We start from the raw sequence: 57671 nt of genomic DNA, 5'->3' as shown, positions 1-57671 counted from the left end.
AAACACATGTACCAATACATGCTGTTGAGGAAACGGATTATTTAATCGTTAGATGGAGGGCATAGAAATGCTAGTAATACAAAAAACGCAAACGATAGTTCGCTATCAGAATGATGACGATAAAATTTACTATGGAATTGTTGAGGGTGACGAAATTTTACAGTTGTCCAGTAATTTTTCTGAAATTGTTAATAACGAACTGAATTATGATGGTGTAAGAATCAAATATGGTGATGTGAAAATTTTAGAGCCTGTTGTACCCTCAAAAGTGGTTAACTTCGGCTGGACATACGCTGGACATGCAAAAGAAACAGGGGGACAGGCCAATCTCAGCGAACCGTTTTTGTTCTTAAAACCAACTTCTTCATTGATTCCAGATGGTGGGGATATCATTCTTCCTTCAAGTGAATTAACCCAACAGGTGGAAATGGAGGGGGAAGTAGCCATTGTTATTGGGAAACGGGGTAAAAATATAAAAGAAGAAGACGCATTGGATCACGTTTTTGGTTGTACGATATTTAATGATGTGACTGCTAGAGATCTTACAAAAACTGATCCCCAGTTCACACGCGGTAAAGGTTTTGATACTTTTGGGCCACTGGGTCCGTGGATTGTGACCGGTATAGATCCATCGAATTTACGAATAGTGACAACTTTAAACGGCAAAGTTGTACAAGATGGAAACACGAATCAGATGTCACTTTCCATTCCTTTTCTTATTAGCTGGATTTCGCAGGTTATGACGCTGGAGCCAGGTGATGTTTTGGCTACTGGTTCACCGTCTGGCAGTTGTCCAATGAAATCAGGAGATATTGTGACCGTGGAAGTAAAGAGTATCGGAAAACTAACCAATTATGTGAAATAATTGATAAAGAACAATTGCTTTGATTTGTAGGCTATGGGTAAGCAAGGTTTTGCTTACCTTTTTCTATTGTGTTGTAAATAAGAAAAGGGAACAAATAAAAGTTACATATGGAAAAGCCAGTCTAACACTCTATTATCGTGTGTTGACTGGCTTTTTTTACGGAAGGACTGAATAGTGAACCACGTTCATTCTGGAAAAAAAGAAAGCCGGGCCCCCGCTAGAGGACCCGGCATTTATATCCAATTTCATTATCCGATGAATTCTTGTACCCAGTATCCATTCACAAAGCCTACACCGATTTTGGCGAAGGATGGATTCATGATGTTTTGACGGTGTCCTTCACTGTTCATCCATTGGTTCATGACTTCCTCAGCGGTGCGTTGACCCATGGCGATGTTCTCACCCGCGGTCATAGAAGATACTCCGAATTGTTTCATCATGTCAGATGGAGAGCCATACGTAGGGCTTGTATGGTCAAAGTAGTTGTTGCTCGACATGTCAGCCGCTTTTGCTTGTGCAACTTTGTTCAGGGAAGCATCCAGTTCCACTGGCTTCAGACCTGCTTTTGCACGCTCTTGGTTTACCAAATCAGTTACTTGCTTCCCAACCGCGGAAGCATCCACCTGTTGGTTAGCTTGTTTTACTGGCTGTTGAACGGGCTGCTGTTGATTCGCTGGTGCTGCATAAGGTGCTTGCATTTGCGGTTGGACAGGCTGCATATATGGTTGATACCCGCATTGCGGATAGGTGGTAGCGGCAGAAGCTGTGTTAGAAAAGCCGGAAAGAACAAATCCCAATCCCAATGTCGCGATTGCAATAGTACCAAGGCGTTTCATATTCACATCGTCTCCTTTTTTTGGCCTACGAGGTTAGTTGACGGATTCGGATTGAGGAAACAACCCTACGCACTTTGGCGATTCACCCCATGCAGATCTCTCATCTGCAAGTAAATAAGATCCCCCGCACTTCCATTCGAGAGGAAGTTTCGGCTGTTTTGTTTGGCATGACCTAGAATAACAGAGATTCACCGGTGAAAGAAACCCTTAAATTTTGGTAGGAATAATATGAATATCTCATGTTTACTTGAGAGGGGTGGAGATTCACCTAAGACCAGTGGTGATTAATCATTTTGAAAAGGTGGGGTGTACATGGGATGGGTTATAATTGTTGTTATTGCATATTTGCCAATCATATATAGAATACATAAGCGTCTAAATGATTTAGAAAACGAGGTCAAAAGATTAAAGAGTGAACATATTCACCACAGCTAGCGAGCGGCATGTCATACCATTCCGAAAATAACCATACAGAATGTTGAAAAAATGGAGGAAAGAAGATGAGCCTTAGATTGGAAACAGATCGATTAGTGATGCGACAATTCGAACAATCTGATGCCAAAATGGTTCATGGATTAGCAGGAAGCGAGGAAGTAGCACGCACAACTCTTTCGATTCCTCATCCTTATCCCGATGGAGCGGCAGAAAAATGGATTGAATCCACTCATTATGCTGCCGAACAGGGAGAGAGCTATACGTTCGCTATTGTCAAAAAAGAGGCAGAAGAACTAGTGGGATGCATGAGCTTAATCGTTTCAAAAAGCCATAATCGTGCTGAACTTGGTTATTGGTTTGGTCATCCTTTTTGGGGACAGGGATTTGCAACAGAAGCTGCCTGGAGAATCGTTGCATTTGGATTTGAAGAGCTGGGATTAAATCGTATCTACGCAATGGCAATGACAAAAAATGCAGCTTCTTATCAGGTTATGAGAAAAATCGGGATGCAACACGAGGGTACCCTATCCCAGCATGTACTGAAATGGGGAAGCTTTGAAGATATAGAGCTCTATGGAATGACCAGAGCCGATTATGAAAAAGACCAACAAGCAAACACAAAATGAATAGCCGATTGAAAAAGTGGCAGTTTGGAGCGGTGTAATCCGTGTTGCCAAGCTGTCGTTTTTTTACGTATAAGCATGAAAAGGCAAGTACAGGAGAGCCAAGAAAGAGCAGGCAAGATAGCAAGCATAGGACTGAGTGACCTGAGGTGGTAAAACAGTCGGAAATAGCGTAATGCTGACGAAAACAGATATAAGCAAACGTTGATATAATTTGCGCAAGTTTCGTACAATATACACATAAGACGCAAAATGAAGAGGGGATAGGATATTGTTAACCATGAATTTGTTGCTGATTGCTTTTCTGATCGTCGCCACAGCTTTTTTTGTGGCAACTGAATTTGCAATTGTCAAACTTCGGCCGAGTCGCGTCGACCAGATGGTGATGGAAGGAAGAAAAAACGCTCTGGCTGTGCAGAAAGTAATCAGCAACTTGGATGGCTATTTGTCCGCATGTCAATTGGGGATCACCTTGACCGCGATTGGCCTCGGGGTTTTGGGCAAGCCTACGATTGAATCGATTCTGACCCCTGTGCTTCAACCATTTTTGCCCGAACAGATCGTCGCTATCCTGTCATTTCTGATTGCCTACTCTCTCGTAACCTTTTTGCATGTGGTTGTGGGCGAGCTGGCTCCTAAAACAGTAGCCATTCAAAAAGCGGAAGGCGTAAGCCTGCTTTGTGCAAAACCAATCATTTGGTTTTATCAAGTGATGTACCCCGCGATCTGGTTGCTTAATGGCTCCGCAGCACTGCTTGTTCGCTCCTTTGGAATGAAGCCAACGAAGGAGCATGAGGAAAGCCACTCGGAAGAAGAGCTGCGCATCATCCTGGCGGAAAGCTATGAGAGCGGGAAAATCAATAAAGCGGAATATGGATATGTAAGCAATATTTTTGCCTTTGATGAGCTGCTCGCACGCGAGATTATGGTGCCACGAACCGATATGGTTTGCTTGCATCAGGAACATTCACTGGAGCAAAACTTACGGATTATTAAGGAGGAGCAGTATACACGCTTTCCCATCGTTTCCCAAAATAAAGATCATATTGTCGGGATGATCAACACCAAAGAGTTCTTTTTGAAATACGCCGACGATCCGAATCTGGACCTGTCCAAGCTCATTCGCCCGTTTCTGACGGTTTCAGAAGCCACGCCTGTCAAGAATCTGCTGAAGAAAATGCAAAAGCAGGGAACGCATATTGCAATCCTTCTGGATGAGTACGGAGGTACCTCGGGGATGGTCACCATTGAAGATATTCTGGAGGAAATCGTAGGGGAGATCCGCGATGAATTTGATGCCGATGAAAAAGCGGAGATCGAGATCATGGAAGAAAACAGCCATGTGATTGTGGACGGAAAGGTGCTGCTTTCAGAAGTCAATCATTTGCTAGGTGCAAGTATCGATGAAGAACAGCTGGACACGATCGGGGGATGGCTGTACAGTCAAAATCCAACGCTCAGGGAAGGGATTGGGTGGCGTCATGAAAGTCTCGTGTTCACGATCCGCAAGAAGGATAAGCATCGCATACGCAAAATAGAAATTCAAAAAATTGAGCAACGGCCCAAGCAGGAGCTGTTGCAAGTAAACTAAAGCATTTGAAAAAGACGTGCCCGGGTTTTACAGAGGAAGCTCTGTCGAACCCGGGCACATTTTATAAAATGCATCACTTCAGCATCTGAAGCAAGCTGCCTTACTTATCGTCGGTGCTTTGCAGGAAGTCGCGAATTACCTTTACATACTCATCCGTCTCTTCCAAATAACCGAGATGGGAGCTGTTTTCAAAAATATGCAGCTTGGCACCTGGCACCAGTGATTGGTAATAGGCGGTCGACCCAGGAGCTGCTTCGTCGTAGCGTCCGCAAACAAAGAGCGAAGGAATCTGAATCTCATGCAGCTGTGGTGTGTAATCAAAGGTTTTCAGATTGCCAGTCGGGCAAAACTCCGAAGGTCCCCACATCGTCATGTAAACCTCTTTGTTTGCCTTTGCCCGGCTTGCAGCCATGATTGCTGGCAATGGATCGAGGCGGCACACATGCCGGCTGTAGTATTCCTTCATGGCGTCCTGATACTCTTTGGAATCGGTGGTGCCTTGCTCTTCGTGGTGGGCAATCGTTTGCTGAACAGTCTCAGGCAATTTTGCGATCAGCTCATCAGCGTCTTTTTTCCATAGATGGGCACTGAGACAAGGGCTGGAGAAGATGACACTCTGGACACCAGCAGGCTTGTTATCGATTAGATAAGCTGCGGCGAGCATTGTCCCCCACGAATGCCCGAGAATGTGCACATTATCTAGGTCGAGAGCTTTTCTCACAGAGGCCAATTCCTCAACAAAGCGCTCCGTTTTCCACAAGGAAGCATCAGTCGGTCGCTCCGAATTCCCCGAACCGAGCTGATCGTAAAAAATAACAGGTCTGTCGTCTCCGAGTACATGGAGCGCTTCCTTTAGCGGATCATGTGTATTGCCAGGTCCCCCGTGCAGCACGATAAGCGGCGTCTTCTCACCATTACCGACACGACTGTACCAAACTTTTCCTCCCGGAACCTCTATGTACCCTTCCGTATGCTTCATGCCCATCGCCTCCACTTCGTAATTTTTACATTAAAAAATTTTTGATTCCTTACACTATACCATTTCTGGCAAATTTCTGTGTGTTTAGCCTGATGATCTCGATCCTTTAGGAACTGTCTTTTTAATTTTACGCTCTCTAAAAAGCTCGAGTGATTCCAATCGCTCGCTGCGCCCCTCTCCGATTTTACACTTTTTTTAGAATTGGTTTAGAGCGCGTTTAGACCTTCCCTCTACCATCGGTTATAGAGAAAGTGAAAGCAGTCACTTTCCAACTATCAGGAGGGATGAAAAATGTTGCGAAAAAAATGGCTCGCTGTTGCACTTGCAGTTGGACTGAGTGGCGCTTTGGTTTGGGGCATCGGAGTATCCGCAAGTGCTGAAAACAGAGGACTTGATGTCTATAAATCAGCGTTGGGTCAAACGAAGGAAGCGCAGAGCTTGACCGCTCATACAAAAGTAGAGCTGACAGATAACGGAACGAAGCTGCTCACAGTCGAAGGCATTGCCAAGGTCAATCACGATGGGAATGCGGCTAGCGTGGATGCCACCTACACAGATGCGGCTGGAACAGGCAGCTTTCAAGCCTTTCATGAACAGGATCAGGTTATTTTTAAGAAAGGGGATAGTGACGTTTATCGCGTCATGGAGACAACTGCTTGGGGACACAAATCTGACAAGCGCACAGAGGACGGACCTCCAGCCTTTGTGAAGCAGCTATTTCCAGCGCTGCTTGGGGATATGAATAAATGGACGACAGTCGAGGAGCTGCCGGATGGCGGCAAGCAGGTTACGCTTGAACTGTCTGAGCAGGAGATGCCGGCTTTTGTTAAAGCAATCGCACCGACTGTCTACTCAAAAATCGTAGAACGCAGCGAGGAGAAGGAGAAGTCTTCTACGGAAAAGGGCATGGCGGTAAAACTCCCGAATCTGCAAAAGGATGTTCAGGTAGATGACATAACCCTTCATGCTACAATCAATAAAAATAATTTGATTGAAGAGCAGACTGCTGAAATACACGTATCTGGTGTAGACGCCTCAGGTAAAGAGCACAAGCTTCTCCTTTCTCTGGATGTTCGCTTGACTGATCTTAGTGCCACGACACCTGATCATATCGATCTTACAGGCAAGCAGGTAGAAAAGATTTCGCGTGAGGATATGCGAGGCGGATGGGGCAAAAAAGGCTGGGGAGACCATGTCTCTCAATAGGACTGCTAGGCTCCCTGTAGTATAATAACACCATCCATTGACAGCGACGGGAGGATTACCCATGTCGATTAAAACAAGGCTCTTGCTATCCTATATCGCCATGATTGTAGTTCCCGTCGTCTGCTTCGGGTTGGTGGCGGCATGGCTAGCACCTTCTTTTTGGGGAGATCAATTTCCTTCTGGAAAAGAATCACGAAAGCCTGTCTTCCGGGAATCGCTGACCAAGCGAGAGGAGCTGTTCGCGGGCATTACCTTCATCGCCGGTTATGATGCAGACCGACTTTTGAAACCTGACATTTTGAATGAAACAGATGAGAAGCTCCGTTCGCTCGGGGGCGCATTGATCGTGGCGAAAAACGGTAGCGTGCTGTTTGCTTCCCCTGCGATTGAGAGCGCTGACGTATCTGCTTATATGAAGGCAGCAGTGGAGGAGCGTGGCAGGAATGGATGGCAGCAGCTAAATAAAGAGGGCTACTCCGTTGAGAGCCACGACTTTACTTTTGGAGATAGAAGCAAGGGGACAGTGTATTTCCTGTCTGATTCTCGTTCGATGTTTATAACCGGTATGTACTTCTTTGCAACGATGATGCTGACTCTGCTTGTCATCGTGGCACTGACCAATGGAGTGTTGACCTTCCTGGTCTCAAGAAGCATCATCAAACCGCTGTACGCCCTTAAAAAAGCGGCCAATGAAATCAAGGAAGGCAATCTGGATCGTCCCGTTTTGCTAAAACGAACCGATGAACTGGGTGAGTTGGGAGCAGCCTTTGAAGAAATGCGTGTCAGATTGTATGAATCGATCCGCTTGCAGCTCCAATATGAGGACAACCGCAAGGAGCTGATTTCCAGCATCTCGCATGATCTAAAGACGCCGATTACGGGAATCAAGGCGTGCGTAGAGGCGATGCAGGACGGAATTACAGATACCCAAGCGAAAAGGGAAAAGTATGTAAACATGATCGCAATCAAAACAGAGCAAATGGATCGATTGATCGATGAGCTGTTCTTATTCTCGCGTCTGGACTTAAACAAGCTGCCCTTTCAATTGGAGCTGGTCGAGATGACGAAATACCTTGCCTCCATAATCGACGAACTGCGTCTTGATCCGCGGATGGAGGGAGTGGAGCTGGTGCTGTCCAATCATGCAGGCATAGAACTGCAGGTCATGGCAGACAGGGAAAAACTTCACAGAGTACTGATGAATATTGTGGACAATAGTCTCAAGTACATGGATAAAGACGAGAAATGGATACGGATGGAAGTTCAAGCAGGGGAAAGGGCAGCGACGATATCACTGGAAGACAACGGCACAGGCATCAACCAGGAAGCGCTGCCAAACATTTTTGATCGCTTTTACCGCGCTGATCCGTCACGGAATACGACCATGGGAGGCGGAGGCTTGGGACTTGCGATTGCCAAGCAAATGATTGAGGGTCAGGGTGGCACAATCTGGGCACAGAGCGAGCGAGGGCACGGTACGCGCATCAGCTTTACCCTGCCTTATCAAGAGAGCTCCGGAGGTGATTCGCGATGAAGCGCATCCTGATCATTGAAGACGATGCAGTCATTGCCGAGGTCCAAAAAGACTATCTGGAAGCAAGCGGCTACGTCGTCGATGTCGCTTTTTCCGGAGATACTGGCTTGCAAATGGCGATGCAGGAGGAATACGATCTGCTCATTTTAGACCTGATGCTGCCAAAGGTCGATGGCTTTGAAATATGCAAGCAAGTGCGCAGTGCCAAAAACATTCCGATTTTGCTGGTCTCTGCCAAAAAAGAGGACGTGGACAAAATACGCGGGCTGGGGCTCGGCGCTGACGATCACATCAGCAAGCCGTTCAGCCTGGGAGAGTTGGTAGCGAGAGTCAAAGCTCATTTGGCTCGCTACGACCGACTTGTCGGAGACAGCCAGCAGCGAATGCCAAAGGATGAAATCCGTATTCGCGGGATTCGAATTGATAAGCTGGCGAGAAAAGTGCAGATCAACGGAGAAGAAGTGGTGTTCACTTCCAAAGAGTACGATCTGCTGCTGTTTTTGACTACTCATCCGAATTGGGTGTTTAGCAAGACGGAGCTGTTTGAGAAGATTTGGGGGCTGGACTCTCTCGGGGATATCGCGACAGTGACCGTTCATATCAGCAAGCTGAGAGAGAAAATAGAGAAGGACCCATCCAAGCCGCAGTATATTGAAACGGTCTGGGGTGTCGGGTACCGGTTTGTGCTCTAGCAATTCGCTATGAATTACTGAATAGATGAGGTGAAATCATCATGGGCAAGCTCAGCTTGAATCAGAAAAAATGGCTCGTGCTCGCTCATTTGCTCTTTTCTTCGATTATGTTGGGTGGCGCCGTTATTTTTCTCGTACTGAGTATTGTTGCAGCAACAACGACAGATGCGGGAATCATCGCTGCCTCCTATCGCGTCATGCATGTGCTTTCGACGACGAGCGTACGCGCCTCTACGATCGGGACGATTGTAACCGGAGTGCTGCTCTCTCTCTGGACGCATTGGGGGCTGTTTCGCTATTATTGGCTCATTGCCAAAGAAGTCCTCACCGTATTTGCGATTGCGCTGGGACCGATCGGGATGTACGTTTGGACATTGCCGGCAAGCAGCGCAGTCATGTCTGATGGACTGGGAGCTATGCAAAATCCGGCTATCCTCGTAAACAGTGTGCAGCTATGGACGGGAATCATTTTACAGGTGTTGTCGCTTGCGGCCATCTTTTTGTTGTCCATTTTTAAACCGTGGGGGAAACGAAAAAGCTAAACAAACGTCATACTGATAACGAAAGACTATCTTTTGCCAAATGTGCAGGAGGTAGTTTTTTTCGTACCTATTCCCTATCCCCACACAAGGGCATTTCTAGGTACAATGAGTGGCAGAAACTGAATAATGTGGGAGAAACACACTGCAAAAGGAGAAGCAACTCATGGAGAGAAAAATAAAGGTATTGGGAACGGGGAAATACCTGCCGAAACGGCAAGTAACCGCGGATGAGCTGGATGAAAGGCTCGGTGTTCCAGCAGGCTGGGTGGAGAAGAAATCAGGGGTGAGCAAGAGACATTATGTAACGGATGAAACAGCCGCACAGATGGGGGCACGAGCTGCCCTAAAAGCACTTGAAGCAGCTGGCTTGTCGTTGCATGACATCGATTGCCTGGTATGTGCGAGCGGTACAGCCCAACAGGAAATCCCTTGTACGGCGGCTTTGATTCAGGAAGAGCTGAAGCTGACTCGCTCGGGCATTCCGTGCTTTGATATCAATTCTACATGTCTGAGCTTCGTGACCGCGCTGGATGTGATGTCCTGCTCCATGGCAATGGGGATTTATGAGCGCGTTTTGATCGTTTCTACTGAAATCTCTTCTGTCGGACTGAACTGGGAGCAAAAAGAGAGCTGCATCCTCTTTGGGGATGGGGCGGCAGCTGTCGTTATTGGCAGGACGCCAGATACCGAGACAGCTCGCATTATCGGCTCATCGATGAAAACATACAGTGAAGGGGCGCATTATTCGGAGATCAGGGGAGGCGGAACACAGCTCCACCCGAGCCAATACGCCCAGGGAAGAGAAGCAGACTTTACATTTGACATGGATGGACGAAAAATATTTCGGCTTACCTCACAGCGAATTACAGGCTTCGTCGAGCAGCTGCTGGCAGCGGCGTTTGTGAAAAAGGAACAGCTCAAGGCAGTTATTCCTCATCAAGCAAGCGGAATGGCGCTGCGCATCATGGCAGGCAAGCTGGGCTTTTCCGATCAGCAAATGGTCAACATCCTTGCGAATTACGGAAACATGATCGCAGCGTCGATTCCGCTGACTCTGCATGAAGCCATTCAGCAAGGGCGCATACAAAGAGGAGATCGCGTGCTGCTCCTCGGAACATCCGCGGGCCTGTCGCTTGGAGGAGTCGTCCTTGAATACTAGCAAGACGATTTTGCTTACGGGAGGAAGAGCACCGGCTACACTGGAGCTGGCGCGACTGTTTGGCGCTGCGGGACATCGGGTCCTCGTGGCAGAAAGCGCACAGCTTCACCTGTGCGGTCGTTCTCGTTTTGTCGACAGAGCGTATCAGGTTCCTTCTCCGCGCGAACAGTCAGCGGACTATATTTCAGCCCTGTGCAGGATTATGGAGACAGAGCGAGTGCAGCTGCTCATTCCAACCTGTGAGGAGATTTTTTATGTCGCCCAAGGCAGAGATCGTTTGCAAGCCTATGGAGAGGTTCTGACCGAGGGGATTAATGTTTTGCGGTCGCTGCATGATAAATGGTTGTTTGGAAAGCTAGCGCAAGATGCAGGGGCTCATGTTCCGCATACCGTCTTGTGCCGATCACAGGAAGAAATGCGAGAGGCGTTGCAGGGAGCGAGTGGACCAGTGGTTCTCAAGCCAGTCTACTCCCGCTTTGCCGCTCATGTGCGAATCGTTGCCGATCCCGTTGCAGCAATGAAGAAGCGATTACCTGAGCCTAGCGCAGATCAGCCATGGCTCGTCCAAGCTTTCATCGAGGGGCGTCAGCTATGTAGCTATGCGGTTGTCCACCAGGGACGACTGTCGCTTTACGCAGATTATGAAACGTCGTATACAGCAGGACAAGGCGCATCGATCTATTTTGCCTATGCCAACCATCCAGAGGTTAAACATTTCGTCAGCAGGTTTGTGGAGCAGCATGGTTTTAGCGGACAGATCGCCTTTGACCTGATCGAAAGCAAGCAGGGAGAGCTGTTTGTCATCGAATGCAATCCACGGCTGACGAGCGGGATTCATCTGTTCAAAGGCCAGAGTGGTGTGACAAATGCCTTTTTTCACAGTAGCAAGGAGCCGATCGTCCCGCAGGAAAAGAAGTCACCAGCCATGCTAGGAATGGCGATGCTGACCTATGGCCTTGCAGGTATCCGGAGTGGGAGCCAATTGAAGCGTTGGGGGAAAGACTTTTTTGCTGCTCGTGACGCCTTGCTTACAAGCGATGATCCGTGGCCGTTTGTCGCCCAGTTTGGGATGCTGGCGGATTTGGCCAAGCAGAGCATCCGTACAGGGATGAGCATGATCGAATGCAGCACGCAAGATATCGAATGGAATGGGGAGTCGTCGCCGAAAGCAGAAAAAGCCGCCCCCGAAAAAGGAAGTGAGAGTACATGAGCAAACGAGTACTGGTTACGGGGGGAACAGGCTTCCTCGGAAAAAAGCTGGCGCTGCGGCTGCTTGCGCAAGGACATGAAGTAACAGCCTTGGGACGTGACCAGCGTATCGGGGGCGAATTGCAGCAAATAGGAATTCATTTTGTCCAGATGGATGTCAGGGATAAAGACGCGATGGTCGAGGCATGCCGGAATCAGGAGGTCGTGCACCATGTGGCCGCATTTTCTTCCCCGTGGGGGACGTTTCGTGATATGTACGCAACCAATGTCAGCGGAACGAGCAATCTCATCGAGGGCTGCATGAAATACGGTATCGAACGGTTGATTCACGTATCGACTCCGAGTATTTATTTTGCTTTTCAAGACAGAATGGGTATTCGGGAAAATGAACCCTTGCCCAAGCATTTTGCCAATACATATGCGCATACAAAATATTTGGCGGAGCAGGAAGTGGAGCAGGCATTTCGTGTCGGGCTGCCAACGATTACGATTCGCCCGCGTGCTCTGTTTGGTCCTGGAGACCACACCATCCTGCCCCGGCTGATTCGTGCGAATGAGAAAAAATTCGTGCCGCTGATTGCTGGCGGCCGTGCGGTTATGGATTTGACCTACATTGAAAATATTGTGGACGCCCTGCTGCTTTGCATGGATTCCCCCAAAAACACCCTTGGTCAAGCCTACAATATTACGAATGGCGAGCCTGTGACGCTTATTGACGTATTGACAGAGGTTTTCAAACGGTTGGAAATGCCGCTGCGAGCAAAGGAGCTGCCTTACTGGCAAGCGTACTCCGCGGCCTGGATACTGGAGAGTGTCTCGCGTACGCTGCTGAATTATCGCGAGCCGGTTCTGACCCGCTATTCGGTCGGTGTACTCGCAAAGTCGCAGACGCTCGATATTACAAAAGCGCGTGAAGCCTTGGGCTATTCGCCGCGAGTCAGCATCGCTGAAGGGATCGAGGCTTTTACAGATTGGTGGAGACAGCAAAATGAACGTTAAACTGACGCTTTTGGACACTGGATACTGCAGGCAGCTGGAGCTATTTTCACGAAAGGGAGGCCGGCTGAAAAACGTTCCGTTTCATGCTATTGCCGGGCTTATCGAGCATCCTGTTCACGGCCGTTTTCTTTTTGATACCGGCTATTCTACGCGCTTTTTTGAAGCGACACGCGCTTTTCCGTACTCGGTTTATGGCAAGCTCACACCTGTCGTGACAGAGGAGGGGCAAAGCGTACGTGCTCAGCTCGAGGCACAAAGAATAGCTCCTGATTCGATAAAAGGCATCCTGATTTCGCATTTTCATGCCGATCATATTGGCGGCTTGCGTGATTTTCCACAGGCACAGCTGTATTGCTTTGAGCAGGCTTATGCGCACATCAGAGGAAAGACGGGGATTGCGGCGCTGCGCGAAGGTTATTTGCCTGACCTGATGCCAGATGATTTCGAAGAGCGCGTAACCTTTGTAGATCGCACATCGCCTGCGCCATTGCCCAAAGCATACCACCCTTACATAGAAGCCTACGATCTGTTTGGGGATCAAAGCCTGCGGCTCGTTGATCTGAATGGACATGCACGAGGGCAGTTCGGCGTGCTTTTGCGCGACGAGGTTCATGGCGAGGTATTCCTCTGCGCAGATGCTGCATGGTCGAGTGTGGCTTACCGGGAGCACTTGCTGCCGCATCCTTTTGCCAGACTGATCATGACGGATCAAAAAGCGTATCGCGAGAATTTACACAAGCTGCATCAGCTCTCCCGTAATCAGTCCGATTTGCGAATCCTGCCGACTCATTGCGAAGAGGTGTGGCAGGCGTGCAAAGGAGAATTTTCATGGAGATCGTAACCTTGCTGCGGCAATTCATCCGGACAAAATGGCTCGCCAGACGATTTGCCAATCGCAAGCAGCTGGAGCGCTGGCAGGAAGCGCAGGTGCAGGCGATGCTGCGTCGCATTTTGCCAGACTCTCCATTTTATCGCGAGAGAATGAATGGGCTTGCTCTGGGAGACTGGCGCAGTATGGAGCCGATTGATAAAAAGCTGATGATGGCGCATTTCGATCAGCTGAATACACGCGGAATAGGAAAAGAAGAAGCATTTCAGGTTGCGCTTCAAGCGGAGCTATCGCGGGATTTTGCTCCACAGCTCGACGGAATCACTGTAGGCTTGTCATCGGGTACATCTGGCAATCGCGGGTTGTTTTTGGTCAGCCCACAGGAGCAGGCGAAATGGGCGGGAACAATCATCGCAAAAGCATTGCCGGGACCGCTGTGGGCAGAGCATCGAATCGCCTTTTTTCTGCGGGCAAACAGCAATCTGTATACAGCAGTAAACCAAAGGCGCATCCGCTTCTCTTTTTTTGACCTGCAAAAATCGCTGCCGGAGCATCTGAGTAGTCTGAATGAGTATCAGCCTACGGTGCTTGTTGCCCCAGCATCCATGCTCAGGCTTTTGGCAACAGCCCAAAGAAAGGGCGAGCTGCGGATCAATCCTGGAAAAATCATTTCGGTAGCCGAAGTATTGGACCCGCTAGATGAGACGTATATACGAGAGACGTTTGGACAGCTCATTCATCAGATTTATCAATGCACAGAAGGCTTGCTGGCAGTTACATGCGCCCATGGCACTCTGCATGTAAACGAAGATTTGATCGTGATGGAAAAAGAGTATCTGGATGAGCATAAGGAGCGGTTTTTCCCGATTCTGACCGATTTTTCCCGGGTTACCCAGCCGATCATTCGCTATCGGCTGAATGATATTTTGACGGAGAAGCGCACGCCTTGTCCTTGTGGTTCTGTCTTTACCTCATTGGAAAAAATCGAGGGAAGAGCGGATGATCTCTTTTGGTTTCATGGGGAAAAAAAGAGCCTCGTATCTATTTTTCCCGATTTCATCCGTAGAGCGGTCATCTCTGCATCCGATGCCATTGAGGAATACACCGTGCGCCAGCACAGTCTGCACGAGCTGGAGGTATCGCTTCGACTCAAGGCAGGACAGGAAGCGCACGCCCAGGAAAAGGTACGAAAAAGCCTCATGGCAGTCATCCGGGAGCAGCAGGGACAATTGCCAACAATCACCTTTTCGCCATACGAGCTACAGCTGGGCACCAAAAAATTAAGACGGGTTGAGAGGATGTTTACTCCAGATGAACAGCAGGAAGACGATCGCCGTCCATGATGCTGCGACAATCCATCATATTCAGTGGGAGAGAATGCAGGAGGGTGATTACGCGCGTAGCTATATCTTGCCGCTGATGACTGAAGAGCCGAGCCGCTATGTCCAGAATGTCCAGACGCAATTGCTGGCGCTGACCATCGATGATCGGATTATGCCGCTGACCGTGAATGAGGCAGAGTATGACAACTCCTATGTTTGCTCTCCCTATACGCACTATGTGAGCTACGCCAAGGAAGAGCTGGACATGCTCGATTCAGCACTTTGGAAAGGCTTGTTCACGCCGCTATTATCAACGCTTGGAGGGTGGATGAGAGTAAGTCAGAGCAATCGGATGGCCATCGTAAACAACTGGCTTTTGTCAACTAATTTGTATCATGAGATGACAGCAGAGGATGCAGAGTGGATTACCGAGCATTGTGTGGAGCGATTTCCCCGCCATATCGTTGCGTTTCGCTCCGTTTGCCGCAAGCTATGTCCCGATTTCTACGATGGCTTGCAGAGGGCGGGCTACATTCTGATTCCCAGCCGATATGTGTATTTGTTTCATCCGGATTGGCCAGCCCAAGGTAAGTGGCGTGTCCGCAATACGCTGGGGAGAGACCGGCAATTGCTTGAGCGCTCAGACTATCGCATCCTGTCACACGAGGAGCTGGGGGAAGAACATGCGGAGCGAATCGTTGGGTTGTACAATGCGTTGTACCTCGATAAATATTCGCAGCATAACCCGCAGTTTACGTCGGAGTTCATCCGACTGGCGATGCAAAAAAAGACGCTGACCCTCATCGGACTGGAGAAGGATGGACGCCTAGACGGGATACTCGGTTATTATCAGCGAAATGGTGTCATGACGACACCGCTATTTGGCTATGATACGTCTCTGCCCAAAAAGACAGGGCTATATCGAATGCTGTCCAGTCTTTTAGTGCGGGAGGCAGAGCGTCAAGGAATCCTGCTTCATCAAAGTGCGGGAGTAGGTGCCTTCAAGGCAGACAGAGGAGCAGTAGGCGAGCCGGAATATACGGCTGTCTATGTTCAGCATTTGCCTGTGCATCGGCGGGCGATTTGGCAGGTCATGGCTTTTCTTCTTCAGCGGATCGGGATCAGGATGGTGGAAAAGTACAAATTGTAGCAGTTTCCCATACTTCGGTTATCGTCGAACTATCTCTCATGTACACTACCTGTATCATCTAGATACTGAAATGGGGGAGATACAACATGAATCCGATTTTATTCGGAATTCTGGTCGTCATTACGACCTCGCTGATGGGTTCGTCCTTTGCTGTCGGGAAAATGGGACTGACCTACTTTTCGCCGCTGCTGTTGGTAGGGCTGCGTTTTACACTCGCAGGTTTGTTGATGGCCATCTGGGTATGGAAAAAGCCGCTGCCAAAATCGCTTCAGGATTGGGGCAGAGTAGGTCTGATCGGGTTTTTGCAGACAGCAGCAGTGATGGGCTGTATCTTTTTGAGCCTGCGCACGATTACAGCGGGAGAGTCATCCATATTGACCTTTATGAATCCGCTCTTGGTCGTCATCTGGGGGACGCTGTTCTTGGGCATAACCTATCGATTTGCCCAATGGGCGGGCGTGCTGATTGGACTTTTCGGCGTATTTATTACGCTCGGCTTCCATCTGCAATGGGAGTCAGGGACGCTTTTCGGCATCGGATCTGCGGTTTCGTGGTCGATTGCCACGGTTTTAATCAAAAAGTGGGGAGTACGCTTCAATGTGTGGGTGATGACGGCATATCAGATGCTGTTTGGCGGCATCCTCTTGCTCCTGATGGGCGTGACCTTGGAAACACCGAAGCTGATCATTACATCTACATCAATCATCATCGTACTATGGCTTGCCATCATGGCGTCAATCGTGCAGTTCGCTACCTGGTTCTTTTTGCTAAATCAAGGCGATCCAGGCAGGACGAGTGCCTTTTTGTTCCTGGCTCCGTTTTTCGGGGTACTGTCTGGCTGGGTACTTCTGGGTGAGGTTGTCAAATGGCATGTGTACGTGGGCGGGCTGCTGATCTTTGTGGGAATTTTCCTCGTCAACTGGACGTTTGCCCCGAGTAGGGGACTACAGCAGTCAAAAGGAGAGAGTGCATAAAACAACGGGAAGTGACTCTTTATAAGAGCTGCTTCCCGTCTTCTATTTGCAGGCCGAATTCGGTGAAAAGTCCGGCTGCGCCGTCTGATGTGATGCGAACCGCCCTACCGCCCGGCAGACGCTCGATCCATCCCAGCTCAAACAACCGTTTCGTCAGGGATGCTCCGAGACTTCCCGCAAGATGGTGACGCCTTTCGCTCCAGTCCAGACATTGTCTTGCAAAGCGTCGTTTGCTTTTGGGCTTGCCCTCAATCTCTACGCCGAGTGCCAGCAGCTTTTGCTTGCCTGCTTCGTTCAGGACATAATCCTGTCCGGATGTCTCAATCAGCTGCTGCTCAATCATTTTTTGAGTTAACGCAACGCCGATTTCCCCCGCCAGATGGTCGTAACATGTTCTGGCAAATCGCATCGCCCGCAATTGATCGGACTCCCGTAAAGAGCGAACAGGCTTTGGTGTCGCAATCGTGAGCAGAGCTTCCAGCGCATGCGCTACTTCTGCACTAGCCAGTCGGTAATAGCGGTGCCGTCCATGAGATTCGCTGATGAGCAGGCCACCCTCTACGAGCTTTGCCAGATGCGTACTGGCTGTTTGCGGAGTCACACGGGCTGAGCGGGCCAATTCACTGGCAGGTAGAGCTTTTCCGCCTAATAGACTGACCAGAATCGAGACGCGAGATGGTTCTCCGATCAAAGAGGCGATCTCCACGATATTTGGACTGGTGTTCATCCGATTTTGCCCCCTTTGTTCTCACTCTTCTTTCCTCATTATATACCACAGAGGAAAAGTCATAGTAGGTCTATCGTTCTGCCAGAGCTCATACATAAATAGGTACATAAAACGAAACATGATGGAAATGACTCTACCAATTTGGAAAAACAAGGCATGGTTTAGTAGAATAGGTTCAGGTAGCTGAAACTCTGGTGGATGAAAGGAAGAGGTTAAAAAGATGCGGATCGCTGTAACCGTCAAAAGCATCGGCAAACGCAAGAATGCTCTTAGCCGCATTCCTGTTGAGCTGAAACAAACTCCGAAGACATTGCGGGAATTACTGGAAGCTCTGGTAGAGTGGAATATTCGCGGTTTAGTGGATAAACAGCAAACGATTTCACTCGTACCGTATTTAACCGAAGGAGATGTACAGGAGCAGGCGGAGAACGGAAAGGTCGGCTTCGGTGCCGTATACAACGAAAATTTGCCAGATTGTCAGAAAGCAATCGATACAGCGATTCAGGCTTTTGAAGACGGGTTGTATCGCGTTTTTATAGCAGACGACGAAGCAGAAGAGCTTGAGGCGCCACTCTCGTTGCAAGAAGAGGATGAGGTAGTGCTGATTCGCTTTACGATGCTGGCTGGAAGCTTATGGTGAGAGGAGCATTCAGATGAAAAACGAGGAGCAGAAACAACAATATGAGACTATGCTTGAACAAAAAGTAGAGGGAATGGCAAACGAACTCCAACCTCTTGCCCGCCTTTTGATCGGGCTAAGTGAAACGGGATATCTCGAGACAGAGGCTTTGGAGAAGTGCAAGGACTATTTGCAGGAAGCAGCAAACGATGAAGAGAGCCGCCTGTTCGATCCGCTTGTACAGGTGCTGGAGCAAGTAATAGGCAACGAGCAGACAGAGGTGCTACGCTACATCATCAAGCACGCGGCAGAATACCCATATGCACAAGGGTACTATCGCCGCCCGTACCGCACGACTGGGGCTGCCGCACATTTGGAGCGAATCATCCAAAAAACCGTCACCCTCCTGCTGATGGACAGAGAGCAATTCCAACTGATGGACTATTTAAGCAATGCAGACTATCCGCAATCGAGGAACTACCATGTCAGAGGTGGTATCGGGGACCTCATCGGGTATGAGCTGGACCGGGGCAATCAAGAGGTACGGGAAGCACTTACGCAAATCATTTATGGCGACAATCAGACAGCCTTGCTGTCGCACGAGATGATCAAGGGCATCTTTTTGAGTCATCAGGAGGATATGTATCAGATGATAGGAGAGCTGCTTAAAGCAGCGAGACTGCAAGAAGGACTGCGCCAAAGCATCGTCGAGCGGATGGACGAAGGAACACTTGCGGCAACCTTGTGCATTCTAAGGCTCATCATCGATGAAGGCTACATCCGATACAGCTCGGTAGTCCGTGCATTGGGTGTCTGGACAGGTATGAATCTGGAAGCAGCCAATCAACGTGTGGCTGGACAGCTGATCGAGCAGGCGTATCGTGCACTGACAGAGCCTGAGGTGCGGAAGCAATGGCAGGACAGCAGTAATGCCAATGAGATCTTTATCGCACTGTGGGCGACTGCAGTGTACGAGGAAAGAGATTTGTACGAGAGCATCGAACGTTTGATGAAACAAGGTCAGCGTCACCAGAAAATCGTTGCCCAGTACGTACTTATCAACAGCCAAAACCGCGAGCTGCGGATGCGTCTGGCTAGAGAGCAGCTTGATGTGACCGATCCGGAGCTGCAATATTGGGTGCTGACCAATTACTGCTACAGCTATTATACGATCTGGGGTAGGCCTGGAGCGGCAGTGGATGAGCCGACGATTCGGTTCGACCGTATGGAAGCGCTGGAGGACAAGAACGCACGTATCCAAGACTTCCAAAAGCTGCTCGCGATGTTTGACAATATGGCCAAAGAGTACTCTTCACCATCAAAAGCGCTCGATTTTGTCCATGTCCAGTACACATCTGATTTGCCTGTCCAAAAGATGCTTTATTTGACAGCCTACGATATGGACACAGACTTCATTGAACAGCTGATCTCCCGCAAGGATAGACTGAGCCCTGACCAACGCGGTGCTTTATTGTCCCACTTTATGACTGACCAAGCCAATCCGGTGCTACGCGCATTTATTCTGGAGAGCTTGACGGATAAAAGTATGAAAAACCGTGAGCATGCACTAGAGCAATTAAAAGGAACCGTACTCGCAGATGATGAGCTTGGCCAATTGGAGGATTTGTTGAAGCTAAAAACCGGCTCGCTGCGTCAGAGTACGATTGGGGTTTTGCTCAAGCAGCCGGAGGAGCAGGTCACCACTTCGCTGACACGCTTGCTGCAGGCAGGAAACGAGCTGCAGCGACTTGGCGGCTTAGAGGTGCTGGCTGAAATCAGTAAGGACGATGAGCGGTCAGAGCAAATGGATCGCCTGCGTTCGCTGACAGAATTAATCGCAGAGCCGACTGCAAAAGAACAGACCATGCTGGACAGCCTGGGGCAAAAAAGCGGAGCCAGTAAAACAGAGGGCTTCGGTTTGTTTGATCCAAAGGTAACCGAGTCATGGCTGTTGGAGAAAAAGGACGTCGGAACATTTACGCTACAAGAAGACGTGTTCACGCTTCCTTTTGAAAAAGCGAAAAAATTTCTGCAGGGCTTGGATGAGCTGGTCCATAAGCATCGCGATGTGGAATACGTTTCCGAGTACTATTCTGGCTATAAGGATACGCTTTTGGTCGGTACGAATTTGCGCGAGTTGAAAAATGATTACAACGTATCAGAAGAGGAAGAAGCAGTCCCCTATCTGGAGCGTTATCCGTTGCATGAAGAATGGCGCGCCTACCTGGAGCAGAACCAGCTTACCGCTCACGAGCTGATGCAGCTGTATTTCTTCACGGTGCTTAGATCGTTTGATCATACCCTGGATCACTTTTACGGCGCCTTCTCCGATGAGATGGATTACGCGGAATTGAGAAAGAACAAGCTTTTGGAAGGCCCGCGCAAAGCGTACATTGAAAAGGTATATCCGCTTCAGCGAATGCTTGAGATTCAAGAGGTGTTCAAGGAGCTTACTTACAGTAATCAGACCTATCTATTAGTTCGCGCCTTTTATTTGGACAGTGAGAAAAAAGAGACGTTTGAGCTCGCGGTTTTGGCAATAAACAAACTCATTCAGGACACGGAAGACTGGGAAGGAACGAACAAAAAGGGGCTGTTTGAGGTGGTAGCACGCCCTTGGCTGAATATGGCCCGCTTGCGTTTCTACGATGACCAGTCCTTTAAGGAGTATTATCACACGGCATTTGCATTTGATCAGCTGGTCGATCATCCACACGGAAGCTCATCCTATCAGCTCGATGACAGACTGCGTGCTTTCGAATCCGGGATTATCGGGGAAGCCGAGCTGTATAAAGCACTTCTCGGTAGCGGTGACAGCCGCAGCTATATGTGGAGCCTGACTTCTGGACAATACGGTACACTGCAGGAGCGTCCGAAGCTGCTCGCGATTCGCAATACAGCAGTGGATCGCATCGTCAGCATCGAATTGACACGAGGCGATCTGCCTACAGAGGTGACGCCGTTTGTGACCAGACTGCAGCGCATCGAGGGAATGGAGTACTGGGTACGCCTTTTGGCGGGGCTTGACCGGGATGCATTTGTACGCGGGTATATATACGGCTACAATGACAATCTGACGAAAAAGGAAGCCTTCAGTCATCTTCTGAAAAATTGCCATCCACGTGCAGGGGAAGACGCTGCTATGCTGGGCAAGCTACTCAAGGAACAGAAAGGCATTACGGAGAAGCGTTTGCTAGAGGCAGCGATGTACGCACCACAATGGATTGACATCGTTGCGGAGCTCTTGGGCTGGGAAGGCCTACGCAGTGCCGCATGGTATTTCCATGCACATATCAACGAGAGCTTCTCGGCGGAAAAAGAGACGGTCGTTGCGCACTACTCTCCGATCACACCGCAGGATTTCAATGATGGAGCGTTTGACATTCGCTGGTTCCAGGAGGCGTATCAGACACTTGGTGAGAAACGCTTCAAGCTACTGTATGAGTGTGCCAAATACATTTCTGCAGGAGCCAACCATCGTCGTTCACAGCTGTTTGCCGATGCGACTCTCGGTAAGCTGGAGCTGGAAAAAATGCAGTCGTCGGTCGCAGAAAAAAGAAACAAGGATCATTTGCTCAGCTACAGCTTGATTCCACTTAGCGTAGAGCGGGAGCAGGATTTGCGTGAGCGCTATGATTTTATCCAGCAGTTTCTTCTGCAAAGCAAGAAATTCGGGGCTCAGCGCAGGGCGAGTGAAAGTGTTGCTTCACTTATAGCCTTGGACAATCTGGCGCGCAATGCCGGATACCGAGATGTTACGCGACTGAAATGGGATATGGAAGCGCGTAAGGTGGATGAGATGCGAGCCTACTTTGAGCCGAATAATCTGGACGAAGAGACGACCGTGCAGCTGGTTGTTGACGCCGAGGGGCAAGCGGAGATTTATGTAAGCCGCAAGGGCAAGGAGCTTAAGTCCGTTCCAGCGAAGCACAAGAAGGATGAGTATATCCTTGCATTAAAAGAAATGAAGTCGGAGCTTACCGAGCAGTACCGCAGGGCACGTAACGAGCTGGAGCGCTCCATGACGTCAGGCAATTCCTTTACCGGCAAGGAATTGGCAGGCTTGGACGGCAATCCTGTCATTCGTCCGATGCTCCGTTCTCTGGTCTTCAAGTTTGGGGATCATCTTGGATACTATGAGGGAGAAATCGAATCGCTCCGTGACCCATCTGGAAAGCTTGTCGGTTTAACAGATGTAGACGAGGTGCAGATTGCCCATCCGGTGCATTTTTACAAGAGCGGACTGTGGAGTACGTTCCAGCGCGATCTTTTCGACAGGCAGCTTCGCCAGCCGTTCAAGCAGGTGTTCCGAGAATTGTACGTACCAAACGCTGACGAGCTGGCACATGTGACGCATTCTCGTCGCTATGCAGGCTATCAGGTACAGCCGAAAAAGACAGTTGCTCTCCTTCGAGGCCGCCAGTGGACAGTCAGCTATGAGGAAGGCTTGCAAAAAGTGTTTTATGCAGAAAATCTGATTGCGAGTCTGTATGCCATGGCCGATTGGTTCTCTCCGTCTGATACGGAAGCTCCTACTCTTGAGGTCATTTCGTTCAAGGATCGTACGACCTACCAAAGTGTAGGACTTGATCAAGTGCCACCGGTCTTGTTCTCCGAGGTGATGAGAGACGTAGATCTTGTCGTGAGCGTTGCTCATGTCGGAGGGGTAGACCCAGAAGCGAGCTTGACGACAATCGAAATGCGCCATGCGATCGTTCAGGAATCGCTTCGTTTGTTGAAGCTGAAAAATGTTAGACTAGACGGAAATTATGCGCGTGTGGATGGAAGCCTTGGAGAGTTTGCCGTGCATTTGGGAAGCGGTATGGTTTACAAACAGGCAACAGGTGCGCTGCATATTATTCCGGTTCATTCGCAGCATCGTGGACGTATTTTCCTGCCGTTCCTCGATGAAGATCCGAAAACAGCAGAGATTTTGTCCAAAATCGTCATGCTGGCGGAGGATACAAAAATTAAAGACCCACAAATTTTGATGCAGCTGCAAAGCTAGAGTAGCTGGATAAACGAATCCCCTCTACGTCTGGAAATCTCATTCCTATGGCGATAGAGGGGATCTTCGAGCGAAAGTCTATAATAAAAACGCCACGTTAAAAAACGAGGCGTTTTTTATGTAGAGATTATTTTACAGCATCCTTCAACTCTTTACCTGGTTTAAAGGCAGGTACTTTGCTCGCAGCGATTTCAATATCTTCGCCTGTTTGAGGATTTCTCCCTTTACGAGCAGCGCGCTCCCGCACTTCAAAATTTCCAAATCCGATGAGCGATACCTTGTCTCCTGCTTTCAATGTCTCAGCAATTGCACTGAGGACAGCATCCACTGCTGATGTAGCATCCTTCTTCGTGAGCTCCGCTTGTTCAGCTACTTTGGCAACTAGGTCAGTCTTATTCATAAAAACACCCCTTCCTTGATACTTTCCTATTGTACTTGGAAATTGAAGAGTTGAAAAGTGGTCAGAGAACATTTGTTTCTAAAATGTTCGATGAAGGTCTTTTCGCTTCTTCTCTGAAACGGGAAAGGTGCTGTTCGTACATGCGATGGAGAGACTGTCGGCCTTGTTTGATATCTGTCTGAAATTGAATGCTCGCATTTTGACGAACGATCTCTACCTGTTCAATCGCTGCACAGAGAAGGCTTTTATCCTGGAGCTTGTCGAGATCGTCGGCAATGGAGAGACCTGCAACAGTTCCTTGGGCTATCGCTACTTTTGCGCTTTCGATGCCAGTAATGTTGCCAGCTACATATAAGCCCGCGAGCGAGGTTTGCATACGTTCGTTGTGTAGCGGTACATGACCACCCAGTTGCGGCAAAAAAACAAATGGACAGCCAGCAACCGCAGCTAGTTCAACGAGTGGATATAGCCCGCCGGCAATACAAACGAAGTCAGCTGGTACGACTGTTTCGGTGCCTGGGATCGGCTCGCCTGTCGGGGTTACTTTGACTAGTTTGACACCTTCCACCTGTTTGTCGCCAATGATCTCCAAAGCGACTGTCTTGAGCTGGATGGGGACACCCCACATGCTTATGCCACTGCTCGGAAAGAAGCGCAGCGCCAGTTTTTGCAAAGCTTCTGATTTCAAGCATTTGCTGCCCAAGCGGATTATGGCAGAGGGGGCGAGGTGGGCAACACGCAGAATGGATTGCATGACCTTCAGAGGATTGCCTGTCTCTTTGTTTACCACATTGCGGGCTGGCAACACCATTCGTTCGACTTGAATGCCCGCAAGCTGCAGTTCGCGAGTAATCGCTACTGATAAGACGTTTACGCCTACGACCACACCTCGTGCCCCGACTCTGACACGCTGAACATTTGTCATCACTTGTGCCGCTCCAATTGACATGACCCCAGGTAGTGTCCATCCGGGTATGGGTACCGCCGTCTCGGCAGCTCCGGTTGCGAGGAGCAGCTTGGCCACTTCGATGCTGAAATGGGATGTATCAACTCGCCAGCCCTGATTTGTTTTTTTCACGTCGTAAACAGATACCCCACATTCCATTTCTACATCCAATCTTCGAGCCTGTTCATGCAAGCATTTTGCTTCTTCTAGTCCGTTCCACCAGGTACCGTTTGGTTCTTCATGGAGTTGTCCAAGCAATCGCCCACCCGGACGAGTAAACTCATCGACAATTTTTACCTTGAGGCCATGATGGGCGCAGGCAATCCCTGCTGAGAGACCGGCCGGTCCAGCCCCGACGATTAAAACATCGATCATCTCTGGACTGCTCCTTTCTGCAAAGGAGTAGGCAACTGTATCCCAGAAGTAATCTTCATGCCTGATTCGACCAGCGTGAGGCAGGCCCTTTTTCCTTGCACACCGTTTACCGTGACACGGCATTCATAACAATGGCCAATGTTGCAGTAAATGCCACGTGGAGCTCCTGTTTCTTCTTGAACGCGTAGTGTCCGCACACCGTTAGCCAGCAATGCGGAAGCGACCGTTTCCGATTCGTAAGCGGTGAATTCCCTTTCATCAAAGAAAAACGAGATGCTGCTGCGTTCTTTCAGCGAGCCAAGAACAGGATGGTGCTCAATTCTTCCGTACGTCGTCATTTGGTACCTCCGAGCAAATCAAAGGATACGGGACGAACAGGAGGCTGATAACCGAGAGGGGGCGCATTTCCAGGGACTGTGCTGCTTATCTCGGAAGCAATTGCATCAATGAGTTGACGGCAAGTGCGGCCGCCGCAGTAGCCCATTCCCGCTCTGGTTCTCAGCTTGAGCTCTCGGGAAGAACATTGATAGGTACTTACTGTCACTTGGAGCGTATGTAATGTTACTTCTTCACAGCGACAGATGATGACGTTTCTTTTGTTCAGCACGATTTTCCTCCTGTCATAGTGGCAATTGTTTATGGATCTTTCCACTACCCAAAATGGAAAAGCAAAAATCATGCCGAAAAAAGCGGTGGGCTATTTCACTTGATCGGTATACGCAATTTATTCATTTTGTTGTACAGGGTCTTGCGTGAGATGCCTAGTCTTTTAGCTGCCGCTTGTTTGTTGCCTTTTTCAAGTGCCAACGCTTGCTGGATGATTTTTCGATCAAGCTGATCCTGTTCTTCTCGCAGCGAATGCTCGACTACCTCCAAAACAGGTGGAGATTTCCTTGTTTTAACTGGCTGTGAGAATGGCAGGAGTTCTTCATTGATCATGCCGTCTGTGGAAAAAACAACCAGACGCTCCATCATATTTCGAAGCTCGCGAATATTGCCAGGCCAATGGTAATCGAGCAGATGATCCATAAGGATAGGTGAAATAGCGTAAATCGGGCGGTGATACCGAAGGGAAAATTCGTCCAAAAAGAATTGGGCGAGTTCAATAATATCCTCCCTTCGTTCCCGCAGTGGAGGTACGAGCAGACTGAAAACATTTAAACGGTAATACAAGTCCTCGCGAAACTTTCCTTCTGCAATCATTGCTTCCAGGTCCCGGTTGGTTGCTGCGATGACACAGAAGTCGACTTCGATTTTTTTGGTTCCACCCAGAGGGTAATAAGCCTTTTCCTGCAGGACGCGCAGCAGTTTCACCTGCATGTCGAGCGGCATTTCACCTATTTCATCTAGGAATAACGTACCGCCACGGGCTAGTTCAACCATCCCTTTTTTTCCTTTTTGATCAGCTCCGGAAAAAGCACCTTTTTCATATCCGAACAATTCACTTTCGAATAAGGTAGGGGCAATCGCACCACAGTTGATTTCAACAAACGGTGCGTCCCGCGCCTCTCTGATGTTGTGGACAGAGTGGGCAAACAGCTCTTTTCCTACGCCATTTTCCCCTAAGATAAGCACGGATGTTTTCGTCGTGGCCAACATCGTGATCATGTTTTTTAAGCGCTTGATCGCTTTGCTCTTTCCTTTGATTTGCTGGAACGGGTCTGTAGAAGGGCTTAGCTTGGCCATTTTTTGCTCGAGATGAAGTACCTTTTGCGTCGCATCATGCAACTCCTGATGTAAGCGGACCTGGCTGGTAATATCGGCTTCCGCGGCGACTGAGCCAACAATTTTTCCATTGAGCATAACTGGCTTGGTGTTAATCAAAACAATCAGATCTTCACGCGGTTGATGATGCTGGCGGTAGACTGCTTCACCAGTCTGAAGAGTTTTTAACATAGCCAACATATCGACAGTGAAAAAATCAGTGATTGGTTTGTCCAACATATCGGAAGCAGGAATCGAAAAGAGTTGCTCTGCCATCTCCGACCACACGACTACATTTGCCTGCTCATCGATTACGGAAACGGATAAGTCTAAGGTTTCAATCAGCGTTTTGAAATAGGCATCGAGATACTGAAACGCCTGGTACATGGCCTGTAGGACTTGGGCTTGTTGCAGCGAGCCGACGGGTTCCAAGGTAGCATCGGTGACCACAATCTGCTCGCACTCTAGAAATAAGGGAATGACTTCTGATAAGGGGGTATCGATGGAGATATACGAGTGGTTTTCTCTTCGCTGACTGCTTTGTAGATCTTTACCAGAAGCTTTTTGGAGGAGCTGTTCCAGAGTTGGGAGCTGATGCTTCAAAAAAAACCCTCCTTATCAGTGTGTAAACGATTACACAATGTTACCTGGATTATACACTTTCATCGTTTAATTGTGTAAAAATTCACACACTCTCTCCAGGTAGCCATGACACCTACGAAATGGCACGCTACTTGCAACTTTCCGTTCCATGAAAATATGAATTCTTCATCAGGGAGATCAACTATGATCAACAAATCTCACTTCGAAGTAGCCGTGATCGGCGGTGGTATTGTCGGGTGTGCAATCGCTTACTACGTAGCAAAAGCTGGTTTAAGCGTAACCGTAATTGAACGGGGCGATCTGGCCAGTGGCACATCCTCACGTTGTGACGGCAACATCCTGGCTATTGAGAAGGAACCGGGGTTTGACAGCCAAATGTCGCTAAAAAGCCAGCAGTTGATGCGGGGATTGAGTCAGGAGCTTACATTACCTTTTGAGTATCGCGCCCCTGGCAGTATTCTCGTGTGTGAAACCGAGGAAGAGATGGAGGTAGCACAAAGATGGGTGAGGCGACAGAATGAAGCTGGACTTCCCTTCCGCTTGCTTGATCGGCAGGATATCAAGCAAGAATCAGCGTATTTTGCCGACGATCTGCTTGGCGGTCTTGAATGTGCGACGGACGCTATGGTCAATCCGTACCTTTTAACCTTTTCTTTAGCGGATGGTGCCAAGCAGAACGGAGCAGTAATCCTGACGCAAGCGGAGGTGACAAACACAGAAAGGATGGTTGGTGGTTCCTATCGGATTCAGACGACGCAAGGTCAATTGACCGCTAAGCAGGTTGTGAACGCTGCTGGAGTGTGGGCGCCGCAAGTAGGAAAAATGGTCGGGATTGATATTCCCATTTTTCCACGAAAAGGACACCTCATCGTAGCTTCGAGACAACTACCTGTCGGACAAAGAAACGTCATGGAGATCGGTTATCTGTTATCAAAGTTCGGAGGTGAGCGGAAAGTAGATTCAGAAACGGAAAAGTATGGCGTAGCTCTGGTATTTGAACCTACGGAAAGCCAAAATTTCCTGATCGGGAGCAGCCGTCAATTCGTAGGATTTCATGCGAGCGTGGATACGAACGTGGTGCGTGCCATAGCGCGAAGAGCGATTCGTTTTTACCCCAAGATGGCGGAGATGAGCACGATACGCACGTTTACAGGATTTCGTCCGTGGACGGAAGATCACTTACCGATTGTTTCACGAGTGACTGAGCTTCCCGGCTACTTTATCGCTGCCGGTCATGAAGGGGACGGGATTAGCTTGGCTGCGATTACAGGCAAGCTCGTCGCTGAACTGATTACAGAGCAAACAGAGACGATTATTGCGAGTGAGCCACTTTCCTATAATCGTTTTTCCAAGAAGAATGTATAAAGGATCGTTCTTCTTCCCGTTGCACGGCATACGGATGTATGTAAACAGAGTAAAAGGGGGATGTACATGAGGAAACGTTCTACCTGGTTGAATCTTTTGCTATCCGTACTTCTACTAGCGGGCTGTTCAGCCACCCAACCTCCGGCGACTGGAGAAGACGCATCTGCTAACCCAACTCCAAAAGATGGGGGTAGCTTAGTAATTTCAGCCTTGATTGAACCAGAAACCTTGGATATCACGAAAGCGACCTGGATTGATGATGCTGCTGGAATCATCTATGAACCATTGATCACTCGAGATTTTGAAGGGAAAATAGTACCTCGACTGGCAGAATCCTATCATATTTCGGACGATGGAAAGGTTTGGACGTTCAAGCTTCGCAAGGACGTTACCTTCCACACAGGTGAACCGTTAACAGCTGAAGCAGTAAAACTCACCATGGAACGTTTTTTGAAAACCTCATCTGTAGCAGTGATGGCGGGCCCTATTGAAAAGGTTGAAGCTCCCGATGCCCAAACGGTTCATGTTTACTTTAAGGAGCCATTTGCACCGTTTATGGCTGTCGTCACAACTGGTCTCATCACAGCCATGGATCCAAAGAGATTAAACGAAGTGGGGGAGAAATTTGGCGAAAACCCTTCTTCCACAGGACCAGTTATCTTTGAAAAGCAGGATCGCGGCGCTTCTGTTACCTATAAGAAAAATCCAGATTACCACTGGGGTCCATCCTATGTAGAAAATAAAGGGCCCCTTCACGTAGATCAAGTCAAGTTCCGTTTTTTGAAAGACGATGATACACGTATTCTTGAATTTAAAAGAGGAACGATTCAGGTTCTATATGGTGCCCCATTTAACTATGTACAAGAACTACAAAGCCTTCCTGGAGTAGAAATCCATAGGGCTACGGAAATGGGTATGAAATATATTGGTTTTAACAATGCGAATCCTATGTTTAAAGATGTTCGTGTCAGACAAGCAATTGCTAAAGCAATTGACCGTGAGCCGATCATTCAGGTCGCTTTGTCAGGATTCGCCAAGCCTGTGTATGGTCCACTAGCTAAAAATATTTTTGGATACAGTGAAAAAGTAGAAAACATGGCAAAGGAAATGTACGTGAGAGATGTGGAAAAGTCCAAAAGGTTGTTGGCAGATGCTGGCTGGACCGACATGGATGGGGATGGAATTGTAGAGAAAGATGGAAAACCGTTTTCCTTTGAATTGTTGGTTACAGCTGAGCCTTACTTCCAACGCACAGCACAAATCTTGCAAAGTCAGCTCAAAGAAGTAGGTATCGATTTGAAGATTCATGTAAATGATGTTGCAACTCTTAAAGAAAAAGCAGTGAAGCGTAATTTTGATACGTATCTCCTGTACTATGGCTGGTACGACGCTGATATCTTAAATCTTCAGTTTGGCAAAGACGGTCAGAAGCGTATGCATTACGAAAATAAAGAAGTGCAGGATTTGTTAGCCAAAGGACGTAGCACGCTGAATGAAGCAGAGAGATTGAAAATTTACGAGCAGGTACAAGAAATTTTGGTGAAAGAGTCACCTTGGATTCCATTATTTTCCACAGAAACGATTACAGCGACAAACGGGATCAATGGATTTAAGCTGCACGGCTATTATTCGAACATGATCTTAAATGACGTTCGTCTCACAAAATAACACCTCATAGCTTGAATATCACTTCGCTTACGAAAGAGCGTTTGTATTTAATAAAGGGGGAAATGGAATTGAAAATGGTAGTCGGTGTAGTGTCTCATGAGACAAATACGTTCTCCAATGTACCAACAACGGTTGAGCTTTTTAAATTATGGGAGTGGGAACGCGGACAGACGATTCTACAAAAACATAGACGGGTACGAGATCCTTTAGGAGGTATGATTGATCGGGCGGAAGAGCTGGGCATTGAGGTGATCCCTTCTTTTGCTGCCTTCACGTATCCGAATGGAACAATCACAGCAGAAACCTATGAAGCGATTAAGCAAGAGTTGATAGAGGGAATCATGGAAGCGGGAGAGGTAGACGCCATTTGCCTTGTCCTCCATGGCGCGGGAGTCGTTGAGGGGATCGATGATTTAGAAGGAGACCTTTTACATGTTGTGCGCCAGGTTGTCGGGTATTCCGTTCCGCTTATCGCAACTCTCGACCTGCACGGAAATCTGTCCGATAAAATGGTCGCAGAAGCTGATGCACTGCTTGGTTTCCATCTGTATCCGCACACAGACGGGTATGAACGAGGGATAGAAGCAGTAGATCTTGCCTATCGCATGGTGCGGGGCGAATGCAAACCTGTCATGTATTTGACAAGGCTACCGCTGATGATTCCTACTTCGACCACCAATCTCTCTCCTGCAAAGGATATTAATGAGGCGTGTTGGAAATGGGAAAAAGAGCCGGGAGTCATCGATTGCGTTTTCTTTCATGGTTTTCCCTATACTGATATCCCGGATGTTGGTGTTTCCATTATCTCTGTGACTGATGGCGACAAGCAACTGGCGAAGCGAGTAGCGGACGATGTGGCCAGGCTGGTTTGGGAAAAGAGAGAGGAGTTTTCTCCCCAGATTCTTACTCCTGCTGAAGGAATACAGGAAGCTCTCCGCACAGAGGGTAGGCCAGTCGTGATTAATGAGACATCTGACAATCCGGGAGGCGGTTCACCCGGAGATGGTACTCACTTACTAAGAGCCATGCTGGAAGCAAAGCTTGAGAATGCATGCTTTGGTTTTATCAACGATCCGGAGGTAGCCAGACTTGCACATCAAGCTGGCGTTGGCGCTACCATTGACGTAAAACTGGGAGGCAAGACCGATACGCTGCACGGAGAGCCTTTATCCATCACAGCCTATGTAAAAAGTTTGACGGACGGACAATTTACGATTTCTTCTCCAATGGGTAAAGGAACTCGTGAAAATTATGGGAAGTCTGCTCGTTTACAGATAGGCGGAGTTGACGTACTAATCTGCTCCGTAAAGTCGCAAGTACTTGATGAACAAATATTCTTACTGCACGGCATCAATGTGTTGAATTACAAGATTGTCGGATTGAAATCAAGTCAACATTTTAGAGCCGCCTATGAACCGATCAGCGCCCGTATCATCCCGGTAGACTCACCCGGACTCTCTTGCCTACAATTAAGTTTATTTCAATACAAGCGGATACAGCGCCCTATTTTTCCACTCGATAAAGATACTGAATTTGTCCTAAAGTTTGAGAAATGTAAAAAATGAACAGTCAATTCACCTTTCACCTACAAGGAGAATGCAAGATGAGTTTACAACAAAAGCTAGAAGACCTTTTACGCGAAACGAGAGGAACGTTTGGCATTGCAGTGAAAAATCTACAGACAGGGGAAGAGGCGAGCATCAATGCGGATAGGCTGTTTCAACTGGCAAGTGTCTTTAAAATACCTATTCTTGCTACCTTATATCGTGATGTAGAAGCGGGCAAACAGACTCTTGAGCAAAGAATTACAATCACAGAAACAGACAATGTGCCTGGTTCAACTATTCTCGCCTCGCTTGACTGGGGAGTAGAGCTCACCATGAAAGATTTGGCCATGCTTATGATTATTGTGAGTGATAACGTTGCGACAGACGTACTCCTTAAGATGATCGGAGTGCAAAATGTAGACTCTTATATGAAGCAGCTTGGACTGGAAAATACATTTATCAATCATAGTTGTTGGGAGTTGTTGAGTCTATGCGTCGGGATGGAACCACATCCTTACTCGCCCGAGATCTACGCTCAATTTTTTACTCGAGAATTTGACGAGGAGAACATTGTTTTTAAGGCTGACAAGAGGGGCAATGTGTCGACGGCTACGGAAATGAGTCGCCTGGTAGAGATGATTGCTAATGAGCAGCTGTTAACAAAAACGTCCACAGATGGAATGATGGATATTTTAGGTAGACAGCAATTTAAGAATCGCCTTCCTCAGCTGTTACCTAGTCAGGCAAAAGTTGCTCATAAGACAGGAACACTACCGCCCGGTTTTACCATTTCGGAAAATACCACAATCGGCAGTATTGTGAATGACGTGGGAATTGTCTACATGCCTAAAGACAAAGGGGCATTTACGATTGCTGTACTATCGCAAGGCAATCCTTCGGTGGCTGATGGAGAACGCATGATTGCCCGCATCGCTAGGACAGCTTATGATCACTTTATGATGTAGTTGGGGGATTTCTATACAAACGATCACTACTAATCAACGGACAACAAAACAGGAAGCGGCAGTCTAAGACTGCCGCTTTAACCATTTTAGTTACCAGTAACCGTCTCGCCTTGTATCGGATTCAAATTGTTTTCCCATTGCACGCGAATAGATTTGCTAGTGAATAAATCCTTACCATCGGAGACTTGATAATGGAGGTGTGGCTCGCTTGAATTGCCCGAGTTACCGCCGAGGCCAATTGTATCGCCTTTGGCGACGCGATCACCAACCTTGACTGTAACGGACCCTTCCTTTAAATGAGCCAAATAGCTGTATTCCCCGTTTCCATGGTCGATGACGACGACGTTGCCTGCGGGATGAGCCTCGTTCATGACCCCGACAGGAACGTTATCTTTAACATCGTTTACGATATGAACGACGGTTCCAGCCTCAGGTGCGAGAATTTCTTGTCCGAACATGTAGTAGCTCTCGTTTTTCTTAGCGTCCCCCTTGTAGGAAAAGCCGTCCTTTACCTGAATCAGATCGTACGCGTAGCGCTGGCTTGGGACCGCGTAATGATAGTTGGCAAGAACATTTTGCCCTCCCCAAAAGACGTACCATTCACCTTTGAAAGGAGCGCGATAGGTTAGCTTGGTTAAGGCTTTGTCCTGTTCTGTAAAGCTTTCAAGCGGAGTGAAACGAAGACCTGAAATCTCTGCCTGCTCGTTCATCATCGCGATCAGCCCAAACTTACCGTCTTGATCAACCCACGTTTCGTAGGAGCTGCCATTTAAGGTAAGCTTTGAATTCGGATTCCATGACTTGATGCTAGCCTGGGAGTTTTTTACTACATCCCCGAATTGAGCCTTTGACAGTTCTTTTTTGAAATCGGTACTGGTTTGCTCGTAGACTCGTTCGAATTCTCCTGAGAGCAGTGCCTGACCGATCTCTGCCGATTTCAGTTTATCTGTAGTGGCTCCTGGGGTCGCTGTCGATCCCGTAGAAGTAGTGGTTACGCTTTTTTGCTCATAGTTATTCCAGCATCCCGCCAGTAGCAAGGTGAAGGCACTCATTATCATCCAGGTCTTTTTCATTTTTCGCTATCATCCTTTCCGCAATATAGATCTATCTTAAAGAACCAGTCTTATTTCCCCTGAAACGCAGTCTTACTCTTGCCTTAAATATGATGAGGAAGAATTAAGACTCCGTTAAGGTTATCGACGGGTACGTAATGACAGGAGAATGGTAATATAAAAGAAATCGCAATGAACAAAGAGGTGAACCGGTTGTGAATGAGGCCTCGATCCTACTCGTCGATGACGAACAGGCCATTCTTCAGTTGTTGGAAACCGTGCTGCGTAAAGAGGGATTTCAATCCATCGATAAAGTAACATCGGCAGAAGCAGCGCTTGCTGCCTGTGAACAAAAACGGTATGACTTGATTGTTCTCGACGTGACCTTGCCTACGATGAGCGGAGTGGAGGCATGCCCGTTTATTCGCAGGATCACGGACGCTCCGATTTTGTTTTTGAGTGCGAGGACGACTGATTTTGATAAGCTGACTGGTTTTGCAGTGGGTGGAGATGACTATGTCACTAAGCCGTTCAACCCGATGGAAATTGTTGCGAGGATCAAGTCCTTGCTCAGACGTTCTCAGAAATCGTCGGTTGCTTTGGCGAGTACATCCAGCGGTATCCTCCATTTCGGTCGCTTCCAGGTCAATGAAGCGGCTGCCGAGCTATACGTAGAGGGCGAGCTCGTTTCCTGTCCTACTCTCGTCTTCCAGCTTTTGCTGTTTTTCTGTAAAAACCCAAATCGGATTTTTTCCAAAAGTGAGCTATATGAAAGGGTATGGGGCGAGCATAGTATTCGCGACGACAATACGATCATGGTGCATATCCATCGGATTCGCGAGCGTATCGAGCCTGACCCTGCGCAGCCAGAGTATTTGGTGAACGTAAGAGGACTTGGGTACAAGCTCGTGAAAAAGGAATTTATGCATGAATATTAAAAGCAGGCTTGCCCTTCATCTGATCGCCTGGCTCGTTATCGTGGGGCTCATCCTGTCGGTTCTGGCAGGTATTGCGCTAGTATGGACGATGAAACAATTGTCGCGAATCGAAGCCACACGCCAATTTGAAAGCGCAGGTTTGTACCAATTGATTGAAACCATTCAGGCCAAAGGAGACTCGCTGCAATTCGATCCTGAGCTGCTTGCTTTAGTTCGTGAAAATGGAGGGTGGCTACAGCACGTTGATGAAAATGGGCGGGTGACGGATTCGTTTTACACACCTGAGGATGTGCCACGTCAGTATGGTCCAGGAGAGATAACGTCATATTGGCTAGGAAAAACTCCTTTTCCGTACCACCTATACTTATGGATACAAGAGAAAAACGGTGTTTTACATACGTTGATCTATGGTTTGGAAAAGAAGGACGATGAATTCATTCAAAAGCTGATTGATCAGGCAGACGTAAAAGACAAAGGGATCATTCTTCCTGACGAGCTCGATCGGCAATTAAAAGAGGATCATGCATGGATGCAGCTGCTCGATGAAAAGGGGACAGAGCTGGCTTCATTCAATAAACCAGCCGAGGCTCTTTCAAATTTTTCTGTACAGGAGATGGCGCTTCGCTCGGTTTATCCGGACCGTTACGCGACGAGACTGACCTCTCATTATGATGAGGGGACCAAACAGACGTGGCTGCTCAGTTATCCGATGTCAGGAGCAAAGCCAGGTACAGCTCCATGGGTGACGCCTGAAATCAAGGTGCTTGCGATCGGCATAGGTGTACTTATGCTGGTGGCTATGCTCGTGTTCGTAATTACCTCCTATTGGTTCGGGCAGCGCTTGGGTACACCTATCGCACATATCCTGAAATGGCTGCGATTTTTAAAGCTGGGAAGGTATGAAGAACCAGCCGATTCGAGCGGTCTTCCACGCAGTCGGGACGAGAATGGAAACAGAAGGAGCAAATATCGCATTTATCAAGATGTAATCGATTCGATGGAATCCTTGTCCCAGACGCTACATCTCAATGAACAGCTTCAAGTGAAAACGGAGCGGATGAGAGAGGAATGGATCGCTGGAGTTTCTCATGATCTGAAAACGCCATTGTCCTCAATCAAAGGCTACGCACATATTTTGGTCAACGAAGACTACAACTGGACTGCCGATGAGGTACGATCCTTTGCTAAAATTATATTGGACAAATCCTCTTATATGGATGATCTGATCAACGATCTTACGCTGACGTACCTGCTTCGGAACGGTCAGGTCGCTCCATCTGTTGAGCGAGTGGAGCTGAATGCGTACCTAGCCGAAGCGATTGCCGAGGCTGCGAATCATCCGATGTACCCACAAGAGTGTATCCGCTTTATTCCTGCTGCTTCTCCTGCTTATTTGCTGGTTTACAAGCCATGGTTCCAGCGAATCGTGGACAACCTTATAGCCAATGCGCTCTTTCACAACGAAAACGGCACGATCATCACAGTTACGTTACAGGCAATAGAGCCAGCCACCATCCTTCTTACCTTTGCTGACAACGGCAGGGGGATGGACGAGGAAACAACCGCTCGTCTGTTTGAACGATATTTCCGTGGAACCAATACAGAGATGCGGACAGAAGGATCAGGATTGGGAATGGCTGTGACCAAAGCGTTAGTGGAAGCGCTTGGTGGATCGATTGCTGTCAGCAGTTCACTTGGAAAAGGAACGACGATTTCGCTTACGTGGAAGAAGTTTCCTGCGGCGAAGCTGCCAGGACCGCTCCAATAAAAAAACCTTTATCGAGACTCGCTGCAAACGGGCCAAGATAAAGGTTTTTTTCTTTATTTGAGTTTAAATTGCTTGATCAAGTCTTGCAGCTCCTCAGCCATTTGCGACAAGGAGGCGGCAGAGGATGAGATTTCTTCCATGGACGCAAGCTGCTGCTCGGCCGCGGCAGATACGTTTTGCGAGCCGAAAGCGGAGGCTTCTGCCGTATTGGCAATGATTTCAATGGATTGGACAACCTGCTTTGCGCCAGCCGTCATATGCTGTACGGAGAGTGTAACCTCCTGCATCTGGCTTTTTACATTGCTTGTGCCTGCTAAAATATCATGGAAGGATTGTCCGGCAATATTCACAACCTCAATACCTGCAGCTACCTCTAAAGTTGTCATCTCCATGGCGTTGATTGCAGAGCTGGTTTCATGCTGGATCGTCGCAATCAACTCCTTGATCTGCTGTGTTGATCGAGCCGACTGCTCAGCCAAAAGGCGAACTTCATTGGCGACTACGGCAAAGCCTCTGCCTTGCTCCCCAGCCCGAGCTGCTTCAATAGCAGCGTTTAGTGCCAGTAGATTTGTCTGCTCTGCAATAGAAGTAATGACCTCAACAATTTTGCTAATGTCTGCCGAGCTCTGTCCAAGCGCCTTGATGGAATCTTCGAGTCCGTGGACGGTACTGCTTATGGACGACATTTGTTCAACGGCTATTAGAACCGCTTCGTTTCCACCTGTTATGCTCTCCGAAGCGGTATCCACAGCGATGGATACCTGTTCAGTGTTTGCTGCAATCTGCTGTAAGCGGCTCGACATGTCATTCATCGTATGAGATGTCTCTACAACGGAGCGTGATTGCTCATCAGTTCCAATCGCAACTTCCTGGATGGTTGTCGCGATTTGTTCTGTCGCTTTGCTCGTTTGCTCCGAGCTCGCCGTCAATTGCTCAGCAGTAGAAGCGACGTGTGCGGAGCTTTCGCTGACACGCGAGAGGAGCTGGCGCAAATTGTCTGTCATCAGATTCACATGCTCACCCAGCTGACCGATTTCATCTCGGCTTTTCCAGACGATTTTTTCTCCCGTCAAATCACCTGCAGCTACCTTTTTTACGAGAGACGCCATAGAAATGAGAGGTTTGGAAATATATCCGGATGCAAACCAGGTAAGTATAAAACCGCTCACTAAAAAAATGCTTAATACGACAATAAGATCGTACAAAACGCTTTCAGCAGGCTTGTTGAAATCCTCCATGTAGCTGCTCGCAACAATGATCCAGCCCCAGTGAGGGTCTTGCTCAGAGTATGCGACCTTTGGAAACATCAGGTCCGGGATACCGACCTTTTCCCATTGGTAGTACGTAAATCCGCCACCGCTTTTCCCCGCTTTAATGATCTCCTGATTAAAGAAGATACCGTCTGCATCTTGATTTTCCCATTGGTTCTTGCCTTCACTATTGGGAGAAGCGAGGATGTTTCCTTTTTCATCCATGACGAACATATAGCCACTTTCACCATTATCGATGTTTCTGTTTATCGGACGCGTACCATCAGCTTGCTTGGGGCCGAGGATATGGCTCTTGATTTGCTCCTCTGCCTCGTCCTTGGTGATCCTTCCCTCCGTTACATACCTTTGCAGCGTATCAACCATTTCAATCGTCATGTTTACATTGTTTTTCAAAGCGCGTGCACCCAGGTCATTTAAGTTTCTACTGGATGAATAATAGCCTTGAAGTCCAACGATCAGACTGGGAAGCACTAACAGGATTAAGCAAATGATGACCAGCTTCGTGCGCACAGACCGTAGACCAGTGTACTTGGTTTCTTTCACGATTAAACCTACCCCTCTATCTCTATATGTATTTCTTTTTATATCGACAAAAGTAGGTAGTAAAAATAGTTTAATCTGAATGTTTCAGCAACAAAAAACGTTTGTAAACTCTGAGGAAGTGCTCAACACTTCGAGTACAGCCTGAACAGGGGAAAGCCAAGTCTTCAAAGGAAATACATGGTATGATAGGGGCAAAAGAATACTTTTTCGGATGGAGGCTGACCGATGAAATTCATAGACAATCAAGGAATTACCGATCCGCGCATCAATCTGGCAATCGAAGAGTATGCTCTCAAAAGTTTGCCGGATGGCGATGATTACTTGCTGTTTTACATTAATGAACCGTCCATTATCATAGGTAAAAACCAAAATACGATTGAAGAGATTAATGCCAGCTATGTTGAGGAGAACAACATTCACATCGTTCGCAGGCTATCTGGTGGCGGAGCTGTTTACCACGATCTCGGAAATCTGAACTTCAGCTTTATTACCAATGACGACGGCCAGTCTTTCCACAACTTCCGTAAATTTACCGAGCCGGTTGTACAAGCCTTGAAGAAATTAGGGGTCGAGGCAGAATTGACGGGCAGAAACGATATCCAGGTAGGAGAGCGCAAAATTTCCGGCAACGCCCAGTATTCCACCAAGGGACGTATGTTCAGCCACGGTACGCTGCTCTTCAATTCGGAAATGGAAAATGTGGTATCTGCGCTGAAAGTAAACGCAGAAAAAATCCAGTCCAAAGGCATTAAATCGATTCGCAGCCGGGTTGCCAATATTGCAGAGTTTCTTGATATGGAAATGACGATTGAGGAATTCCGCTTGGCGATTCTTCACTCCATTTTTGATGGTGGAGAAGTAGAAGAGTATAAGCTCACAGCCGAGGATTGGAACAAAATCAATGAGCTGTCCCATTCCCGTTATCAAAGCTGGGATTGGAACTACGGCAAATCTCCAAAAAGCAATTACCGTCAGTCCAAGCGCTTTGACATTGGTACCGTCGAGGTTCAATTGGATATTGAGAAAGGGCGGATTAAAGAAGCAAAAATTTACGGAGATTTCTTCGGGGTGAGAGATGTAGCGGAACTCGAGGAGCTGCTGCGTGATACACCATATGATCGTCCGTCCGTTAGCGCGGTCTTATCTGAGGTGAACATTCAGGAGTTTTTCGGAAACCTGGATAGAGAGTCGTTTGTTACCTTGTTGATTGGATAAATGGGATAAGCAGAAGCAGGCTGTCGAAGAGTGTGATTCGACAGCCTTTTTGCATCAGGATCAGCTATTTCTTTTCCGCCAGCTCTTTCAAGGCTTGCTCGACATATTTGCTCTCAAGCACTTCCGAGGTATCTAGCTTCTTTTTAATGGCGCCAACCGAGTACAGAAAATCTGCCTGCTCCTGATGAGCCTTCGCAAATATTGGGGTGATGGGAGACAAAATGGGCTGCGAGTTTTTCAGGACAGTGCTGATAATTTCTCGTTGCAGCTTTTTGGTTTTTACGAATTCATCCGTCACTTCGTCCAAATGCTCAACGTAGTATTTACGTGTTTCTTCGTAGGTTTTGAGAAACAGGACGGTTAGCTCCGGATGCTCCTTGGTAAAGGAACTGCGGGCAATGAGGAAACCAGGGGCAAAAATATTCAAGTCTTCGCCCGTCACCAGCTTTCTGGCTTGAACCTGGACGACAGCAGTCGTGATATAAGGCTCCCAAACCGACCAGGCGTCAATGGCTCCGGTATCAAGAGCAGGTCTCGCTTCATCCGGCTGCAGGTGGATAATCTGTACATCCTCTGCTTTGAGCCCTGCCCGATCCAATACCAGGTAAAGAAAGTTGAAAGCACTGCTGCCTTTTGCAACAGCAATCTTTTTCCCTTTCAATTCCGTGATATCCTTTATCGGGCTATTTTTAGGCAAGAGAATCGCGTTGTTGCGCTTACCGTCACTCGTTACAGCAATCGCCTTGAAGTCGACGCCACCTGTTTGTGCAGAGACGACGGGCGTACCACCCGTTGAACCAAAATCCAGTCGCCCAGAGGCAATGGCTTCAAAATGGGGTGGGCCACTGGCAAATTCATGCCATTTTACTTCGGCTCCTGCCTTGGCAAAGGCATCCTCAAAAATGCCTTTATCCCGCGCGTAAGAAAAAATGCCGGTGCTGCCTTGAATGCCAATATTTATGATAGTCTTTTCCGCTGGCGCCTGCTTGTTTGACGCTGGTTGCCCTTGTGCAGATGAGTTTTTCTCGTTATTTGTACTTCCGCAGGCTGTGAGCAGCAGGGTAAAGAGGATGAACAAAATGAATGTTACACGCATACGAGCTTTCAACAATGATCCTCTCCTTTTTGGAATGCAGGTCTGGCGATCCTCGCTTTTATGTGGATGGATGCTCTAGGGAAGCGGCGTATTGGTTAGACGGATACGGCAGGTCGTAGTGATCGCGCAGCTTGGTACCTGTATATTCAGTGCGGAACAAGCCTCTGCGCTGCAATTCAGGTACGACCTGATCGAGAAAATCATCCAGTCCGCCATAGGTTAGCTGCGGCATAATGTTGAACCCATCAGCGGCACCACTCACAAACCATTGCTCCAGCTCGTCAGCTACCTGCTTGGCTGTCCCCGCTATCGTAAGGTGACCGCGACCGCCTGCCAGACGGAGGAGCAGCTCTCGAATGGTCAGCTTTTCCCGATCGGCCAAATCACGAATGAGCTGGGTCCGACTCTGATGTCCGGCGATCTGCTCCGTGGCCGGCAGCTCGGGCAAACGGCCATCCAGCGGATAAACAGATAGATCAAAGCCGATCCGGTTGGAAAGCTGGAGGAGACTGTATGCGGGATGTGTCAGCTCATGCAGCTGTGCTTCCTTTTCTTTTGCCTCCGCTTCACTTTCACCGATGATTGGGCAGATGCCAGGCAGTATTTTCACATGCTCCGGGATGCGTCCGAGCTGGGCAATACGTGCTTTAACATCCGCGTAAAAGGCTCGCGCATCCTCTATGGTTTGCTGGGCTGTAAAAATCGCCTCGGCGTACTCGGCAGCAAAATCCTTGCCATCTGCTGAGGAGCCTGCTTGCACGAGAAGCGGTCGACCTTGCGGAGAACGGGACAGATTGAGGGGGCCGCGTACAGAAAAATGCTTGCCGCGATGGTTCGGCTCATGGACTTTGCTATTGTTGGCATAAATACCGGAGGCTTTATCTTTGATCAGGGCATCCTCCTCCCAGCTGTCCCATAGCTTGAGCGCGACCTCGACGAATTCTTTGGCACGCTCATAGCGCAGGTGATGTGCGGGGATTTGATCCAGATTGAAGTTCTGTGCTTCGCTGTCCGTACCGGAAGTGATGATGTTCCAGCCAGCACGGCCACCACTGAGATGGTCGAGGGAAGCAAACCTGCGGGCGATGTTGTACGGCTCGTTGAAGCTGGTGGAAACGGTAGCGATCAGCCCGATGTGCTTGGTGACAACCGCGAGAGCAGAGAGCAGGGTCAACGGCTCCAAGCCCCCAACTGCTCCGTATTTGACCGCCTTTTGCGAAGTAGAATAGCGATCTGCTAGGAAGAGGGAATCCAGCTTGGCCTGCTCTGCTTTTTGTGCCAACCGCTCGAGATAGCGAAAGTCGTAGATGCCATTTACATCAGAAGCAGGATGACGCCAGGCTGCTTCGTGATGTCCCAGACTTGCCAGGAAAAGATTCAGGTGAAGCGATCGATTTTGCTTGCCCAATGGATATCACCTCATCAAATTTTTCAGAAAGCCCCGTATCGAAGATCTGTCTGTTTCAACAAAAAAGCATGCAAAAAAACCTCGATCCAAGATAATGATGCTCTCTTGGACGGAGGCCTCCAGTGGTCCGGTCGGCGGATGAATTAATCCGAGTGATAAAGTATGAGTTGGATGATAGCAACAAATTAGAAAGCCGTCAACTGTGAAAAATACTTAGAGACGAGCAACGACTATTGACAGCCATGAGCAGCGGTGATACGATAACGCTCAATTACCAAGTAAACCGATGAGAATAAAAAAAGCCAACCGGACAACTGGAGGCACTGTTTCGTCTGATGACGTGACTGTGCCTCCTTTGCTTTTTCAAAGAATAAAAACGCACAAAGGAGTGGAAGAACGATGGGCAAGTCAGATCAAGCAGTCGAGTTTGGCTGGTTTATTCCGACAACGGGAGACGGCAAGCATATCGGGGTAGAGCCTGAGCGCGAATCGACGGCTGCTTACATGATTGAAGTTGCGCAAGCTGCGGAGGATGCAGGATTTACATTTGCCCTGATCCCGACAGGCGGTTCCTGCATCGATTCCTGGATTATCGGTTCCACAATTGCCGCCCAGACGAGTGTATTGAAGCCGCTTGTAGCGATGCGACCGGGATTGATCGCCCCCGTGCTCGCAGCTCGGATGGCGGCATCACTTGATCAGGTCAGCGGCGGACGCGCCTTGATTAATGTTGTCACAGGGGGCAGTCCACAGGATTTGCTGGCTACAGGGGATCCGCTTGCACATGATCATGACGGACGCTATGAGCGCACTCGTGAGTTTTTGCACATCGTAAAATCCGTCTGGACGAACTCGCAAGCGAAAAAAGACAAATATTTGGCGAGCAATCAAGCCTATCATCAGGTGGAGCCTGTGCATTTTACAGGCAAGTACTATGACATTAAGGGAGGAGCGAGTCAGCCTGCCCCTGTCCAAAAGCCGTACCCACCGCTTTACTTCGGTGGCAGCTCCGAGGCAGGCAAGCGTGTCGCGGTAGAGACAGCGGATGTTTATCTGATGTGGGCAGAGCCGCTGGATTGGATCGCAGAACAAATCGCGGAGGTGGAAGGGCTGCGCCAGGCTTATGAAACGGAGCATGGGGCAGGCAGAGAGTTGCGCTACGGTCTTCGGGCACAAGTATTGGTGCGCCCCACTGAGGAAGAAGCTTGGAGGGAAGCGTGGGAAATCATTAGTCAGGTGGACCAGGAGGCGCTTCGCGAGTCCGGCAGACCTTTACCCAAACCGATGCGACGAACCAAAAACGTCAAAACGACTTGCGTGAGCGCTCACGCGATAACGATTACATCCTCGGGCCGAATCTGTGGTCCGGCTTGTCAATCGTGCGAGGAGGCGGGGCTGTCCAGCTCGTCGGAACTCCCGAACAAGTAGCTGATCGCATTCTGGAATACATCGACTTGGGAATATCCTCCTTTATCCTCTCGGGATACCCGCATCTGGAGGAAGCCAAAATCACAGGCGAGCTTTTGTTGCCGGTGCTGAAAAAGAAACTAGAAGCAAGGCAAGCCAAAGCTGCCAAGGTCGAATCGGCCTGAGCCTGCCCGGACCGTGAAAGGAGTGCTCACCATGAAAGCAGATTTGTTGGAGATCAGCAATCTGGACAAAACATTTGACTCGCCGCAAGGAAAGACTCAAGCCTTGCAAAAAATTCAACTAGCAGTAAAAGAAGGAGAGTTTGTAACGATTATTGGTCCGAGCGGGTGCGGGAAAAGCACGCTGCTAAAAATCGTGGCAGGGCTCGATACCGGACATGAGGGCAGCGTTCTGCTCGGTGGACAACAGGTAAGTGGGCCAGGTATAGACAAAGGCTTTATTTTTCAGGAGCCGCGGCTGTTCCCATGGCTGACGGTAGAAAAAAACATCGCAGCCAATCTGCCGCTCAAATACCCGCATATTCACAACCGGGTGCAGGAGCTCATCCGGCTCGTTCGTCTGGAGGGCTTCGAAAAATCGTTTCCCCGTGAGCTGTCGGGAGGCATGGCACAGCGAGTCGCGATCGCACGTGCCCTGCTCCGCAATCCGAAGGTGCTGCTTCTGGATGAACCATTCGGGGCACTGGATGCCTTTACCCGTGCTCACATGCAAGAGGTACTGCTCGATATTTGGCAGGAGAACAAAACAACGATGATTTTTGTCACCCATGATATCGACGAAGCCATCTATCTTGCGAATCGAGTGGTCATTATGAATGCTCGCCCAGGCTCGATCAAAAGCATCATTCCGATTGATCTGCCTTATCCGCGGAAGCGGGCAAACCGCTCATTTCAAGAGCTGCGCCATTTGATTCTGAGCCAGTTTGAAAAAGTCGAGGAATTGGTGCTGATGGACCGCTCAGGGATTTAAAGGGGGGAAGCGTACATGAGCAATCAGGCTGAGGGGCTTACAGCCACCCATGTTGCGAACAGATCGGAGGCGATTACAAAGAAGCAAAAACGATTACGAATAAGCGAAAAAGCCATCATGGCAGGGAAAGGCATGCTGCTCCCGGCGGTGACCCTCGTTATTTGGCAGCTGGCGGGAATGCTTGGGCTCGTCTCTAAAACCATGCTGCCTACCCCTGTAGAAATCGCGCAATCCGCTGTAGAGCTTGTAGTCAGTGGAGAGCTGTTTGGTCATTTACAGGTCAGTATTACCAGGGCGGCTCTCGGATTTGTCGTCGGTGGCGCGATCGGGCTTTTGACGGGGCTGGCTGTGGGGTTCTCCAGCCGCGTGGAGCAGACACTGGACCCTTCTGTGCAAATGCTGCGCACGATCCCGCACCTCGCTGTCATTCCGTTGTTCATTCTCTGGTTTGGCTTCGGGGAGTTTTCCAAGGTACTGCTGATTGCAAAGGGCGCATTTTTTCCACTGTATGTGAATACATTTCTGGGGATACGCAACGTGGATTCCAAGCTGTTCGACGTGGCTCGCGTGCTCCAATTTAGTCGTTGGAAGCAAATTACGCAGCTGGTTCTTCCGGCAGCTCTGCCCAATATCCTGCTTGGTGTTCGGCTGTCTCTGGGTGCTGCATGGCTTGGACTCGTCGTAGCCGAATTGATGGGATCGAGTGAAGGTGTCGGTTATTTGATTATGGATGCGCGGCAATTTTCACAAACCTCGATTGTTTTTGTGGGGATAATCATATTTGCCATCGTTGGAAAGGCGACAGATTCGCTGGTCCGTTATTTTGAAAAGAAATGGCTGAGGTGGCGAGACAGTTACAGCGGATGACGGGAGAGGAAAAGGCAGGCATAAACGGGAAATAGATAAATGGAAGCGGATGACAATTCACGGGAGGAGCTGGCCGGATTGCAATATCGCAAGCTAGGGAGAACGGGATTAAAGGTATCTGCTGTAAGCTTGGGAACGATGGCTTTCGGGCGTTGGATTGGAGAAAAGGAATCAGAGGCAGTGCTTGCTGCTGCGCTAGAAGAAGGCATTACGTTAATTGATACGGCGGATGTTTACGGCAGAGGTCTGGATCAAAAAAATCCGGAGCTGACAGGGGAATCAGAGGAAATTTTGGGAAAGCTGCTGCGCGGAAAGCGGGATCAGATCGTGCTGGCTACCAAGGTTCATGGGCGTGTTGGACGCGGGGTCAATGACACGGGACAAAGCAGGTACCATATCATTCGTGCAGTAGAGAACAGCCTGAAGCGGCTGCAAACGGATTACATCGATTTGTATCAGGTACATCGCTTCGACCCGGATACGCCCTTGGAGGAAACGCTGCGGGCACTTGATGATCTGGTGCGCCAAGGAAAAGTGCGCTATCTAGGTGCGTCTAACTACGCAGCCTGGCAAATCGCCAAGGCGCATGGAATCAGTGAGAGGGCGGGCTTGCACCGTTTTGAAAGCATCCAGCCGGAATATAGCATCATCTCCCGGGAAATCGAGCGGGAGCTGCTTCCTTTTGCCAAATCGGAGCAAGTGGGCGTCATTTCCTACAGCCCATTAGGCAGAGGACTTTTGACAGGAAAATACACGTTTGGAGACGCAGCTCCAGAGGGAACGAGAGGGGCGGCAAAAGAGCAGCGCTTGCTGGAATTGCTTGCACAAGAGGGCCATTTTCATATTGTGGAGGGACTCCGCCCGATTGCCAAACGGCGGGGCTGGACACTGCCACAGCTAGCTCTCGCCTGGGTGTTGAGCAATCCAGTCATCACCTCAGCGATTGTAGGGGCTTCTGATGCAAGTCACATTCGTGAAACGTTGCGGTATGTTGATGAGCGACTGAGTGCCCAGGAAGAACGAGAAATTGACAGCCTTACACAGCAGGCGCAAGAGAATGCACTTGCTAGATATTAGGTGTTGCAGATAGAGAAGGGAGATTACATCATCATGGCAAAAATCGTCATTCTTTCAGGGAATCCAACCAAAACCTCCAGACTTGATACGATTCTCGGAGTCGTAGAGAAACAGCTGCGGGAAGCAAATCTGGAAATAGAGTGGATTCGAGTCCGTGATTTGCCGGCAGAGGATCTGCTTCATGCGCGGTTTGACAGCGAGGCAATCATCCGGGCAAACGCCCTTATCGAGCAAGCAGATGGAGTAGTTATCGCGACACCAGTCTATAAAGCATCTTATACTGGAATATTAAAAGCGTATTTGGACCTTTTGCCGCAAAAGGGGCTGAATGGCAAGCTCGTATTGCCGCTTGCCATCGGTGGAACGATCGCACATTTGCTGGCTATCGATTATGCGCTGGGGCCACTGCTGGCTGCTCTGGGAGTAAGACATGTGCTCGCTGGCGCATTTGTTCAGGATACTCAGGTGAAAAAGAACGAGGATGGGACAGGAGAGATCGAGGCCGAAGCAGCCCGACGCTTGCAAGAGTCGACAGAGCAGTTTGTGCATGAGCTGTACTGGCACGTAAAGAAGAAACAGAGCAATCAGGAAGAACAGATTGTGAAGTAGCGATCTGAAAAAGGATGCGGAGGCAAGAGGGTAGAAGTACTTGCCCGCGCATCCTTTTGCTATGTGTGCAGTCACACACTTCTCATTCTGTACCTTCCGTAGTTTGACGCTGGCGGTGATTCACACCCCATTCATACATGATATCGAAAATCGGTCGAAGCGTTTTTCCGTAGGGCGTCATGGCATATTCCACACGTGGTGGCGTTTCCGGAAATACCTTGCGCTCAATTAATCCATCCTGCTCCAATTCCTTTAGTTGCTGAGACAGCATTTTCTGAGAGACGCCAGGGATGAGGCGGCGCAGCTCATTGTAACGTCGCTCGCCTTCCTCCAAATGCCAAAGAATCAGCATCTTCCACCTGCCGCCAATCGCCTGAATCGTCGTCGAAACGTGAATATAGCAATCAATATCCTCTTCATCGTAAGCCGGGTCTGCTCGCAAAATATCCAGAAACATGGGTGTTCAGCTTCCTTCCGTACATCTTTTTTCCTTTTTCAGGACGATACTAATTGTTAGCTGATCGAATTCCTACATGAAAGTAACTATCCGATGAAAAAGTGCCTTCTTGTTGGGGGGACATGAGCCCATTACACTTTGCTTAGGTTCAAAAACATCCAGACGGGTACGGGGAGTGGACAAACGATGGATAAAGCATTCGATGGCAGGGTGGTTCTTATCACTGGCGCATCCAGAGGGATCGGTCGGTCGATGGCAGAGCGATTTGCTCGCGAAGGCGCGAAGGTCATTATCAATTACAATAGCAACAAGTCATTGGCAGAGGAAGCAGTGCGCCACATTCAAAGCGAAGGCGGAGAGGCAGTTGCCATTTCGGCTGACCTTAGCAAAGTGGCAGAAGTCAATAAACTGATTGAGGAATCGCTTCGCGTGTATGGAAAAATAGATGTTCTGATCAACAATGCAGGACTGATGATTACCAAGCCTCTTGAAGCTGTTACAGAAGAGGATTTCGACCGCCTGTTTGCCACCAATGTTAAAGGGACCTTCTTTGCTTGTCAACGCGCTGCGCAGCATATGACTTCAGGGGGGCGCATCATTAACTTCTCCACGTCTGTGACCGGAGCTATGTTTCCACAATACAGCGTATATGCAGGGACAAAAGGGGCGGTGGAGCAGTTTACCCGACAGCTGGCGAAGGAGCTGGGGCCAAAAGGAATTACAATCAATGCAGTCGCACCAGGTCCGGTAAATACAGAGCTGTTTAGCCAAGGCAAAAGCCAGGAGCAGATTGACGCGATTGTGAGAATGAACTCCTTTCAACGCCTTGGCGAGCCGGAGGACATCATCGGTGCAGTTCTATTCCTGGCAGGCGCGGAATCCCAATGGGTGACGGGACAAACCATCCGTGTAAATGGCGGTTTCGTTTAAGATAGGAAAAGGCATGCCATGACGCATGCCTTTTTGGTCTTTTCTTACTTTTTTCGATCGAGAAACATCAGTACAACGAGAAAAAGACTAAACGCGAGGAAAAAGAGGACATAGCCATTTGTCACCAGAGAAGGAAGCTCTGGTTCCGTTGGAAAGCTCCCTGTCTTCGCTTGCATTTGCCCAATCCAGGAATAATAAGCAATAGCTCTCTCGGCTGTGTAGATAATTCCGCTGGTAAGAAACGTAACCGTGGCCAGAATCAGATAGATGCTCGATTTCATTATCGCAAAACACTCCATTTCCAAATGTATACAAAACAGCTTACCATAGAGAGACGGGTCAAAAAAGGAACGTTATCGCACAGAAAGTATGTCGCGTGAGAGTCCGGGTCACGCTGTTATTAAGCAAAGGATCATCGAGCAAATGTGCTGGCTTGGCAGGAAAATGAAGTCAAAAGTGAAATGAGTACAAAAGCTACGTGAAAGCATTCGAGAAGAAAGCAGGGAATAGCAAATGTCAGCACCTTACAAGAAAGTATTTTGGGCGGCCGGCTTCGGTTGGATGTTTGATGCTATGGATGTTGCACTTTTATCATTTATTATGGTAGCGCTCAGGCAAGAGTGGGGCTTGTCTGGGGAAGAAGCCGGGTTATTGGGGACCGGTAATTTGGTGGGGATGGCGCTTGGGGCGTTTATTGGCGGGTATTTGGCCGACCGGATCGGACGCAAGCCGATCTTTTTACTTACACTCCTGCTGTTTGGGGCAGCGAGTCTTGCCAGCGCGTTTGCCACTGGTTTTTTGACCATGCTTCTATTCCGATTCTTGATGGGGCTTGGGCTCGGAGCAGAGCTGCCGGTAGCTTCGACGTTGGTCAATGAATTTGCTCCCCTAGAAAAGCGTGGCCGTACAGTTGTGCTTCTGGAAAGCTTTTGGGCAGTCGGCTGGATTGCAGCAGCAGTCATTTCCTACTTTATCATTCCGAACTACGGCTGGCGTGTTGCGGTGATCATCGGGGCATTGCCGATCGTGTATGCCTTGTTTGCGCGAAAAAGCATTCCAGAATCACCAAAGTTTCAGCCCAGAGCAGAGAGGGTACCATTGAAAAAAATCTGGACTGCTCATCAAAAGGAAACCATGACGCTGTGGGTGGTTTGGTTTGCTATTACCTTTTCCTACTACGGCATGTTCCTGTGGATGCCATCCGTGCTGGTTGACAAAGGCTTTACAATGATCAAAAGCTTTGAGTACGTTTTGATCATGACCTTGGCCCAGCTGCCAGGGTATTTTGCAGCAGCCTACCTCGTGGAAAAGTGGGGAAGGAAAAGTACGCTGGCGACATTTTTATTCATGACTGGAATCATGGCGTATGCATTTGGTCAAAGCAGTGGAACAACAGGCCTTTTGGTTACAGGGGCCCTGCTCTCCTTCTTTAATCTGGGGGCCTGGGGAGCGCTCTACGCTTATACGCCGGAAAATTATCCGACACCACTGCGGGCTACAGGCTCGGGCTTTGCCTCTGGAGTAGGGCGCATCGGCAGTATTATCGCGCCTTATCTCGTCGGCTATTTCTCAGCCCAGCATTACAGCTACGCGTTCATTTTTAGCATCTTTACCGTTGTCCTTGTACTCGGCACCCTCGTGCTGCTGGCGATTGGAAAGGAAACAAAAGGAACAGACATCGCGACCTCCAGTTAATGATAAAGATTGATAGTAGCTGTTGCGATCGCAATGATTTTCTCACGTAGCTCGGCAGGCTCTATCACCTTGATGTACGCTCCATAGGCAAGGACAATCTCACTTGCTGATTCGAGTGTATGGAATTCCACTTCAGCCTCGATCCAGTCATTCTCGATAGACTGGGTCGAGGCTATTTTTATATAGCGCTCCGCTGCCAGACGAGCAATTATCTGTTCGCGTACCAAAATGCGTGCAGGGTAGCGGGGCAGTGATGCCTTGAAGTCCCTCGTCGATTGCTCCCAATAGGTCGCCAGATCAAAGTCCGTCGGACGAACGAATGATTCCTCTAACATTTGTACAGCGATGAAGCGAGAAATGCGATACGTGCGCAAATCCGCCTCGACTTGTGCGACCAAATACCAGACGCTCCGCTTTGCGACCAGCCCGAGTGGGTGAATCAGCCGTTCTACTTCGGTGCCGTCCCGATTGTAGCGAATCAGCAGCTCTCTTTCCTGCCAGACAGCTTCCTGGATCAGCGTCAAAAAAGGAAAGCTTTCATCCGATTGATGCCAGCCTGCCCCGTCAATATGGAGTCGCTCCCGGACGTGATCCGCGCTTTGCTGAACCGTTTTCGGCAGGGCCGATTCCAGCTTCGATAGGGCATCATCAAAGCTTGTATCCATCCCGAGATCGCGCAGTAGCGCAGTAGGGGAGGCGAGCAGGAGTGAAAGCAGCTCCTCCGTTTTCAAACCCGTCAGATTGCTTCGGTATCCATGGGACAACGACCATCCACCGCCAGCGCCCCGCTCGGAATAGACGGGTACTCCCGCTCCGCTCAAAGCCTCCATATCGCGATGAATCGTTCGCTCCGATACCTCCAGTCTCTCTGCCAGCTCTTTTGATGTCAGCCGCTCATGATTTTGTAAAAGCAGCAAAATAGATAGTAACCGATCTGCCCGCAATGGACTCCCTCCTGCTGGAAATAATCTCTCCGTTTGATTTCTTTTATCTTATCGTATCGAATATGACAGCAGTTGTCATATTTGCTTTTGTAGACTGAATGCATGGCTAACAATCAATCAATACGAAAGAGGTGTTTTTTTATGAAGCCGTTGCAAGGAAAAGTAGCGCTGGTAGCAGGCGGTACACGTGGAGCTGGGCGAGGAATTGCAGTAGGACTTGGAGAAGCGGGAGCGACTGTGTACGTAACCGGACGAAGCACAAGAGAGCAAATGTCCGATATGGCGCGTACGGAGACGATCGAGGAAACAGCTGAGCTGGTTACGGTAGCGGGTGGACAAGGGATTGCGGTTCGTGTAGATCATACACAGCCCGAAGAAGTGAAGGCATTGTTTGAGCGAGTGAAGCTGGAACAAAACGGGCAGCTGGATGTGCTGGTCAATGATATTTGGGGCGGAGATGGGTTAACGGCATGGGAGAAACCATTTTGGGAGCAAGAGCTGGCCTCGGGCATTTTGATGCAGGAGAGAGCGGTGCATACACATTTGATTACAAGTCATTACGGCGTGCCGCTCATGCTGGAGAGAAAAACAGGACTGATCATAGAGATTACCGACGGCATTGATTATCGGTACCGTGGCAATCTCTACTACAGTCTCGCAAAAATCTCGACAATCCATCTGGCACAGGCAATGGCAAAAGAATTACATCCACATGGCATTACAGCCGTAGCCTTGACCCCAGGCTTCCTACGCTCGGAAGCGATGCTCGATCATTTTGGCGTAACCGAATCCACGTGGAGAGATGCGGCGGGGATTGATCCGAACTTCATCGTATCTGAAACCCCTTATTACATCGGCCAGGCTGTCGTGGCCCTCGCATCCGATCCAGCCATTACAGAGAAGTCAGGAAAGACACTGAGCACATGGGGGCTGTCTGACGAATACGGCTTTACGGATCGGGATGGAAGCAGACCGCACTGGGGGCGATATGCTGAGGAGCAAGGCTTCTACCGCTCTGACGAAGCCTGAGAAACCCCTTTTTTGACAAACCATTTACGGACATCGCCATTCAAAATCAGATTGGTGATAACACCGGCAATCAGTCCCCAGAAGGCAGCGCCAATTCCGCCGATGGAAATGCCAGAGATCGTGACGAGGAAGGTGACGAGCGCACTTTCCCGATCTCTTGGCTCCGTCATCGCCTGTGCAAGGCTGGAGCTGAGAGAAGCAAATAAAGCCAGACCGGCAATGACTGCAATCAGTTCTTTTGGCATTGCAGAGAACACTGAGGCGATCGTGACACCGAACATCCCGAACACGAGATAAAAGGCGCCGCAAGCAATTCCTGAAATATACCGTTTGGTGTGGTCCGGATGCGCTTCCTTGCCCGTGCAGATCGCAGCGGTAATCGCGGCCAGATTAATGCCGTGAGCGCCAAACGGAGCGAGCAGCAAAGAGGCAAGACCGGTCGTTGCCACAAGCGGACTCGCTGGCGTATCATAGCCATCTGCTTTCAGCACCCCGATGCCGGGAGCGTTTTGTGAAGCCATCGTAACGATGCACAGAGGAATCCCTAATCCAATAATGGCATCGAGTGAAAAGCTGGGCATCGTAAAAATGGGATTGACCAAAGCGATGTGTACGCCCTCCAGATGCAGACGGCCGAGTCCAAAAGCCACGACCAGACCTACCAAAAGCGTGAGCACGACGGCATAACGCGGAGACCAGCGCTTGGCGAATAAATAGCAAAAAATCATCGGCAATGCCAGGGCGGGGAGATGCTGCATCGAGACGAACACCTCGACTCCAAAAGAAAGCAATATTCCCGCCAGCATAGCCGTTGTAATCGACTGCGGTACATACTTCATCAGCGTAGAAAAAAGTCCGGAAACACCGAGTAGCGTAATGACGACGGCAGAAAAAATATAAGCGCCAATCGCATCGGCATAAGAATAGACGGTCAGACTGGAGACGAGCAGAACAGCCCCCGGAGTAGACCAAGCCGTGATGACGGGCGTTTTGAACCAGATACTTAAAATAATGGCGGTCAGTCCGCTCCCGATTGAAATCGCCCAAATCCACGAGGAGAGTAGACCGTCGCTAAGGCCAGCTCCTTTGGCTGCTTGAAACACGATCAGTAATGGACCTGCATAGGAAACCATCGTAGCTATAAGTCCGACGATAATTGCTGAGACAGATACATCAGCTGGAATGCTTTTTAACGATGAGATTGACCAATGATGTTTTTGCGGTGCCACAATGCGCAAAGCCTCCTACCTGGGGGCAGCGTCAGCCACCCCCTTTTTCGTTTAAAATGTAACGGATCGTTCGTTTCGTGATGTTCAGCTTCTTGCTTAACAGCTGCCTGTCGCCCTTTGTCTCGGTCAAGCCTTTTTCGATAATTGTCCGTCCGATTTCGCCCTCAAGCATTTTGATACGCTTGATTAAGTACTCAAAGTCAAAACCTTCAATCGATTTCACGTTGCGTGTAATCGACTCCACAAATCGCTCGCACTCCTGATCAATGGCGTTCTCCACACCACCATACGAAATAGTAGAAAGACTTGTCTGGCGTTTCACCTTATCGCGAATACTTGCGGGCAAATGCTCCGAACGCAGCACCTGGCACTCGTGCAGGGCAAGCGTCTGATTGAGCACATTGATGAGCTGACGCACATTGCCCGGCCAATGATAAGACTGGAGAAGCGCCATTGCCTCCGAATCGATCTCGCATGGTGTACTACTGCGTTTTTCCAAATAATAATGAGCGATTGCGGGGATATCCTGGGCACGCTCACGCAACGGAGGGATAGCCAGCTTGATTCCTTCCAGGCGATAAAGTAAATCACTGCGAAACCGATTCATTTCCACCTCGTGCTCAAGATCACGGTTCGTGGCAGAAATAAAGCGGATATTGCTCTGTCCGACCTGCTCGCCGCCGACACGCATGAACTCTCCCGTCTCAAGTGTACGCAAGAGCTTCACTTGGATAGAGTGGGGGGCTTCACCAATTTCATCGAGAAACAACGTGCCATTGTGGGCAAGCTCGAATAAGCCTTTGCGTGCCTTGAGCGCTCCCGTGAAGGCGCCTTTTTCGTAGCCGAACAGCTCACTTTCCAAAAGGGATTCAGGAACAGCCCCGCAGTTGAAAGCGACAAAAGGTTGCTGGTAGCGATTGCTTGCCCCGTGAAGAAACCGCGCCATCAATTCCTTCCCGGTGCCAGTTTCACCCTCAATCAGTACATGAATTGCTTTTTTTGCTAATTTTTTAGCGATTGCGGCTACTTTGGCCATCGGACTCTCTGGTGAATACACAATACCATATTGTGCAGCTTCTTGGGATAGTTCATCTGCTTGCTGGAAAGAAGACTCCAGAACCGAAGCGATGACATTTTCCAGACTATCGAGATCGTCAAACGGTTTTTCCAAATAGTCTCTGGCTCCCCATTGCATCGCCGTCACCGCTGATTTGATCGTGCTGTAGCCTGTCATGATTAGTACCTCGCAGCCGGGAAACACGGCTTTGATCCGCTTGAGCAGCTCAAGTCCGTTTGAATCGGGCAATTTCAAATCGACCAATGCGGCATGAAAGGGCTCACGCTGATTTTGCAGCAAGCGCTCCACGTCCTTGCCTGAATTGGCTACAATGACGTCGCAGTTTTTTTGCCGCAGAAAATAGGTGAAAAAAGTGGTGACCTCTGTTTCATCATCCACGATCAATATCCGTTTCTTCTCCATGCTCGCTCTCCTCTTCTGCTAATTGTGGCAAAAGCAGTGTAAACAGACTGTAGCAGCCCTCTTCGCTCTCGGCGAAAAGCTTTCCCCCGTGTGCTTGCGCAATCCCCAGACTGACAGACAAGCCAAGTCCTGTCCCTTTGGTTTGCTCCTTGGTGGAGTAAAATGGCTGGAATATTTGCTGAAGAAGCTCTGGGGCAATACCTGAGCCGTTATCGTGCACAGACAGGCCAATGTATAGACGGCCTTCCTCTTCCAACTGGAAGGAGCGGATTGTAATTTGCGGGTCCTCTTTGTCAGCGAGTGCATCTCGGGCATTGAGCAACAGATTGATCACAATCTGCTCGATTTGGTGGCGGCTCCCGTGAAATAACAGGGGAGGGTGAGCCATCTCCCGTTTTACGGTCAGACCAGATACGGAAAGCTGATAGCCGATCAGACCAAGAACGTCCTCGACCACCTCATCAATGGAGATGGTTGCGAATAAGTACTCCTCCTGTCTGGAAAAGGTAAGCAGATTCTGGATGATCTTTTTGCAGCGCACCCCGCATTGGTAAATGTCCTTCATCAAGGGAGCGGCGGGAGTATCTGTCATCTCGCGCATCAGTAATTGCGCATTGCCCAAAATCGCCGTTAACGGACTGTTTAGCTCATGCGCGATTCCTGCTGCCATCTCGCCAATCGCTGCCATTTTAGCTGACTGGATGAGCTGGGCCTCAATCTTGATCTTTTCATTCACATCCTGAAACAGCAGGCTATTCTCCACGGCTACACCTACGTGGCTGGCAATGAGCTGGAACAAATCAGTCTCGTCCCTGTCTGATTGCCGCGCCTCCCGACGAAAGAGGGTCAAAAAGCCAAATGTCTCATTCAGCTGGCTGCGCAGTGGGACAGAAGTGGCATGGTGCTCGGGCAGCACCTCCTGCAAATCGAGATGATACTGCTCAATCAACAAAGGAGCTTCTCCAAGCACGGATTTGGTCAACGTATGGCATTGCCAGCTATCCCCCGTCCATTTCGCTAAATACGAGGACAGGATGCCTCCTTTGACGATGGTTAGGGCGAAGTGCTCAAACAGCAGAATCTGGGAGAGCTGTGTCGCAATATAGATACTGGTTTGTGGCCAGGTCGCATTGATCTGGATTTGCGTCAATTGGTTGATGACGGCAAGCTGCTTGTTTTTCTTCTTCATCTCCTCGACGAGGTAGATCAGCTCGCTGTAGTAGCTTTTGCGGGAGGATTGGATACCCGTCAGCTTTTCCAGAAGTTCCTGTTTATTTTGCATGATAGACCTCCTCTAAAAACAACTCCTATAGGGCTTGGCGGAACAGAGCGGCGACATCCTGCACACTCATATCACGCGGATTGGTTGCCATGCACACATCGTTCAAAGCATGCGCGCTCAGCAAATCAATCTGCTCTGGATGGAGTCCGATGGCTGACAGTGACTCGGGAACTCCCAGGTCCTTCGCCAATTCCTTTACTGCCTTGAGCGTCAAGCGTGAAGCGTCGTGCACGCTCATCCCAGATGTATTCTCGCCGAGACATTCGGCGATTTGCCGATACTTTTCCGGAGCCGCGATATAGTTGTATTCGAGTACATAGGGGAGAAGGATGGCATTGACCTCACCGTGTGGCGCATCGAGAAAGCCGCCAAGCTGGTGGGACATGGCGTGCACTGCACCGAGAATCGCATTGGAAAAGGCGATGCCAGCCTGCAGACTTGCCATGGCCAGCGCTTGCTTCGCTTCGGCGTTGTATTGACTGGCCACAGAGGGGCGCAGATGCTTGGCAATAAGCCGTATTGCCTGGAGAGAATGCACCTCTGTCAATGGTGTTGCTGCCAGGGAGATATACGATTCGATCGCATGAGTCAGCACGTCTATGCCTGTGTTGGCAGTGAGCTGCTTATCCTTGGTCATCAGCGTCTGTGGATCGATGATGGCAATATCGGGGATGAGGGATTTGGAGATAATGGCCATTTTGACTTTGCGGGCGCTGTCTACAATGATGGAAAACTGCGAGACCTCGGAGCCGGAGCCAGCAGTGGTGGGCACCATCACCATCGGGGGGAGCGGATGCATAATGTTGTCGACGCCCTCGTACTGCACGATACTTCCTTCGTTCGTGGCGAGAAGAGCAATCGCTTTGGCCGCATCGATAGAGCTGCCGCCGCCTACCCCCAGAATCGCGTTGCATTCCTGGGCGCGATATTCGGCAATCCCTGCATGTATTTCGTAATCCTTTGGATTGGCAGTCACGTTGGTCCATAGGTGATACTCGAGATGCTGTTGCTTCAAATAGGAAATAATGCGCTCTGTCCAGCCAGCATTTACAACCCCGAGATCACTGACGAGAAAGACGCGGGTTGCTCCTAATCTGCGCAGACTTTCCCCAATCTGGGTAATGGACTGGTTTCCAAAAATGATTTCGGGTGTCATGAATTTGGATATTTGCATGCTTCTTCCCCCTTATTTCCACTACTAAGTAATACCGCAAATAAGAGGGATTTCCCTTTTTCAGCCAAAAGCTCGGCAGGTGGGCCGTTTTTTTGGCTCATCGGGCCGTAAGTTCGGCTAAACGGAACCACAATGCTGAGAAAAAACGCGACAGATTAAAGCGCTTACAGTTGGCACGCTGCTTGCTACTAGAAAGAGACAGCATCCTATCCAAGAGAGAAAAGAGGAGGAAAGAAAATGAAAGCAGCGATTGTAAACGAGTTTCATCAAAAGCTGGAGGTAAAGGAAGTTGCGGTTCCTGAGGTGGGGCACGGAGAGGTACTCGTAAAAATCAA

52 protein-coding genes and 1 riboswitch (1 of these 53 cut by a window edge) are annotated in these 57671 nt (G+C 49.0%); of the genes, 33 read left to right on the top strand and 19 right to left on the bottom strand.

Features of this window, described 5'->3' with window-relative positions:
- Positions 1-67: 67 nt before the first annotated feature.
- Positions 68-865: a fumarylacetoacetate hydrolase family protein gene (locus ADS79_RS25570; protein WP_049741289.1), complete on the top strand. Its 798-nt coding sequence runs from the start codon at positions 68-70 to the stop codon at positions 863-865.
- Positions 866-1113: 248 nt separating this feature from the next.
- Here ADS79_RS25570 and ADS79_RS25565 read toward each other — a convergent pair whose 3' ends face one another.
- Positions 1114-1701 carry a CAP domain-containing protein gene (locus tag ADS79_RS25565; protein WP_049741288.1) on the bottom strand — a complete coding sequence of 196 codons (588 nt, stop codon included), beginning with the start codon at positions 1699-1701 and terminating at the stop codon, positions 1114-1116.
- A gap of 7 nt (positions 1702-1708) precedes the next feature.
- A riboswitch (cyclic di-AMP (ydaO/yuaA leader) is annotated at positions 1709-1866 on the bottom strand.
- A 335-nt stretch (positions 1867-2201) separates the two neighbouring features.
- Between ADS79_RS25565 and ADS79_RS25560 the strand changes: the two genes are divergently transcribed.
- Together ADS79_RS25560 and ADS79_RS25555 are read left to right on the top strand one after the other, a co-directional pair.
- The gene (locus ADS79_RS25560) at positions 2202-2762 is read left to right on the top strand and encodes a GNAT family N-acetyltransferase (RefSeq protein ID WP_049741287.1); all 561 of its coding nucleotides are present in this window, start codon (positions 2202-2204) and stop codon (positions 2760-2762) included.
- A 277-nt stretch (positions 2763-3039) separates the two neighbouring features.
- Positions 3040-4350: a hemolysin family protein gene (locus tag ADS79_RS25555; protein WP_049741286.1), complete on the top strand. Its 1311-nt coding sequence runs from the start codon at positions 3040-3042 to the stop codon at positions 4348-4350.
- Positions 4351-4450: 100 nt separating this feature from the next.
- Here the strand turns inward: ADS79_RS25555 and ADS79_RS25550 are convergent, their stop codons facing one another.
- On the bottom strand, positions 4451-5329 hold the full coding sequence (locus tag ADS79_RS25550) for a proline iminopeptidase-family hydrolase (protein ID WP_049741285.1): 879 nt from the start codon (positions 5327-5329) through the stop codon (positions 4451-4453).
- A 291-nt stretch (positions 5330-5620) separates the two neighbouring features.
- Here ADS79_RS25550 and ADS79_RS25545 point away from each other — a divergent pair, with 291 nt between their 5' ends.
- The 11 genes from ADS79_RS25545 to ADS79_RS25495 all read left to right on the top strand — a co-directional run bounded on the left by ADS79_RS25545 (position 5621) and on the right by ADS79_RS25495 (position 16945).
- Positions 5621-6535 (top strand): hypothetical protein, encoded by a 915-nt coding sequence (locus ADS79_RS25545; RefSeq protein WP_236700104.1) that lies wholly within the window; start codon positions 5621-5623, stop codon positions 6533-6535.
- A gap of 61 nt (positions 6536-6596) precedes the next feature.
- Positions 6597-8069, top strand: coding sequence for a sensor histidine kinase (locus ADS79_RS25540; RefSeq protein ID WP_049741284.1), 1473 nt, complete (start codon positions 6597-6599; stop codon positions 8067-8069).
- On the top strand, positions 8066-8761 hold the full coding sequence (locus ADS79_RS25535) for a response regulator transcription factor (protein WP_049741283.1): 696 nt from the start codon (positions 8066-8068) through the stop codon (positions 8759-8761). The genes ADS79_RS25540 and ADS79_RS25535 overlap by 4 nt, the downstream gene beginning before the upstream one ends.
- Positions 8762-8802: 41 nt before the next feature.
- On the top strand, positions 8803-9303 hold the full coding sequence (locus ADS79_RS25530) for a hypothetical protein (RefSeq protein ID WP_049741282.1): 501 nt from the start codon (positions 8803-8805) through the stop codon (positions 9301-9303).
- A gap of 163 nt (positions 9304-9466) precedes the next feature.
- Positions 9467-10462, top strand: a complete 996-nt coding sequence (locus ADS79_RS25525) for a beta-ketoacyl-ACP synthase III (RefSeq protein WP_049741281.1) — start codon at positions 9467-9469, stop codon at positions 10460-10462.
- Complete coding sequence (locus ADS79_RS25520; RefSeq protein WP_049741280.1) at positions 10452-11672, top strand: ATP-grasp domain-containing protein; 1221 nt, start codon at positions 10452-10454, stop codon at positions 11670-11672. Before ADS79_RS25525 ends, ADS79_RS25520 begins: the two co-directional genes overlap by 11 nt.
- A complete protein-coding gene (locus ADS79_RS25515; protein WP_049741279.1) occupies positions 11669-12670 on the top strand; it encodes an NAD-dependent epimerase/dehydratase family protein in 1002 nt (333 codons plus the stop codon). Before ADS79_RS25520 ends, ADS79_RS25515 begins: the two co-directional genes overlap by 4 nt.
- Positions 12660-13511, top strand: coding sequence for an MBL fold metallo-hydrolase (locus ADS79_RS25510; protein WP_049741278.1), 852 nt, complete (start codon positions 12660-12662; stop codon positions 13509-13511). Before ADS79_RS25515 ends, ADS79_RS25510 begins: the two co-directional genes overlap by 11 nt.
- Positions 13499-14842 (top strand): F390 synthetase-related protein, encoded by a 1344-nt coding sequence (locus tag ADS79_RS25505; protein ID WP_049741277.1) that lies wholly within the window; start codon positions 13499-13501, stop codon positions 14840-14842. Before ADS79_RS25510 ends, ADS79_RS25505 begins: the two co-directional genes overlap by 13 nt.
- On the top strand, positions 14811-15971 hold the full coding sequence (locus tag ADS79_RS25500; protein ID WP_049741276.1) for a GNAT family N-acetyltransferase: 1161 nt from the start codon (positions 14811-14813) through the stop codon (positions 15969-15971). Before ADS79_RS25505 ends, ADS79_RS25500 begins: the two co-directional genes overlap by 32 nt.
- Positions 15972-16057: 86 nt before the next feature.
- Positions 16058-16945 (top strand): DMT family transporter, encoded by an 888-nt coding sequence (locus tag ADS79_RS25495; protein ID WP_049741275.1) that lies wholly within the window; start codon positions 16058-16060, stop codon positions 16943-16945.
- A gap of 19 nt (positions 16946-16964) precedes the next feature.
- Here ADS79_RS25495 and ADS79_RS25490 read toward each other — a convergent pair whose 3' ends face one another.
- Complete coding sequence (locus tag ADS79_RS25490; protein ID WP_049741274.1) at positions 16965-17672, bottom strand: ArsR/SmtB family transcription factor; 708 nt, start codon at positions 17670-17672, stop codon at positions 16965-16967.
- 220 nt (positions 17673-17892) lie between these two features.
- Between ADS79_RS25490 and ADS79_RS25485 the strand changes: the two genes are divergently transcribed.
- Positions 17893-18312, top strand: coding sequence for a hypothetical protein (locus ADS79_RS25485; protein WP_049741273.1), 420 nt, complete (start codon positions 17893-17895; stop codon positions 18310-18312).
- A gap of 13 nt (positions 18313-18325) precedes the next feature.
- Positions 18326-23299 (top strand): DUF4132 domain-containing protein, encoded by a 4974-nt coding sequence (locus tag ADS79_RS25480; protein ID WP_049741272.1) that lies wholly within the window; start codon positions 18326-18328, stop codon positions 23297-23299.
- Between the two features lie 127 nt (positions 23300-23426).
- Here ADS79_RS25480 and ADS79_RS25475 read toward each other — a convergent pair whose 3' ends face one another.
- From ADS79_RS25475 to ADS79_RS25455, 5 genes are all read right to left on the bottom strand, one after another.
- Positions 23427-23699, bottom strand: a complete 273-nt coding sequence (locus tag ADS79_RS25475) for an HU family DNA-binding protein (RefSeq protein WP_049741271.1) — start codon at positions 23697-23699, stop codon at positions 23427-23429.
- Between the two features lie 61 nt (positions 23700-23760).
- Positions 23761-25020 carry an NAD(P)/FAD-dependent oxidoreductase gene (locus ADS79_RS25470; protein ID WP_049741270.1) on the bottom strand — a complete coding sequence of 420 codons (1260 nt, stop codon included), beginning with the start codon at positions 25018-25020 and terminating at the stop codon, positions 23761-23763.
- Positions 25017-25358, bottom strand: coding sequence for a (2Fe-2S)-binding protein (locus ADS79_RS25465; RefSeq protein WP_049741269.1), 342 nt, complete (start codon positions 25356-25358; stop codon positions 25017-25019). Before ADS79_RS25465 ends, ADS79_RS25470 begins: the two co-directional genes overlap by 4 nt.
- A complete protein-coding gene (locus ADS79_RS25460) occupies positions 25355-25627 on the bottom strand; it encodes a (2Fe-2S)-binding protein (RefSeq protein WP_049741268.1) in 273 nt (90 codons plus the stop codon). The genes ADS79_RS25465 and ADS79_RS25460 overlap by 4 nt, the downstream gene beginning before the upstream one ends.
- Before the next feature lie 95 nt (positions 25628-25722).
- A complete protein-coding gene (locus ADS79_RS25455; RefSeq protein ID WP_049741267.1) occupies positions 25723-27327 on the bottom strand; it encodes a sigma-54 interaction domain-containing protein in 1605 nt (534 codons plus the stop codon).
- Between the two features lie 183 nt (positions 27328-27510).
- Here ADS79_RS25455 and ADS79_RS25450 point away from each other — a divergent pair, with 183 nt between their 5' ends.
- From ADS79_RS25450 to ADS79_RS25435, 4 genes are all read left to right on the top strand, one after another.
- Complete coding sequence (locus ADS79_RS25450; protein ID WP_049741266.1) at positions 27511-28692, top strand: NAD(P)/FAD-dependent oxidoreductase; 1182 nt, start codon at positions 27511-27513, stop codon at positions 28690-28692.
- 66 nt (positions 28693-28758) lie between these two features.
- Complete coding sequence (locus tag ADS79_RS25445; RefSeq protein ID WP_236700103.1) at positions 28759-30360, top strand: ABC transporter substrate-binding protein; 1602 nt, start codon at positions 28759-28761, stop codon at positions 30358-30360.
- A 68-nt stretch (positions 30361-30428) separates the two neighbouring features.
- Entirely contained in the window at positions 30429-31925 is a 1497-nt protein-coding gene (locus ADS79_RS25440) for a M81 family metallopeptidase (protein WP_049741264.1), read from the top strand.
- 38 nt (positions 31926-31963) lie between these two features.
- Positions 31964-32872: a serine hydrolase gene (locus ADS79_RS25435; RefSeq protein ID WP_049741263.1), complete on the top strand. Its 909-nt coding sequence runs from the start codon at positions 31964-31966 to the stop codon at positions 32870-32872.
- Between the two features lie 86 nt (positions 32873-32958).
- On the opposite strand, the gene ADS79_RS25430 is transcribed toward ADS79_RS25435, so the two are convergent.
- Positions 32959-33945 (bottom strand): M23 family metallopeptidase, encoded by a 987-nt coding sequence (locus ADS79_RS25430; protein ID WP_049741262.1) that lies wholly within the window; start codon positions 33943-33945, stop codon positions 32959-32961.
- A 194-nt stretch (positions 33946-34139) separates the two neighbouring features.
- Between ADS79_RS25430 and ADS79_RS25425 the strand changes: the two genes are divergently transcribed.
- Entirely contained in the window at positions 34140-34862 is a 723-nt protein-coding gene (locus ADS79_RS25425; protein WP_049741261.1) for a response regulator transcription factor, read from the top strand.
- Entirely contained in the window at positions 34852-36630 is a 1779-nt protein-coding gene (locus ADS79_RS25420) for a sensor histidine kinase (protein WP_049741260.1), read from the top strand. Before ADS79_RS25425 ends, ADS79_RS25420 begins: the two co-directional genes overlap by 11 nt.
- Positions 36631-36683: 53 nt before the next feature.
- On the opposite strand, the gene ADS79_RS25415 is transcribed toward ADS79_RS25420, so the two are convergent.
- On the bottom strand, positions 36684-38444 hold the full coding sequence (locus ADS79_RS25415) for a methyl-accepting chemotaxis protein (RefSeq protein WP_049741259.1): 1761 nt from the start codon (positions 38442-38444) through the stop codon (positions 36684-36686).
- Between the two features lie 225 nt (positions 38445-38669).
- On the opposite strand from ADS79_RS25415, the gene ADS79_RS25410 reads away from it, so the two are divergent.
- Complete coding sequence (locus ADS79_RS25410; RefSeq protein ID WP_049741258.1) at positions 38670-39659, top strand: lipoate--protein ligase; 990 nt, start codon at positions 38670-38672, stop codon at positions 39657-39659.
- Positions 39660-39723: 64 nt separating this feature from the next.
- Here ADS79_RS25410 and ADS79_RS25405 read toward each other — a convergent pair whose 3' ends face one another.
- Both ADS79_RS25405 and ADS79_RS25400 read right to left on the bottom strand, forming a co-directional pair.
- Positions 39724-40767, bottom strand: a complete 1044-nt coding sequence (locus ADS79_RS25405; RefSeq protein ID WP_236700102.1) for an aliphatic sulfonate ABC transporter substrate-binding protein — start codon at positions 40765-40767, stop codon at positions 39724-39726.
- Between the two features lie 46 nt (positions 40768-40813).
- On the bottom strand, positions 40814-42163 hold the full coding sequence (locus tag ADS79_RS25400) for an LLM class flavin-dependent oxidoreductase (RefSeq protein WP_049741257.1): 1350 nt from the start codon (positions 42161-42163) through the stop codon (positions 40814-40816).
- Positions 42164-42562: 399 nt separating this feature from the next.
- On the opposite strand from ADS79_RS25400, the gene ADS79_RS25395 reads away from it, so the two are divergent.
- The 6 genes from ADS79_RS25395 to ssuE are packed head-to-tail and all read left to right on the top strand — an operon-like array spanning position 42563 to position 47116.
- Positions 42563-43591 (top strand): LLM class flavin-dependent oxidoreductase, encoded by a 1029-nt coding sequence (locus ADS79_RS25395; RefSeq protein ID WP_307725637.1) that lies wholly within the window; start codon positions 42563-42565, stop codon positions 43589-43591.
- Positions 43534-43755, top strand: coding sequence for a hypothetical protein (locus ADS79_RS36565; RefSeq protein ID WP_307725638.1), 222 nt, complete (start codon positions 43534-43536; stop codon positions 43753-43755). The genes ADS79_RS25395 and ADS79_RS36565 overlap by 58 nt, the downstream gene beginning before the upstream one ends.
- Before the next feature lie 31 nt (positions 43756-43786).
- A complete protein-coding gene (locus ADS79_RS25390; RefSeq protein WP_049741256.1) occupies positions 43787-44563 on the top strand; it encodes an ABC transporter ATP-binding protein in 777 nt (258 codons plus the stop codon).
- 15 nt (positions 44564-44578) lie between these two features.
- On the top strand, positions 44579-45430 hold the full coding sequence (locus tag ADS79_RS25385) for an ABC transporter permease (RefSeq protein ID WP_049741255.1): 852 nt from the start codon (positions 44579-44581) through the stop codon (positions 45428-45430).
- Positions 45431-45469: 39 nt separating this feature from the next.
- Positions 45470-46507, top strand: coding sequence for an aldo/keto reductase (locus ADS79_RS25380; RefSeq protein ID WP_049741254.1), 1038 nt, complete (start codon positions 45470-45472; stop codon positions 46505-46507).
- A 33-nt stretch (positions 46508-46540) separates the two neighbouring features.
- Entirely contained in the window at positions 46541-47116 is a 576-nt protein-coding gene (gene ssuE / locus ADS79_RS25375; RefSeq protein ID WP_049741253.1) for an NADPH-dependent FMN reductase, read from the top strand.
- A gap of 82 nt (positions 47117-47198) precedes the next feature.
- Here ssuE and ADS79_RS25370 read toward each other — a convergent pair whose 3' ends face one another.
- Positions 47199-47573: a winged helix-turn-helix transcriptional regulator gene (locus ADS79_RS25370; protein WP_084766073.1), complete on the bottom strand. Its 375-nt coding sequence runs from the start codon at positions 47571-47573 to the stop codon at positions 47199-47201.
- Positions 47574-47759: 186 nt separating this feature from the next.
- On the opposite strand from ADS79_RS25370, the gene ADS79_RS25365 reads away from it, so the two are divergent.
- A complete protein-coding gene (locus tag ADS79_RS25365; protein WP_049741252.1) occupies positions 47760-48503 on the top strand; it encodes an SDR family oxidoreductase in 744 nt (247 codons plus the stop codon).
- Between the two features lie 44 nt (positions 48504-48547).
- Here the strand turns inward: ADS79_RS25365 and ADS79_RS25360 are convergent, their stop codons facing one another.
- The gene (locus tag ADS79_RS25360) at positions 48548-48784 is read right to left on the bottom strand and encodes a hypothetical protein (RefSeq protein WP_049741251.1); all 237 of its coding nucleotides are present in this window, start codon (positions 48782-48784) and stop codon (positions 48548-48550) included.
- Between the two features lie 232 nt (positions 48785-49016).
- Here ADS79_RS25360 and ADS79_RS25355 point away from each other — a divergent pair, with 232 nt between their 5' ends.
- A complete protein-coding gene (locus ADS79_RS25355; RefSeq protein ID WP_049741250.1) occupies positions 49017-50198 on the top strand; it encodes an MFS transporter in 1182 nt (393 codons plus the stop codon).
- On the opposite strand, the gene ADS79_RS25350 is transcribed toward ADS79_RS25355, so the two are convergent.
- On the bottom strand, positions 50195-51142 hold the full coding sequence (locus ADS79_RS25350) for a helix-turn-helix transcriptional regulator (protein ID WP_049741249.1): 948 nt from the start codon (positions 51140-51142) through the stop codon (positions 50195-50197). The two genes, ADS79_RS25355 and ADS79_RS25350, sit on opposite strands and share 4 nt — an antisense overlap.
- A 141-nt stretch (positions 51143-51283) precedes the next feature.
- Here ADS79_RS25350 and ADS79_RS25345 point away from each other — a divergent pair, with 141 nt between their 5' ends.
- Positions 51284-52171, top strand: a complete 888-nt coding sequence (locus tag ADS79_RS25345) for an SDR family oxidoreductase (RefSeq protein WP_049741248.1) — start codon at positions 51284-51286, stop codon at positions 52169-52171.
- Here the strand turns inward: ADS79_RS25345 and ADS79_RS25340 are convergent.
- The 4 genes from ADS79_RS25340 to ADS79_RS25325 are packed head-to-tail and all read right to left on the bottom strand — an operon-like array spanning position 52150 to position 57336.
- A complete protein-coding gene (locus tag ADS79_RS25340; protein ID WP_049741247.1) occupies positions 52150-53400 on the bottom strand; it encodes a benzoate/H(+) symporter BenE family transporter in 1251 nt (416 codons plus the stop codon). The two genes, ADS79_RS25345 and ADS79_RS25340, sit on opposite strands and share 22 nt — an antisense overlap.
- Positions 53401-53431: 31 nt before the next feature.
- Positions 53432-54880, bottom strand: coding sequence for a sigma-54-dependent transcriptional regulator (locus ADS79_RS25335; protein WP_049741246.1), 1449 nt, complete (start codon positions 54878-54880; stop codon positions 53432-53434).
- Complete coding sequence (locus ADS79_RS25330; RefSeq protein ID WP_049741245.1) at positions 54849-56162, bottom strand: sensor histidine kinase; 1314 nt, start codon at positions 56160-56162, stop codon at positions 54849-54851. The genes ADS79_RS25335 and ADS79_RS25330 overlap by 32 nt, the downstream gene beginning before the upstream one ends.
- Positions 56163-56187: 25 nt before the next feature.
- Complete coding sequence (locus ADS79_RS25325) at positions 56188-57336, bottom strand: iron-containing alcohol dehydrogenase (RefSeq protein WP_049741244.1); 1149 nt, start codon at positions 57334-57336, stop codon at positions 56188-56190.
- Between the two features lie 237 nt (positions 57337-57573).
- On the opposite strand from ADS79_RS25325, the gene adhP reads away from it, so the two are divergent.
- Positions 57574-57671 carry the start of an alcohol dehydrogenase AdhP gene (gene adhP, locus ADS79_RS25320; RefSeq protein WP_049741243.1) on the top strand. It continues 916 nt past the right edge of the window, so 98 of the gene's 1014 nt are visible here — the first part of the coding sequence; it begins with the start codon at positions 57574-57576; its stop codon lies off the right edge, out of view.

Origin of the sequence: Brevibacillus reuszeri (assembly GCF_001187725.1) — a bacterium.
GTDB lineage: Bacteria > Bacillota > Bacilli > Brevibacillales > Brevibacillaceae > Brevibacillus > Brevibacillus reuszeri.
Note: the sequence above shows the minus strand (reverse complement) of the source record. Positions and strands in the feature narration are given on the sequence as shown.

Bases quoted from the DNA above. Each gene is read 5' to 3' on its own strand.
- ssuE (WP_049741253.1), top strand. From the start codon at position 46,541: ATGGCAAAAATCGTCATTCTTTCAGGGAATCCAACCAAAACCTCCAGA.
- ADS79_RS25360 (WP_049741251.1), bottom strand. From the start codon at position 48,784: ATGAAATCGAGCATCTATCTGATTCTGGCCACGGTTACGTTTCTTACC.
- ADS79_RS25570 (WP_049741289.1), top strand. From the start codon at position 68: ATGCTAGTAATACAAAAAACGCAAACGATAGTTCGCTATCAGAATGAT.
- ADS79_RS25540 (WP_049741284.1), top strand. From the start codon at position 6,597: ATGTCGATTAAAACAAGGCTCTTGCTATCCTATATCGCCATGATTGTA.
- ADS79_RS25370 (WP_084766073.1), bottom strand. From the start codon at position 47,573: ATGTTTCTGGATATTTTGCGAGCAGACCCGGCTTACGATGAAGAGGAT.
- ADS79_RS25385 (WP_049741255.1), top strand. From the start codon at position 44,579: ATGAGCAATCAGGCTGAGGGGCTTACAGCCACCCATGTTGCGAACAGA.
- ADS79_RS25550 (WP_049741285.1), bottom strand. From the start codon at position 5,329: ATGAAGCATACGGAAGGGTACATAGAGGTTCCGGGAGGAAAAGTTTGG.
- ADS79_RS25560 (WP_049741287.1), top strand. From the start codon at position 2,202: ATGAGCCTTAGATTGGAAACAGATCGATTAGTGATGCGACAATTCGAA.
- ADS79_RS25535 (WP_049741283.1), top strand. From the start codon at position 8,066: ATGAAGCGCATCCTGATCATTGAAGACGATGCAGTCATTGCCGAGGTC.
- ADS79_RS25530 (WP_049741282.1), top strand. From the start codon at position 8,803: ATGGGCAAGCTCAGCTTGAATCAGAAAAAATGGCTCGTGCTCGCTCAT.
- ADS79_RS25515 (WP_049741279.1), top strand. From the start codon at position 11,669: ATGAGCAAACGAGTACTGGTTACGGGGGGAACAGGCTTCCTCGGAAAA.
- ADS79_RS25430 (WP_049741262.1), bottom strand. From the start codon at position 33,945: ATGAAAAAGACCTGGATGATAATGAGTGCCTTCACCTTGCTACTGGCG.
- ADS79_RS25365 (WP_049741252.1), top strand. From the start codon at position 47,760: ATGGATAAAGCATTCGATGGCAGGGTGGTTCTTATCACTGGCGCATCC.
- ADS79_RS25355 (WP_049741250.1), top strand. From the start codon at position 49,017: ATGTCAGCACCTTACAAGAAAGTATTTTGGGCGGCCGGCTTCGGTTGG.
- ADS79_RS25345 (WP_049741248.1), top strand. From the start codon at position 51,284: ATGAAGCCGTTGCAAGGAAAAGTAGCGCTGGTAGCAGGCGGTACACGT.
- ADS79_RS25445 (WP_236700103.1), top strand. From the start codon at position 28,759: ATGAGGAAACGTTCTACCTGGTTGAATCTTTTGCTATCCGTACTTCTA.
- ADS79_RS25525 (WP_049741281.1), top strand. From the start codon at position 9,467: ATGGAGAGAAAAATAAAGGTATTGGGAACGGGGAAATACCTGCCGAAA.
- ADS79_RS25485 (WP_049741273.1), top strand. From the start codon at position 17,893: ATGCGGATCGCTGTAACCGTCAAAAGCATCGGCAAACGCAAGAATGCT.
- ADS79_RS25325 (WP_049741244.1), bottom strand. From the start codon at position 57,336: ATGCAAATATCCAAATTCATGACACCCGAAATCATTTTTGGAAACCAG.
- ADS79_RS25395 (WP_307725637.1), top strand. From the start codon at position 42,563: ATGGGCAAGTCAGATCAAGCAGTCGAGTTTGGCTGGTTTATTCCGACA.
- ADS79_RS25555 (WP_049741286.1), top strand. From the start codon at position 3,040: ATGAATTTGTTGCTGATTGCTTTTCTGATCGTCGCCACAGCTTTTTTT.
- ADS79_RS25465 (WP_049741269.1), bottom strand. From the start codon at position 25,358: ATGACGACGTACGGAAGAATTGAGCACCATCCTGTTCTTGGCTCGCTG.
- ADS79_RS25495 (WP_049741275.1), top strand. From the start codon at position 16,058: ATGAATCCGATTTTATTCGGAATTCTGGTCGTCATTACGACCTCGCTG.
- ADS79_RS25410 (WP_049741258.1), top strand. From the start codon at position 38,670: ATGAAATTCATAGACAATCAAGGAATTACCGATCCGCGCATCAATCTG.
- ADS79_RS25480 (WP_049741272.1), top strand. From the start codon at position 18,326: ATGAAAAACGAGGAGCAGAAACAACAATATGAGACTATGCTTGAACAA.
- ADS79_RS25380 (WP_049741254.1), top strand. From the start codon at position 45,470: ATGGAAGCGGATGACAATTCACGGGAGGAGCTGGCCGGATTGCAATAT.
- ADS79_RS25335 (WP_049741246.1), bottom strand. From the start codon at position 54,880: ATGGAGAAGAAACGGATATTGATCGTGGATGATGAAACAGAGGTCACC.
- ADS79_RS25435 (WP_049741263.1), top strand. From the start codon at position 31,964: ATGAGTTTACAACAAAAGCTAGAAGACCTTTTACGCGAAACGAGAGGA.
- ADS79_RS25470 (WP_049741270.1), bottom strand. From the start codon at position 25,020: ATGATCGATGTTTTAATCGTCGGGGCTGGACCGGCCGGTCTCTCAGCA.
- ADS79_RS25420 (WP_049741260.1), top strand. From the start codon at position 34,852: ATGAATATTAAAAGCAGGCTTGCCCTTCATCTGATCGCCTGGCTCGTT.
- ADS79_RS25390 (WP_049741256.1), top strand. From the start codon at position 43,787: ATGAAAGCAGATTTGTTGGAGATCAGCAATCTGGACAAAACATTTGAC.
- ADS79_RS25505 (WP_049741277.1), top strand. From the start codon at position 13,499: ATGGAGATCGTAACCTTGCTGCGGCAATTCATCCGGACAAAATGGCTC.
- ADS79_RS25545 (WP_236700104.1), top strand. From the start codon at position 5,621: ATGTTGCGAAAAAAATGGCTCGCTGTTGCACTTGCAGTTGGACTGAGT.
- ADS79_RS25330 (WP_049741245.1), bottom strand. From the start codon at position 56,162: ATGCAAAATAAACAGGAACTTCTGGAAAAGCTGACGGGTATCCAATCC.
- ADS79_RS25490 (WP_049741274.1), bottom strand. From the start codon at position 17,672: ATGAACACCAGTCCAAATATCGTGGAGATCGCCTCTTTGATCGGAGAA.
- ADS79_RS25510 (WP_049741278.1), top strand. From the start codon at position 12,660: ATGAACGTTAAACTGACGCTTTTGGACACTGGATACTGCAGGCAGCTG.
- ADS79_RS25500 (WP_049741276.1), top strand. From the start codon at position 14,811: ATGAACAGCAGGAAGACGATCGCCGTCCATGATGCTGCGACAATCCAT.
- ADS79_RS25565 (WP_049741288.1), bottom strand. From the start codon at position 1,701: ATGAAACGCCTTGGTACTATTGCAATCGCGACATTGGGATTGGGATTT.
- ADS79_RS25475 (WP_049741271.1), bottom strand. From the start codon at position 23,699: ATGAATAAGACTGACCTAGTTGCCAAAGTAGCTGAACAAGCGGAGCTC.
- ADS79_RS25450 (WP_049741266.1), top strand. From the start codon at position 27,511: ATGATCAACAAATCTCACTTCGAAGTAGCCGTGATCGGCGGTGGTATT.